Source organism: Nocardia acidivorans NBRC 108247 (genome assembly GCF_001625085.1).
GTDB lineage: Bacteria > Actinomycetota > Actinomycetes > Mycobacteriales > Mycobacteriaceae > Nocardia > Nocardia acidivorans.
Genome location: NZ_BDAW01000014.1, coordinates 167,963 through 221,368 on the forward strand (window position 1 = coordinate 167,963; position 53,406 = coordinate 221,368).

69 protein-coding genes and 1 tRNA gene (2 of these 70 only partly in view) are annotated in these 53,406 nt (G+C 66.4%); 20 read left to right on the plus strand and 50 right to left on the minus strand.

All coding sequences use genetic code 11. The features are described from left to right. The 6 genes from NA10_RS38135 to NA10_RS09100 all read right to left on the minus strand — a co-directional run. Positions 1-3, minus strand: the 5' portion of a protein-coding gene (locus NA10_RS38135; RefSeq protein WP_218021487.1) for a DUF6378 domain-containing protein. The gene continues 522 nt to the left of window position 1, outside the view; only the first 3 of its 525 coding nucleotides appear in the window; it begins with the start codon at positions 1-3; its stop codon lies beyond the left edge, outside the window. 57 nt (positions 4-60) lie between these two features. After that, positions 61-231: a hypothetical protein gene (locus NA10_RS36535; RefSeq protein ID WP_157556262.1), complete on the minus strand. Its 171-nt coding sequence runs from the start codon at positions 229-231 to the stop codon at positions 61-63. After that, on the minus strand, positions 228-695 hold the full coding sequence (locus tag NA10_RS09085) for a RusA family crossover junction endodeoxyribonuclease (RefSeq protein WP_067565881.1): 468 nt from the start codon (positions 693-695) through the stop codon (positions 228-230). Before NA10_RS09085 ends, NA10_RS36535 begins: the two co-directional genes overlap by 4 nt. A 42-nt stretch (positions 696-737) precedes the next feature. Then, complete coding sequence (locus tag NA10_RS09090) at positions 738-938, minus strand: hypothetical protein (protein ID WP_067565884.1); 201 nt, start codon at positions 936-938, stop codon at positions 738-740. Further along, positions 935-1,537: a hypothetical protein gene (locus NA10_RS09095; RefSeq protein WP_157556264.1), complete on the minus strand. Its 603-nt coding sequence runs from the start codon at positions 1,535-1,537 to the stop codon at positions 935-937. Before NA10_RS09095 ends, NA10_RS09090 begins: the two co-directional genes overlap by 4 nt. A gap of 148 nt (positions 1,538-1,685) precedes the next feature. After that, on the minus strand, positions 1,686-2,525 hold the full coding sequence (locus tag NA10_RS09100) for a PE-PPE domain-containing protein (protein ID WP_245677105.1): 840 nt from the start codon (positions 2,523-2,525) through the stop codon (positions 1,686-1,688). 29 nt (positions 2,526-2,554) lie between these two features. Between NA10_RS09100 and NA10_RS36540 the strand changes: the two genes are divergently transcribed. Further along, positions 2,555-2,770, plus strand: a complete 216-nt coding sequence (locus NA10_RS36540; RefSeq protein WP_157556266.1) for a hypothetical protein — start codon at positions 2,555-2,557, stop codon at positions 2,768-2,770. Positions 2,771-2,781: 11 nt separating this feature from the next. On the opposite strand, the gene NA10_RS09105 is transcribed toward NA10_RS36540, so the two are convergent. The 26 genes from NA10_RS09105 to NA10_RS09215 form a co-directional block, all read right to left on the minus strand. Further along, positions 2,782-3,921 (minus strand): hypothetical protein, encoded by a 1,140-nt coding sequence (locus NA10_RS09105; protein ID WP_067565890.1) that lies wholly within the window; start codon positions 3,919-3,921, stop codon positions 2,782-2,784. A gap of 5 nt (positions 3,922-3,926) precedes the next feature. Further along, positions 3,927-4,160: a hypothetical protein gene (locus tag NA10_RS09110; protein WP_067565893.1), complete on the minus strand. Its 234-nt coding sequence runs from the start codon at positions 4,158-4,160 to the stop codon at positions 3,927-3,929. Positions 4,161-4,167: 7 nt separating this feature from the next. Then, positions 4,168-4,557: a hypothetical protein gene (locus NA10_RS09115; protein WP_067565895.1), complete on the minus strand. Its 390-nt coding sequence runs from the start codon at positions 4,555-4,557 to the stop codon at positions 4,168-4,170. A 60-nt stretch (positions 4,558-4,617) separates the two neighbouring features. Then, positions 4,618-4,938 (minus strand): hypothetical protein, encoded by a 321-nt coding sequence (locus NA10_RS09120; protein ID WP_067565898.1) that lies wholly within the window; start codon positions 4,936-4,938, stop codon positions 4,618-4,620. Further along, positions 4,938-5,255 carry a hypothetical protein gene (locus NA10_RS09125; RefSeq protein ID WP_067565901.1) on the minus strand — a complete coding sequence of 106 codons (318 nt, stop codon included), beginning with the start codon at positions 5,253-5,255 and terminating at the stop codon, positions 4,938-4,940. Before NA10_RS09125 ends, NA10_RS09120 begins: the two co-directional genes overlap by 1 nt. A gap of 163 nt (positions 5,256-5,418) precedes the next feature. Next, complete coding sequence (locus NA10_RS36545) at positions 5,419-5,679, minus strand: hypothetical protein (RefSeq protein ID WP_157556267.1); 261 nt, start codon at positions 5,677-5,679, stop codon at positions 5,419-5,421. Between the two features lie 254 nt (positions 5,680-5,933). Further along, on the minus strand, positions 5,934-6,146 hold the full coding sequence (locus tag NA10_RS09135) for a hypothetical protein (RefSeq protein ID WP_067565906.1): 213 nt from the start codon (positions 6,144-6,146) through the stop codon (positions 5,934-5,936). Further along, positions 6,143-6,385 carry a hypothetical protein gene (locus tag NA10_RS09140; protein ID WP_067565909.1) on the minus strand — a complete coding sequence of 81 codons (243 nt, stop codon included), beginning with the start codon at positions 6,383-6,385 and terminating at the stop codon, positions 6,143-6,145. Before NA10_RS09140 ends, NA10_RS09135 begins: the two co-directional genes overlap by 4 nt. Continuing rightward, the gene (locus tag NA10_RS09145; RefSeq protein WP_157556269.1) at positions 6,385-6,825 is read right to left on the minus strand and encodes a hypothetical protein; all 441 of its coding nucleotides are present in this window, start codon (positions 6,823-6,825) and stop codon (positions 6,385-6,387) included. The genes NA10_RS09140 and NA10_RS09145 overlap by 1 nt, the downstream gene beginning before the upstream one ends. Positions 6,826-6,930: 105 nt before the next feature. Continuing rightward, the gene (locus NA10_RS09150; protein ID WP_067565916.1) at positions 6,931-7,386 is read right to left on the minus strand and encodes a single-stranded DNA-binding protein; all 456 of its coding nucleotides are present in this window, start codon (positions 7,384-7,386) and stop codon (positions 6,931-6,933) included. 97 nt (positions 7,387-7,483) lie between these two features. Continuing rightward, a complete protein-coding gene (locus NA10_RS09155; RefSeq protein WP_157556271.1) occupies positions 7,484-7,786 on the minus strand; it encodes a hypothetical protein in 303 nt (100 codons plus the stop codon). Continuing rightward, entirely contained in the window at positions 7,783-8,094 is a 312-nt protein-coding gene (locus tag NA10_RS09160) for a hypothetical protein (RefSeq protein ID WP_067565921.1), read from the minus strand. Before NA10_RS09160 ends, NA10_RS09155 begins: the two co-directional genes overlap by 4 nt. Continuing rightward, the gene (locus tag NA10_RS09165) at positions 8,091-8,375 is read right to left on the minus strand and encodes a hypothetical protein (RefSeq protein ID WP_067565924.1); all 285 of its coding nucleotides are present in this window, start codon (positions 8,373-8,375) and stop codon (positions 8,091-8,093) included. The genes NA10_RS09160 and NA10_RS09165 overlap by 4 nt, the downstream gene beginning before the upstream one ends. A 58-nt stretch (positions 8,376-8,433) precedes the next feature. Further along, complete coding sequence (locus NA10_RS09170; protein WP_067565927.1) at positions 8,434-8,958, minus strand: hypothetical protein; 525 nt, start codon at positions 8,956-8,958, stop codon at positions 8,434-8,436. A 58-nt stretch (positions 8,959-9,016) separates the two neighbouring features. Then, the gene (locus tag NA10_RS36550; protein WP_157556273.1) at positions 9,017-9,166 is read right to left on the minus strand and encodes a hypothetical protein; all 150 of its coding nucleotides are present in this window, start codon (positions 9,164-9,166) and stop codon (positions 9,017-9,019) included. Then, the gene (locus tag NA10_RS09175) at positions 9,163-9,489 is read right to left on the minus strand and encodes a hypothetical protein (protein ID WP_067565930.1); all 327 of its coding nucleotides are present in this window, start codon (positions 9,487-9,489) and stop codon (positions 9,163-9,165) included. The genes NA10_RS36550 and NA10_RS09175 overlap by 4 nt, the downstream gene beginning before the upstream one ends. Before the next feature lie 384 nt (positions 9,490-9,873). After that, positions 9,874-10,350, minus strand: coding sequence for a hypothetical protein (locus NA10_RS09180; protein ID WP_067565933.1), 477 nt, complete (start codon positions 10,348-10,350; stop codon positions 9,874-9,876). A gap of 10 nt (positions 10,351-10,360) precedes the next feature. Next, a complete protein-coding gene (locus NA10_RS09185; protein WP_067565937.1) occupies positions 10,361-11,245 on the minus strand; it encodes a hypothetical protein in 885 nt (294 codons plus the stop codon). Further along, entirely contained in the window at positions 11,242-11,490 is a 249-nt protein-coding gene (locus NA10_RS09190) for a helix-turn-helix domain-containing protein (protein WP_067565940.1), read from the minus strand. The genes NA10_RS09185 and NA10_RS09190 overlap by 4 nt, the downstream gene beginning before the upstream one ends. A gap of 89 nt (positions 11,491-11,579) precedes the next feature. Beyond that, positions 11,580-11,807: a hypothetical protein gene (locus NA10_RS36555; protein WP_157556275.1), complete on the minus strand. Its 228-nt coding sequence runs from the start codon at positions 11,805-11,807 to the stop codon at positions 11,580-11,582. Then, positions 11,804-12,115, minus strand: a complete 312-nt coding sequence (locus NA10_RS09195; RefSeq protein WP_067565943.1) for a hypothetical protein — start codon at positions 12,113-12,115, stop codon at positions 11,804-11,806. The genes NA10_RS36555 and NA10_RS09195 overlap by 4 nt, the downstream gene beginning before the upstream one ends. Beyond that, on the minus strand, positions 12,112-13,209 hold the full coding sequence (locus NA10_RS09200) for an AAA family ATPase (RefSeq protein WP_067565946.1): 1,098 nt from the start codon (positions 13,207-13,209) through the stop codon (positions 12,112-12,114). Before NA10_RS09200 ends, NA10_RS09195 begins: the two co-directional genes overlap by 4 nt. After that, a complete protein-coding gene (locus NA10_RS09205) occupies positions 13,209-14,138 on the minus strand; it encodes a YqaJ viral recombinase family protein (protein WP_067565949.1) in 930 nt (309 codons plus the stop codon). The genes NA10_RS09200 and NA10_RS09205 overlap by 1 nt, the downstream gene beginning before the upstream one ends. Continuing rightward, positions 14,135-14,263, minus strand: a complete 129-nt coding sequence (locus NA10_RS39115) for a hypothetical protein (protein ID WP_281180162.1) — start codon at positions 14,261-14,263, stop codon at positions 14,135-14,137. Before NA10_RS39115 ends, NA10_RS09205 begins: the two co-directional genes overlap by 4 nt. Next, entirely contained in the window at positions 14,260-14,547 is a 288-nt protein-coding gene (locus NA10_RS09210; protein ID WP_067565952.1) for a hypothetical protein, read from the minus strand. Before NA10_RS09210 ends, NA10_RS39115 begins: the two co-directional genes overlap by 4 nt. A gap of 103 nt (positions 14,548-14,650) precedes the next feature. Beyond that, a complete protein-coding gene (locus NA10_RS09215) occupies positions 14,651-14,881 on the minus strand; it encodes a helix-turn-helix domain-containing protein (RefSeq protein ID WP_067565955.1) in 231 nt (76 codons plus the stop codon). Positions 14,882-15,153: 272 nt separating this feature from the next. Here NA10_RS09215 and NA10_RS09220 point away from each other — a divergent pair, with 272 nt between their 5' ends. Then, positions 15,154-15,531 carry a helix-turn-helix domain-containing protein gene (locus NA10_RS09220; protein ID WP_067565958.1) on the plus strand — a complete coding sequence of 126 codons (378 nt, stop codon included), beginning with the start codon at positions 15,154-15,156 and terminating at the stop codon, positions 15,529-15,531. 40 nt (positions 15,532-15,571) lie between these two features. Here NA10_RS09220 and NA10_RS09225 read toward each other — a convergent pair whose 3' ends face one another. Then, the gene (locus tag NA10_RS09225; protein ID WP_084514446.1) at positions 15,572-16,390 is read right to left on the minus strand and encodes a helix-turn-helix domain-containing protein; all 819 of its coding nucleotides are present in this window, start codon (positions 16,388-16,390) and stop codon (positions 15,572-15,574) included. Between the two features lie 317 nt (positions 16,391-16,707). Here NA10_RS09225 and NA10_RS39455 point away from each other — a divergent pair, with 317 nt between their 5' ends. After that, on the plus strand, positions 16,708-17,280 hold the full coding sequence (locus NA10_RS39455; RefSeq protein ID WP_169812552.1) for an ImmA/IrrE family metallo-endopeptidase: 573 nt from the start codon (positions 16,708-16,710) through the stop codon (positions 17,278-17,280). Here the strand turns inward: NA10_RS39455 and NA10_RS09235 are convergent. Then, positions 17,210-18,715, minus strand: a complete 1,506-nt coding sequence (locus tag NA10_RS09235; protein WP_067565967.1) for a tyrosine-type recombinase/integrase — start codon at positions 18,713-18,715, stop codon at positions 17,210-17,212. The two genes, NA10_RS39455 and NA10_RS09235, sit on opposite strands and share 71 nt — an antisense overlap. A 238-nt stretch (positions 18,716-18,953) precedes the next feature. On the opposite strand from NA10_RS09235, the gene NA10_RS09240 reads away from it, so the two are divergent. Continuing rightward, a tRNA-Pro gene (locus NA10_RS09240) sits at positions 18,954-19,027 on the plus strand. A gap of 578 nt (positions 19,028-19,605) precedes the next feature. Here NA10_RS09240 and NA10_RS09250 read toward each other — a convergent pair. Next, a complete protein-coding gene (locus NA10_RS09250) occupies positions 19,606-19,986 on the minus strand; it encodes a hypothetical protein (protein WP_067565973.1) in 381 nt (126 codons plus the stop codon). A gap of 383 nt (positions 19,987-20,369) precedes the next feature. Between NA10_RS09250 and NA10_RS35395 the strand changes: the two genes are divergently transcribed. From NA10_RS35395 to NA10_RS09260, 3 genes are read left to right on the plus strand one after another with little or no spacing between them, the layout of a single operon-like run. Further along, positions 20,370-20,696: a hypothetical protein gene (locus tag NA10_RS35395; RefSeq protein WP_084514448.1), complete on the plus strand. Its 327-nt coding sequence runs from the start codon at positions 20,370-20,372 to the stop codon at positions 20,694-20,696. Between the two features lie 16 nt (positions 20,697-20,712). Continuing rightward, entirely contained in the window at positions 20,713-21,210 is a 498-nt protein-coding gene (locus tag NA10_RS09255) for a DUF6879 family protein (RefSeq protein WP_373862350.1), read from the plus strand. Continuing rightward, complete coding sequence (locus NA10_RS09260; protein ID WP_067565979.1) at positions 21,207-22,055, plus strand: helix-turn-helix domain-containing protein; 849 nt, start codon at positions 21,207-21,209, stop codon at positions 22,053-22,055. Before NA10_RS09255 ends, NA10_RS09260 begins: the two co-directional genes overlap by 4 nt. 234 nt (positions 22,056-22,289) lie before the next feature. Here NA10_RS09260 and NA10_RS09265 read toward each other — a convergent pair whose 3' ends face one another. Further along, positions 22,290-23,102 (minus strand): DUF8020 domain-containing protein, encoded by an 813-nt coding sequence (locus NA10_RS09265; protein ID WP_245677108.1) that lies wholly within the window; start codon positions 23,100-23,102, stop codon positions 22,290-22,292. 159 nt (positions 23,103-23,261) lie between these two features. Here NA10_RS09265 and NA10_RS09270 point away from each other — a divergent pair, with 159 nt between their 5' ends. Continuing rightward, complete coding sequence (locus NA10_RS09270) at positions 23,262-23,738, plus strand: NUDIX hydrolase (RefSeq protein ID WP_067565985.1); 477 nt, start codon at positions 23,262-23,264, stop codon at positions 23,736-23,738. Between the two features lie 293 nt (positions 23,739-24,031). Here NA10_RS09270 and NA10_RS09275 read toward each other — a convergent pair whose 3' ends face one another. Continuing rightward, entirely contained in the window at positions 24,032-26,608 is a 2,577-nt protein-coding gene (locus NA10_RS09275) for a polynucleotide kinase-phosphatase (protein ID WP_067565988.1), read from the minus strand. Next, complete coding sequence (locus NA10_RS09280; RefSeq protein WP_067566146.1) at positions 26,605-28,212, minus strand: 3' terminal RNA ribose 2'-O-methyltransferase Hen1; 1,608 nt, start codon at positions 28,210-28,212, stop codon at positions 26,605-26,607. The genes NA10_RS09275 and NA10_RS09280 overlap by 4 nt, the downstream gene beginning before the upstream one ends. Before the next feature lie 113 nt (positions 28,213-28,325). On the opposite strand from NA10_RS09280, the gene NA10_RS09285 reads away from it, so the two are divergent. The 5 genes from NA10_RS09285 to clpX all read left to right on the plus strand — a co-directional run bounded on the left by NA10_RS09285 (position 28,326) and on the right by clpX (position 33,625). Further along, on the plus strand, positions 28,326-28,901 hold the full coding sequence (locus tag NA10_RS09285) for an FKBP-type peptidyl-prolyl cis-trans isomerase (RefSeq protein ID WP_067565992.1): 576 nt from the start codon (positions 28,326-28,328) through the stop codon (positions 28,899-28,901). A gap of 242 nt (positions 28,902-29,143) precedes the next feature. Beyond that, positions 29,144-30,547 carry a trigger factor gene (tig, locus tag NA10_RS09290; protein ID WP_067566148.1) on the plus strand — a complete coding sequence of 468 codons (1,404 nt, stop codon included), beginning with the start codon at positions 29,144-29,146 and terminating at the stop codon, positions 30,545-30,547. A 238-nt stretch (positions 30,548-30,785) separates the two neighbouring features. Beyond that, positions 30,786-31,364 carry an ATP-dependent Clp protease proteolytic subunit gene (locus NA10_RS09295; protein WP_067566150.1) on the plus strand — a complete coding sequence of 193 codons (579 nt, stop codon included), beginning with the start codon at positions 30,786-30,788 and terminating at the stop codon, positions 31,362-31,364. A 44-nt stretch (positions 31,365-31,408) separates the two neighbouring features. Then, positions 31,409-32,077 carry an ATP-dependent Clp protease proteolytic subunit gene (locus NA10_RS09300; RefSeq protein ID WP_373862351.1) on the plus strand — a complete coding sequence of 223 codons (669 nt, stop codon included), beginning with the start codon at positions 31,409-31,411 and terminating at the stop codon, positions 32,075-32,077. A 267-nt stretch (positions 32,078-32,344) separates the two neighbouring features. Then, the gene (clpX, locus tag NA10_RS09305; protein ID WP_067565998.1) at positions 32,345-33,625 is read left to right on the plus strand and encodes an ATP-dependent Clp protease ATP-binding subunit ClpX; all 1,281 of its coding nucleotides are present in this window, start codon (positions 32,345-32,347) and stop codon (positions 33,623-33,625) included. Between the two features lie 72 nt (positions 33,626-33,697). Here clpX and NA10_RS09310 read toward each other — a convergent pair whose 3' ends face one another. The 6 genes from NA10_RS09310 to NA10_RS09335 form a co-directional block, all read right to left on the minus strand. Then, the gene (locus NA10_RS09310) at positions 33,698-34,267 is read right to left on the minus strand and encodes a carboxymuconolactone decarboxylase family protein (RefSeq protein WP_067566002.1); all 570 of its coding nucleotides are present in this window, start codon (positions 34,265-34,267) and stop codon (positions 33,698-33,700) included. Between the two features lie 247 nt (positions 34,268-34,514). Next, positions 34,515-35,066, minus strand: coding sequence for a hypothetical protein (locus tag NA10_RS09315; RefSeq protein WP_067566005.1), 552 nt, complete (start codon positions 35,064-35,066; stop codon positions 34,515-34,517). A gap of 82 nt (positions 35,067-35,148) precedes the next feature. Beyond that, complete coding sequence (locus NA10_RS09320; protein ID WP_084514450.1) at positions 35,149-35,523, minus strand: nuclear transport factor 2 family protein; 375 nt, start codon at positions 35,521-35,523, stop codon at positions 35,149-35,151. Between the two features lie 107 nt (positions 35,524-35,630). Then, on the minus strand, positions 35,631-36,443 hold the full coding sequence (gene fdhD / locus NA10_RS09325) for a formate dehydrogenase accessory sulfurtransferase FdhD (protein ID WP_067566013.1): 813 nt from the start codon (positions 36,441-36,443) through the stop codon (positions 35,631-35,633). Then, entirely contained in the window at positions 36,440-38,743 is a 2,304-nt protein-coding gene (locus NA10_RS09330; RefSeq protein WP_067566152.1) for an FdhF/YdeP family oxidoreductase, read from the minus strand. The genes fdhD and NA10_RS09330 overlap by 4 nt, the downstream gene beginning before the upstream one ends. Positions 38,744-39,350: 607 nt before the next feature. Further along, positions 39,351-39,863, minus strand: coding sequence for a hypothetical protein (locus tag NA10_RS09335; RefSeq protein ID WP_067566017.1), 513 nt, complete (start codon positions 39,861-39,863; stop codon positions 39,351-39,353). Between NA10_RS09335 and NA10_RS09340 the strand changes: the two genes are divergently transcribed. The 3 genes from NA10_RS09340 to NA10_RS38140 are packed head-to-tail and all read left to right on the plus strand — an operon-like array spanning position 39,847 to position 43,888. After that, a complete protein-coding gene (locus NA10_RS09340) occupies positions 39,847-40,329 on the plus strand; it encodes a hypothetical protein (protein ID WP_157556279.1) in 483 nt (160 codons plus the stop codon). The genes NA10_RS09335 and NA10_RS09340 overlap by 17 nt on opposite strands. Beyond that, positions 40,326-41,555 carry a hypothetical protein gene (locus NA10_RS09345; protein WP_067566019.1) on the plus strand — a complete coding sequence of 410 codons (1,230 nt, stop codon included), beginning with the start codon at positions 40,326-40,328 and terminating at the stop codon, positions 41,553-41,555. Before NA10_RS09340 ends, NA10_RS09345 begins: the two co-directional genes overlap by 4 nt. After that, positions 41,552-43,888 (plus strand): serine/threonine-protein kinase, encoded by a 2,337-nt coding sequence (locus NA10_RS38140; RefSeq protein WP_067566022.1) that lies wholly within the window; start codon positions 41,552-41,554, stop codon positions 43,886-43,888. The genes NA10_RS09345 and NA10_RS38140 overlap by 4 nt, the downstream gene beginning before the upstream one ends. Before the next feature lie 387 nt (positions 43,889-44,275). Here the strand turns inward: NA10_RS38140 and NA10_RS39120 are convergent, their stop codons facing one another. Continuing rightward, complete coding sequence (locus NA10_RS39120; RefSeq protein WP_067566025.1) at positions 44,276-45,664, minus strand: FHA domain-containing protein; 1,389 nt, start codon at positions 45,662-45,664, stop codon at positions 44,276-44,278. A gap of 317 nt (positions 45,665-45,981) precedes the next feature. Between NA10_RS39120 and NA10_RS09360 the strand changes: the two genes are divergently transcribed. Continuing rightward, complete coding sequence (locus tag NA10_RS09360) at positions 45,982-46,434, plus strand: hypothetical protein (RefSeq protein WP_067566028.1); 453 nt, start codon at positions 45,982-45,984, stop codon at positions 46,432-46,434. A gap of 153 nt (positions 46,435-46,587) precedes the next feature. Here the strand turns inward: NA10_RS09360 and NA10_RS09365 are convergent, their stop codons facing one another. Continuing rightward, positions 46,588-48,135: a glycerol-3-phosphate dehydrogenase/oxidase gene (locus NA10_RS09365; protein WP_067566031.1), complete on the minus strand. Its 1,548-nt coding sequence runs from the start codon at positions 48,133-48,135 to the stop codon at positions 46,588-46,590. Next, on the minus strand, positions 48,135-48,734 hold the full coding sequence (locus NA10_RS09370) for a TetR/AcrR family transcriptional regulator (protein ID WP_157556281.1): 600 nt from the start codon (positions 48,732-48,734) through the stop codon (positions 48,135-48,137). Before NA10_RS09370 ends, NA10_RS09365 begins: the two co-directional genes overlap by 1 nt. Positions 48,735-48,862: 128 nt before the next feature. Here NA10_RS09370 and NA10_RS09375 point away from each other — a divergent pair, with 128 nt between their 5' ends. Continuing rightward, positions 48,863-50,440: an FAD-binding oxidoreductase gene (locus tag NA10_RS09375; RefSeq protein WP_067566038.1), complete on the plus strand. Its 1,578-nt coding sequence runs from the start codon at positions 48,863-48,865 to the stop codon at positions 50,438-50,440. Then, entirely contained in the window at positions 50,437-51,363 is a 927-nt protein-coding gene (locus tag NA10_RS09380) for a YegS/Rv2252/BmrU family lipid kinase (protein ID WP_067566041.1), read from the plus strand. Before NA10_RS09375 ends, NA10_RS09380 begins: the two co-directional genes overlap by 4 nt. A 68-nt stretch (positions 51,364-51,431) precedes the next feature. Here the strand turns inward: NA10_RS09380 and NA10_RS09385 are convergent, their stop codons facing one another. Next, positions 51,432-51,908 (minus strand): cupin domain-containing protein, encoded by a 477-nt coding sequence (locus NA10_RS09385; protein ID WP_067566044.1) that lies wholly within the window; start codon positions 51,906-51,908, stop codon positions 51,432-51,434. Between the two features lie 72 nt (positions 51,909-51,980). Here NA10_RS09385 and NA10_RS09390 point away from each other — a divergent pair, with 72 nt between their 5' ends. Continuing rightward, positions 51,981-52,541, plus strand: a complete 561-nt coding sequence (locus NA10_RS09390) for a TetR/AcrR family transcriptional regulator (protein ID WP_067566047.1) — start codon at positions 51,981-51,983, stop codon at positions 52,539-52,541. 89 nt (positions 52,542-52,630) lie between these two features. On the opposite strand, the gene NA10_RS09395 is transcribed toward NA10_RS09390, so the two are convergent. Then, positions 52,631-53,341 carry an AAA family ATPase gene (locus NA10_RS09395; protein WP_245677109.1) on the minus strand — a complete coding sequence of 237 codons (711 nt, stop codon included), beginning with the start codon at positions 53,339-53,341 and terminating at the stop codon, positions 52,631-52,633. Then, on the minus strand, positions 53,338-53,406 hold the 3' end of the coding sequence (locus NA10_RS09400; RefSeq protein WP_067566050.1) for a hypothetical protein. The gene runs 147 nt beyond the window's last position; only the last 69 of its 216 coding nucleotides appear in the window; its start codon lies beyond the right edge, outside the window — the gene reads right to left on this strand; it ends in the stop codon at positions 53,338-53,340. The genes NA10_RS09395 and NA10_RS09400 overlap by 4 nt, the downstream gene beginning before the upstream one ends.

Consider the following 53,406-nt stretch of genomic DNA (forward strand, 5'->3'; position numbering starts at 1 on the left):
CATCTCCTTGGTCACTCCGACCATCTGCGGGGGCACAGTGAATCTCCTTCGGGTGCAGGGTTACGAGCATTCGCAGTCGTCGTCGTGGACGGCTTCGTCTTCGTCGTCGTAGGGCGGTTCGCGCCAGGCCTGTGTCCACGCGGCGGCGGCGATATCGGCGGGGTCGAATCCGCGGTGAAGTTCGATGCGCAGTTCGATGCCGAACGGCAGGTGCAGGGCGAGGCGGATCACGAGACGCCCGCCAGCTCGGCCGGGTAACGCCAGGACAGTTCGAGCCACATCGAGCCCGGCTCGCCTTTGACTGCGGGGTGAATGATGGGTTCAGGCTTGGCCATCCAGCGGGGTGCGTCGTCCGCGACCATGCCATAGCCGATCTGCGCGGGTATAGGGCGTTTCGTGCGCGGCGAGATGCGGGCGGCCTTGCCGACGGTGAGGGCGTCGCAGATCGGTTTGAGCGTCGCCCAGAGGTTGTCGGTGTCGCGCACCCGGTTGTCTCTTGGCTGGTAGTGGAGTTGGACCGTGACGTGCTCAACTCCCTTGGGGAGCCACGCGAGCGTGGCCAGGTGGCATACGTCTTCGCGGATCTGTTTGCGTGCACTGGCTTTCGCGAATGCGGCACCACGGGACGCGCCGGAGTCGTTCATCGACAGTGGCGGTTTGGTGTAGGGCAGCGGAAGGATGGCGGTGTTGTTCATCGGTTGGTTCCTCACAGGTGTCGATGGCGGTCGACGGGTGGTTCAGAGTTCGACGGTGACTTCGGTGTCCGGAGGCAGAGTGAGGGGGCGCTCTCCGGAGAATCCGGTGGTCACGTAGGCGACGACGTGGCTCGGCTTGCGTTCGAGGCCAGTGATTTTGACGCGGTGGGCGCGGCCTCTGTCGCGATAAATGAGGGCTTTGCCGACATCGTGTCTGTTGAGCGATCCGAATTGTCTTGTCATGCAGCCTTCCTGGCTCGGCGGTACTTGGTCTGGCAGCCGAGGCAGCGGCCGTCGGAGTGGTAGCGGGCGTGCCCGTCCGGGACCGGCTCGGTTCGGCCCACGAGCGGGCGGGCGCAGTCGGCGCAGTGGGAGGGGCGCAGTTGGTAGACCTTGGCGAGTTGGCCGCTACGACCGGTCGCGGAGTAGCACCCCTTACACAGTCCGCGAGCGGCAAGCCGGGCTTCGTTGATACCCAAAGGTTCTCCGCCGTAGACCAGGCGACGTTCGCATCCGGCGCATACGGGGATGCGGTCTTCGGGGCGACCGTAGCGGTTGATCACTTCGCGCAGTGCGAGGGCGGTGTCGTTGTCGCCTCGGCAGATGATTCCGGCGGCGATGACACCGTCAGCGGGGAGCGTGATATCTGGCTCGGTGGCGAGTTGTCCGGCTCCGAGCGCAGTGCGGGCGCAGCTGACAAACCTGCTGATGGGACAGGATGTTTCGCAGAGAGCAACGGCATCAATGGTCTCGGCGTAGAGGTGCCAGTCAGAGGCGTCGCCGGGCTGGAGGAACCGGGGGTCGAGTTGGCATGGTGCGTGCTCGTCCCTCGCGCCGTTCATGCCCCGATCCTCGACCACTGCGCATCTACTACGCAACAGCACTGCGCACCCGGAGCGTGTTGCGCACCTCGCCGCGAGCGACGTTTTGGCCGCTCAGTCCCCGAATCGAGGACCTGTGCGCAACACGCTGGTAAACCAGACTCCCGACTCAGAGACGGACGTTCGCCTCAATCAGCGAGGCCAACACCTCACAGCCAGTGCCTGAGCCGGGAGACAGGTACGCCTCGACCCCGTAGGAAGTGTGTTCACCACCGGCATCGTTCAGGACCGGCACCTGCGGCAGGTAGGCGAACGCTTCAGCCAGAGCGGTGTCCACGCGCCGCCTTGCACGCCAGACATCGACCAGATTCAGCGGATTCTTTGCGCCCCAACTGTTTTGCCAACTGCTTCGGAGCAAACGGTCAATTACCGCCCGTGCCCAGCCGATCGAATCGGTTGCCGTCATGAACTCGGTCAGATCGGCGATATCGCGCAGCAGCGAGTCCGGGGAGGCATTCGGGATCGGGTCACGATCGTTGGCGATCCACCAAGCCGGTACGGGTACGTCGCCGCCCTTGCCTGCGATGCCCCACCCGGACTGCTGCGGCTTGCCGTAGGCCGCGCCCGGCGGCATCTGCGGGTCCGCAACAAATCCCGCCGCGACGATGCCCAGGCTTTCGGCCGCGCCTGGGGTGGAAAGGAATTCGCGCACCACCGTGCAGCCTTGCGAGTAGCCGAGCAGCACTATAGGGCCGATCGTTCCGGCGGCGGCCTGTGCGAGGTTGCGAACTCCCGCGCGCACCGAGTCATGGAACGAGGTGCCGCCCGCCCCGTTGCCTACGGGGCCATATTCGGCGGGGTAGCCGACCCAGCGGGATGTGAAGCGGCGGGACAGGTGGCCGGTGACTCCGGCGAGCATCCCGGATACGTCGGTGCGGGTGTCGCCGGGGTAGGACTCTCCGGTGCCGCCGACGACGAGCACGGTGAACTCAGACAATCGAATCTCCAAGGGGTGCAGAATGAGGCAAGGAGGCCTCGATGAGCGAAGTGGTGGATTGTCGTCACTGCGGCGGAACCGGCATATGCGGCAGAGCGCAGCAGCAGCTCGATGACTGGCGCGTCGGCGAGTACGGCAAGCGGTACCGCTACCGATGCGATGTGTGCGGAACGGGCCTGGAAGGGAACACCAGTGGTCGCGACGCAACGGTTCCGACATGTTCCGTGTGTCGTGGCGTGGGATCGGTCCGGCTCTGAGAACCGCAGGTCTACACCAGAGAGAGTTCCGAGACGTCGCCCGCATGAGTGAGGTATACGAGCGCGCCACGTCGCGCTTCCGCTCCGTGCATCTCGCGGTAGTAGTTCGAGCCGCCGTCCAGCGTTGAGGACTGGATGCGCGCCCGCTTGTCGGTCGTCTCCAGTTCCCACGTGTGATAGTGGCCGTGCACCAGGACGTCAGCGGCGCCAGGATTCTGGCCGTGGAACGTCTGGGCGGCCCACCAATCCATGGCCTTACCCCGCCGCCACTGGTGCCCGTGCGCGATCGTGAAGACGGTGTCACCGGCTGCGACGGTCATGTACCCGCGCTCGGGGTCGGGGGTACGGATCTCGACGTGCGCGAACGCATCCGGGTTCCGGGCCAGGCCCTTGCTCACACTGTTCGCGGCATGGGTGGCCCACCCGTCGCCGGGGCGCGTCGTCTGGAAGCGTTGCGCCTCATCATGGTTGCCGTTCACCACATCCACGAGCACCTGTTCGGTGTCGTCGGAGAATGCCTCGATCGTGGTGTACAGCAGTTGCTCGAACACGGCGATCTGATCGGTGAGCGTGAGATCGGTGCGCCACCAGTTGCGGCCGTTCTGGGACTGGTTTCCCTCGACGCAGTCACCGGGGAACATCAGGTGCACGGGGCCAACGGAATTGAGGCGACGCAGCTGCCGGTACTTCTCGACCGCATGGTCCAGCGAGCCGAGGTATCGGGTGACGATGCCGTCGGTTCCGCCGTTGTCCGACTTGCCGATCTGGAGATCCGATGCCTGGAAGTTGAATACGGCCGGGCCACCACCGACGGCAGGGCGGCGGGTTCCAGGGTGGTCGACGATCTGTGCAATCAGCCGATCCGCGGTGACTCCGCCCGGCCGCTCGGCCACAACGTAGAAGCGATCAGCCTGGAGCCATTCGCCCGCGAAGTTCTGCCAGCGCGAGATCCGCACGGGACGATCAGGATCGAGGCGCACACCTTGACAGGACAGGCCGTGCTTCTCCAGCAGCTCGTCAAAGGCGACTGTCTCAGCGGCGGGGTGCGGGTCGGAGTCGATGAAGCCGGTTCGGCCGTCGAACTCGATGCGCGGCTTGTACTGCTGCTCTTTGGCGGCCGGTTGGGCGGCGAGTTCGGCGGCGATTCCCATCCGGCTCAATCCTTTCGGGGGCAAATGCAGTTGCCGACGGTGTGGGCGTAGAACATGGAGGAGCTGGCGGTGTAGCCGTGGTTCCGGGCAACACGCAGCAGCGCGGACTTGGCGCGGCCGTCGGCGAGCCACGCGAGGGCGTCGGCGCGGTCGGCGTCCGGGAGCGAGTCGAACCAGCGGCCGGAGACGCATGGACCCTTGGGTTCGGCGTCGGCGGCCAGCTCGGACAGGAGGCCCATGTCCGGCCTACTTGGGTTCGGAGAGAACGGCGAACGGACCCTGTGCGGCCAGGTCCAGGCTGTCTAGCGCGACCTCGCTGCCGGTGGTCCACCACCAGCCATCCACCTTGTGCCAGACCGTCTCGAATGGGATGGACCGGAGAACGATGTCGTTGCGGCGGCCGTCGAGCCATGCGGCGGAGAATGCGGGGTGCGCGGCGAACACTGCCGGGCCCTCTGGGATGGGCGCGGGTTCGGGTTCGTCGACGAGTTCGAATGTCGCGGCGAAGTTGGTCAGTGCGTCGAGCGCTCGGGACAGAGCGAGTAGCCGCCCTTGACCGTGGACGGTGGGGTCGACGACAGCGTCGGCGATCCCTTCCAAGACGGATTCGATTGCATCGACAGCGAAGTCGGACACAGGCAGGTGTCTCCTCATCAGGTGGTGTTGGTTCTTTCGGGTGCGGTTGGCGGACCGCAGTTAGTCGGCGATGACGTCGTACGTGGCGGCGACGGCGTCTGCCGAGACGGGACCAAATTCTCCCGATGTTCCTTGGAGCACCCAATCCCCCGATTTGAGCGGAAGCCATTGCGCGAGAGTTGAATTCCACACTTCGGCGATGACGGTCGGGTCCTGATAGATGGCGGGGTACGCCTGGTCTCCGGGGTAGGCGCGTGTGCAGGCAGTGTTGCCGTATGCCTTGCGGCCCAACAGTTCTGCGTTGATCTCGTGCAGGTTGTCCCCGGTGAATTGGATTGCCTTGACGCGGACCGGCTTGGTTTGGAGGGCGACGGCGGGCATCAGGCGGTTACCTCGATCAGTCGGGCGTCGGCGGGGGCGTCCACGGTGATCGTGGCGGAAAGCTCGCCGTTCGCTGCGCCGAGCGTGATCGGCCATGCCGGTACGGGGTTGGCTCCGCTGACGGGGCCTAGTGCGATGTTCCAGCAGCCGGTGTCGTCGTCGTCTCCGAGGCAGACGCGGAGCTGTCCGGCTGTCGAGACGATGTGGAACTGTGCGCCGTTGTAGGCGTCGTACGTCTCGGTGAGGCTGGCGAATTCGTCGTTGGTTTCGACGAATGCGACATCGTCGTCTTGTCCGTAGAACGTGTAGCGGGGCACGGCATAGACGTTATGGGGCGGTTGGGTGGGTTGCAGAGTTGGAGTCGCAGCCGCAATCGCCCGGTGCATCTTCGGTTGGTTGCGTCGTTGTTGCTGCGGTTCATGCCCGCAGCATACAACGAATTCGAACACGTGTGCGAATGGCTTTGCGGTGTGTTCGACCCTACGGGCAGTGCGCCCCCGGCACGACGCCGTCCCATTTGCTGAAGCCTCCGAGCTGCTGTGCGAGAGCCTGGCCGACTGGAATCCGGCCGTTGGCCAGGCGTCGAACGCTCGCCTCACTCAGGCCGCACTCAACCTGCACGACGTAGAGCCCGTCCTTGCTCAGGGTCGGACTAACTGTGCGCACCACCTTGAAGAAGGTGTTCTCCAGATCCTTCGGATCGGCGCTGTTGGTGAGAACCTGAATCTTGTTGCCCGTCACCTCGAATGTGTACGGAGGCGGCTCCGGAAACCCGGTCGTAGTCGCGCTTCCCTTCGCAGTGCCCGTCGCTTGGGTCGTAGGCGCGGCTGTGTCGCCCTTGTCGGACGAACACCCGGCGAGGGCGACAGCGGCGACAGTGGCCGAGCAGGCGACGAATACGGTAATTCGGGCACGATGCTTCATGCCCCGCATCCTGCCAGTCACCTCCGGCAGCGACAGAACCCCGCCACCGAGGCGGGGCTCAATCGCGCTGGCTACTGCTCCCAGCCGACCTCTCTGCGGAACGCGTCTCGCCGCTGATCCTGCAAATCCTGGAGCTTCAGCAAACCCTGCCGGTGCTCCTCCAGGTTCCTCGTGCCGCCCATCGAAAGCTGGTCCGTGAGAACGCGTATCTGCTGATCGAGCGACACCCGCAGGTCGTGCGCTGACTGGTCAGCAATCCGCGGCTGATCAATCGGGCTGGTCACTTCTGGACTCCTCGGGTTGCAGTGACGAGAGCCCTTTGCAGACTCTTCGCGAGGTGACCTAGCGAACGGTGCCGGTTGTTCAAGTCGCCGTACCGTCGATGCACGGCCGCGATGTGATTGAGCAGATCGGCCACCTCGCCCGTGGTCAGGGTGAGGGTCGGATGCTTTTCGCCGGTGAGGATCGCCTCTCCAGCGACCTCGGCGGCGCGGGCGTGCAAGACGTCCAGGATGTCGGGCATCAGATCACTTCCCAGGTGGCGCTGGAGCGCACGCCGGACTTCTTCGCGGGCTCCGCCATTCGGATGCGACCGACTCGGCGGGCAGCCTGGAGCACGATGGACAACGTGCTGGTGAGGGACTCGGGCAGGTCGACGTCACTGGTGGTGAATCGGAAGCCGGGGCCGTTCGCGATCAGGGCATCGACTCGACCCTCCACGGCAACTCGTTCCGGGGTCCGGTAATTGAATCCTGCACGGCGGAGCGCGTGCTCCAGGCTGCCGGGGGTGTGGCCGAGGCGTTTGGCGATGGCATCGAACGGGAGACCGTAATCGGCCAGCCAGCAGAAGTCTCCGACGAGGTTCGTGTTGGAGACATCGGCCGCGATGTCGTCCTTGCGGCGGCGGACGGTGATCTCGCGGTGGGACAGGTCTTCTTCCACCTCGAACATAGTGGCAGTCATGGTTTTCGGTCCTTTCTGCGCGTTGGCGGACGCGTGGATGGGAGGATCAGAGCACTGGACGGGACGACAACCCCTTGGCCGTCCCGCCCAGCACAATTCTTCGGATCAGTACGGCGGTTCGTCGTTGCGCGAGCTGCCCCACGGATCGCCGCCGCCGGAGCGCTGGCTACCACTCCCGCCGTTGCCCCCGCCGCCGCGCGTGGTCTTGTTGACCTTCGCCGTCGCGTACTTCAGGCTCGGGCCGACCTCGTCAACCTCCAGCTCGATGACGCTGCGCTTCTCGCCCTCTTTGGTCTCGTACGATCGCTGCTTGAGCTTGCCGCTCACCAGGATTCGCGACCCCCTGGTCAGGGATTCAGCGACATTCTCAGCGGCTTCTCGCCAGATGTTGCATCGGAGGAAAAGCGCCTCGCCGTCTTCCCACTCCTGGCTAGTCTTGTTGAATACGCGAGGGGTGGAGGCAACGGTGAAGTTTGCGACGGCCGCTCCTGCGGGCGTGAATCTCAGCTCGGGGTCGGCGGTCAGATTTCCGATCACGGTAATCACGGTGTCGTTTGACATGGGTGGTTCCTTTCGGGTTGGGAGAGAAGGGATTACAGGCTCAGGTGCCCAGCGGAGGACATAAAGGTCTCGACTACTTCGAGCAGGTTCGGGGTCGTCACAGCTGGTTCCTTTCGCGATGGTTGGCGTGGTCGTCGGCCTGGGCGAGTCGGCACGAGAAGCACCGGCATCCCCAGTTCTGGTAGGTCGATGGCGTGCCGTGCTGGAGCGCCTTGCCGGTCTGGTCGGCGGTGGCGAATGGTCGGCCGTTGACGGTGGCCCGGGCCGCGCGGCGGCGGGCGCGGAGGTCGGCGGTGTAGAGCCGCAACGCTTCTCGGCATTCGGTGCAGCGGCATCCGCTCGTATAGGTGGACACCTTGCCGTGAGCGAGGTCGCGGCTCGTGTCTAGCGCTGCGGTCACTGGTCGCCTCCGATGGTGAACAGGTAGGCCGCCTCGTCGCCCGGCGCGGGCTGCCCGTCGAGTCCCTTTCCGGCTGGCTTGAATTCGAAGGTGCCGAACCGCTCGGCAACCATGTCGGTGGCGCGCATCGGCGTAGTGACCGCGCCGTTGTACTCCTGCCTGATCACGGTGCAGAAGGCGCGGACCACCCCGTAGTCCTCAACCTGGAGACGGTCAATGCGCAGGGTGCGGACGTTGGACTTGCGGTCGTCGCAGAACTCGTCGCCGACGCGGACCACCAGGCCCCTGCGGGTGCGGTACTCGTTCACAACAGGTCCCATTCGTAGTCGCGATCCATGTCGGTGAAGTGGTCGCTGGCGTCGACGCCATACGCGTCTTCGACTGCGGCGATCCACTCGGCGGACGGTTCGGCATCGCAGCATTCGGAGCATTCGCAAGCCGCGGGCTCGTTATCCGGGTTGGTGCACCATGAGCAGTCGCACACCGGGCCGGTGAGCTGGTCGGGGTGGCAGGTGGGGCAGTCGCCGGTGTCGTCGCAGAAGTGGTGGGCGTCGATATCGGTTGCGGGATCGGCGAATTCGACTCGCATCGTGGTTCCTTTCGGTCGCCGGGGCGGGCTGGCGGACCCAGCCCCGGCGCTGTGATGGTTAGGCCGGGTTGTCGAGGTGGAACGAGAGGCGGCGCGCTGCGGCGTCGATCAGCTGGTCGTTCTCGGCGAGGTACTTGGCGCGAGCGTCCTGGAGTTCGACGATCTGGTCTTGGGCGCGCTGAACCTTCGCTGCCCACAACCCATGTGTGGTGATGAACTCGGAGTACACCTCGGCGATGAGGGCTTCGAGGCGGTCGCGGGCGGCCGGGGTGGCGAAGTCGTCCCACCTGCCGCCCATGCGCCTGACGTGCCATGACACCTCGCGGCCGGGCTCTTTGTCGCAGCCCTTCGCTGGCTCGATCATGACGTGGACGTGGACCTGGTAGGCGACGCGGTTGACCTCGAGGCCCACGTCGTCGGTGGTGTTGATGGCGAGCACCCATCCGCGCGCGTCGTTCGGGTTAGCTCCCTGGCGCCACTCGTATCCGGCGGAGAATCGTCCGGAGACGGGTCCGACTGCGCGGTGTATGTGATGGCCGTCGGCGGCGGTTTCGCCTGTGTCGGCGAAGTTCTGGCTGGTCATGACGTGGTTCCTTTCGCCCGGTGGCGGCCGGGCTGGTGGGTGTTGACCGTGGCGGCGTTCAGGCTGCTTCGTCGGCCAGGTCGAGCAAATCGTGCTCGTACTCGTGGCCTTCGTCGTCGATGTTGAACAGGAGTCCGAGGGGCTGCTGTGGGCCGCTTGTGCGGAGCGCCGCGCGGTTGCGGCGGCGCTGCCGTTCTTCGAGGGTCACAGGCGGGCGGATTCCCATTCCTTCGCGTCGTAGAGGGCGTTCAGATCCCACGCCCAGTCTTCGTCCAGGTATTCGATGAATGTGGCGCGGACCTGGCGTGCTTTGTTGCGCAGCTGGGTGGCTTCGGAGTGGTCGTTGACCGCTACGAAGTCGATGGTGTGGAACTCGCCTCGGTGTTCCGTGGCGGCGACCGGCCATGCACCGAGCAGCCATCCGGCGATGGTTTCGGATGGGACGAACAGGAGGTCACCGTCTTTGATGTCCTCGCGCCATTGGCTGTGGTCGTATGCCTCGCCGCTGGAACTGAATACGTGAATGCGCACGGTGTTGCTCCTGGTTGGTTGCCCTCCCCGGTCGATGGCGGTCGACCGGGGAGGTGGTTGGTTCCCTTTCGGGTTTCCCGGTGGCGGCCGGGATCTGTTGCGCCGCTTGACCTTTCAAACTTCCGGGCCGTTCGGTGCAACGGGGATGACATTAACCTGCGCTTTGCTCGGGTGTCAATTCCACTTCGCGTCACTGCGCACTACCTGCGACGATCCGCCCAAAAGAACCATGTAAAGAGCATGACGTGCGAAAACTTTGACACAAAAACCAGATGAAGAGAACGCGCCAAAGACTTGCCCCGTCAACACTGCGCATCTCCTACGCACCAAGGCGGGGAGCGCGGGCCGCCACCAGAAGGGGGCGCACGACCACACCATCCCCACCTACTCGCCCGAACTCAGCCGGGGCCGCCGCAGAACGCTGCCCAGATCGCCCGAGAACGCCCGAACAGGGTCCGGACCGGCCTCCGCCCCGTCCGACTCATCCACGGACCGCCTGCGACGCGTCAGCGGCTTCCGAGGCTCTTGCGTTCGGGCCGACGAGGCGAACAGCGCCCGCGCAGCTGCTCGCCCCTCCTCGGACGCTGGGGGTGACGCTGGGAGTTCCGGCCGCCATTCCGGCGCATATCCCGGAGCCTTTGCCGCTGAACGGATTCGAGCGGTGATGTGTCCGGGCATGATGCGGTCGGTCTTCTCCGCGTAGTGGTCGCGGATCGCCTCGGCCGCTGCGTCGGGGGTCCAGCGTGACCGTCTGGCGGCGTCGAGCCACGAATCGACCATGAGGGCGTCGATGTTGCGGGAGTCGTACGACTGCGCCAGCTGGAGCAGGGCCACGACGGTGTCTCTCGGATCGCTGGCCATGGTGAACCTCCTAGGCGGTGATCGCGCGGGACGAGCCGAACAGCTGCGCCTGCGGAGCGGACGGCGGAACCGGCAGGCCTGCTGCACGCAGGATCTCCGGATTCGGGTTGGACTTCAACGCCTCGGCGTGCGCGAACTTCATCTCCGCCGGGGTGAGCTGGCGGCCGTTGGGCATGACGGGGCGTTCCGCGGCTGCCGGGCGGCGAGTTTCGGAGGCACGTCGAATCCAGTTGCGCCAGGTGGCCGTCCAGTCGACGCGGCGCTCTCCCTTGCTGAGCCAGTAGTCGGCGAACTTGCGGTGCTCGGCTTCCAGATCCACGGCGGGGCACTCGGTACGCATGGCCTCGATCACGGCTTGGTCCGGCATCCAGCCGTCTGGGAGGGTGGCCGCGCGCTTCTTGCGCGGCTCTCTCACTACTTCGTTAGAAGTAGTGGACGGGTCGGGACGGGACGGGTGTTCAACGGGCGATGCTTCGTTTGTGCTTGGCACGATGCTTAGTTTCGGCGAAGCATCATGCTTCGCGTTCGGTTCGCTGTTCGATTCGTCCAATTCGCCCCTCCTGGACTGCCCGGAACGCTTCCCACCTGCTCGTCCTGCGTCCCGGAGCCGTTCGCGTCGGGCTTCGACCTGGACCTTGGATGGGTTGTATTTCGACCAGTTCTTGAACAAAAAGCTGCCGTTTTCGTGATCGAGCCACAGCCCGATTTCGACCAACTCGCGCGCGATTTTCGGTCGGATTCCGAGCATTTTCTGAGCGTTTTTCGACACGATTCCGTCGGTGAGCTGATCCGCGCAGTAGCTCCCGGCGGTCACCCATGCACCGAGAGCGGCATAGCTTGCGGCGAGTCTTTCCGGGCTGGACCAGAACTTGTCGTCGACCTTGAACCAGGTCATGCCGCGTACTCGCTTTCGGTTGGTTGGTTCGGGCGCAGACCGATCGAGTCGCGGATACGCGCGGCGGTGAACAAGGTCCACTGCGTGCAGGCCGCTATCTCCCAATCGGTCAATCCGTCGGCGACCAGCTGGCGGACCAGTACGCGACGGTCGTGCGGGGTGAGGACTTCGGCGGGCAGATCGCCGGCCTGGACCTTGGCGAAGGTGAATTGCTGCTCTGCCTTGTAGCGGGCTGGCATGGACATGTGTGTGCCTGAATCGCTTTCGGCGCTCTGCGGCGCGTGGGACGGGCCGTTCGCCGCCCCGGCTATTGGTCCGGGACGGCGAACGGGGGTTATGCCGCTTGGGCGTAGTGGTCGTGGCGGGTGACAGCACCGGCCAGGACTGCACGGGCCAGATGCCCGGTGTGGAACATGCCTTCGACCCGTTCGCACGGGTACGCATTCATGCGCGGGCCTGGGACCTGCCGGATCACTTGGCGTGCGGCCTTACGGCTGGGGTAGCCGCGCTTCTGGCAGGTCGGGCACCAGGTCCAGGCGCGCCAATCGTTGTTGGCGCTCACGCCGCGTGCAGCTCGGCGATGCGGCGGTCGTACTGCTGGACCAGCCTGTCGATGGCGGCACGGCCCAGTACGGCCTCGACCTCGACCTGACGATCGGGCGTGGTGTCGAGATACATGGCGGTGAACAGGTACGCATCGACCACGACTGCCTTGCCGCGACCGTGGAGCTGAGGCCGTGCCCGTCGCCGCTTGCGCGCTGACGCGTTATGCGCCTCGCGGCACCACTCGCAGGGCCGCTCGTCCCGGCGGTAGTGCCGGTGGTAACCGGCGTCCGAGCCGCAGTTCATGTGGATGGTCGGCGCTTTCATGCTGCATCGGCTCCGAGCGATTTGCTGCGCTCCGTGGCCTGGGCACGGATCTCACTGCACAGGGTCGGGGGAAGGTCGGCGGAGTCCTTCCACACCGTCTGCAGGTCTTCGCGGCTCACGTCCTCGCGTTCGATGGTGGCCCGCAGTGCGGCGGCGCGCTGCTCGTCCTCCTCGGTGACCGGGCGGGCGGTTTTGCGGCCGACGATGACTCGGGCGCGGTCGGCCACCGAGGGGGCATCAGCCGCGGGCTGCTCGGGTGCGGTTTCCTGCTGCGGTTCGGGCTTGGGATCGTTGGCGACCAGCTGCATGTACTCGCGGGGTTTGGCGGTGGCGGGGTCGCATTTCAACACTTCGAAGATCAGCCATTCAAGAGTGAACGACGGTGCAGGGATGGGTTTGTCGACGCCGGGGCGTATACCGGCGTGGACGGACCGGACTCCTATCACGCGGGGCGCGGTGTCGCGGGACAGCCGTACCCAGGCCGACGCGTCGAATGCCAGGTTCTTGTGGCCTTCGACCTTGTACTCCTTGGTGTTCGGGATGGGCTTTCCCTGGTTGTCCAGGGCCGCAACCTCTTTGCCGCGTGCGGTCGCGACGACGATGCCGGGGAATGTCATCAGCAGCCGCATCAGGCGGCCGTGCCGCTCGGCGGCGTCGTTCCACAGGTTCATGGCCGGTTTGATCTCGGCGTCCGGGTCGTCGCGCAGCAGCTTCTGTGCGTATTTCGACCGGCGGGCGCGGTCGGAAACCATGTCCTTGAGCAATTCCCACTCGGCGGTCATGGAGTCGATCAGCAGGGCTACGGGCGCTTCGCCTGCCTCTGCCGCCTTGGTAGCGATGGCGTGCACTTCGGTGAGCTGGTCGTAGATGTCGCGGAAGGTGCCGTTGTGCTCGATGACCTCGTAGTCAGCTCCGGGGATCGCGGCGTATTCGTCGGCCGCGCCCTCGGCGAGGTCGAGCCAGAACGCTCGGCCGACGCGGTCACTCGCGGTCAGCTCGGCCATGGCCCAGGACTTTCCGGTCTTCTCGCCGCCCTCGATGAGAATGAACGGCCAAGGAGTTTTGCCAGTGGGCTTGCGGGTGCGGAGAGCCATTAGTTGGTTCCTTTCGGGGTGGTGGCAGTGGCGGCTGCCCAGTCGATTGGTTTGCGGAATTTATAAAGGGCCACACCGTTTTTGGTGGGTTGTCGGGTGGCGACGGTCTGGGCGTTCTTGCCCTGTCCGACGACCGCGCGGCGGGCGTTGCCCATGACGCGCAGCAGCTTGGATCGGGCCAGGTTGAGCGCTTCGTCTGCGGCTTCGAGTCCCAGGACGGCGGACTCGAACTCGCGGGCGATTTCGACCGACACCTCCCAGTCCGTTTGGCGCTCGATTTCTCGGTGCGCGCGGCGGATGGCGTTGTAGGTTTCGCCGTGCCCGTCGACCTCGGGCGGCTGGCCGTTCGGGTCCATGGCGCTGAGATACAGCTCATGGCAGTGGGCCTCGATGGCGGCTGCCAGCTCCGGGTCGTAGTGGATGACGTACTCGGATTCGTCGTAGAACGGCCCCAAGCACACCACGTACGTCTTGCGGAGCCCTGACATGTGCATTTGCCACTGGACTTGCAGGAAGTATCCGAGGGGGATCTCAGCGGAGCCGGGCGGTCCCCATTGGTAGTCGCCGCGTCCATCTGTCTTGGCCTCGACGCCATACGCTTCACCGGTCTGGTCGTTGACGGCGATATCGTCCGGGTTCGCGGCGGCCCACTCTTCCAGCCCTGGGCGGCTGAAGGTCTTTGTGCCGCACTGGCGTAGCTCGGGATGGCGACGGAAGAACCGGCGGAGAATGACCTCCTCGAAGTCGTTTCCGCGCTCGGTGGCGTCGTTGCCGGGGTCGGGTTCGATTTCGCCTCGTAGGAGATGAAACTCCTTGGTAGGGGAGCTGAACTTGGAGGCATTGAAGATTCCGGGGATCTTGGATGCGGTGATCTTGCGCGTCCATCGAGCGCTTCCGGGCTCTAGGGCCGCGACCTCGACGCCGATCATCCGAGCAGCCCGACTCGGGCCAACCACATCAGGCCGAGGCACGTCACGGCGAGCACGGTGATCAGGGCGGCGATGACCAGATGGAAGATGCTGGCGGGCAATGGGTCTCGGCCCCGGTCGCTCATGCTGCTACCGCTTTCGCAGCAAGCTGGGCATTGAGGATGTCGAGTTCGGCGAGCGCTTTCTTGATGGCGTCGACCGGCTCGGGGCCGTCGAAGATCATCCAGGAGACATCGTTGGCGGTGGAGACACCGCCTAGTTCGGCGTACTCAGCGGGCAGGTGCAGACTGATCTCGAATCCGAACGATCGGTTGGTCAGGGTCCACAGTGGCGCGCCGTTGACGATGTGCGGTGCACGGTCGTTGAGCTGGGCGATAGCCTCATTGAGAGTGATATGGTTGTTGTGCATCTGGGTGGTTGGTTCCTTTCGGGTGCACCAGGCCGACGCAAACTCTCTGGCGGGAGAGCGTCGGCCGCTCCCGTTTCCGGGGGTGGTTTGACTGGTGAGAGACTCAGGCGCTCAGGGGTTCCCAGCGATTTGACTGGAGCCACTCATCGACATCTGCGGGGCGGATTCGCTTGGAACGGCCGTCGCCGCCCGGCGCGCAGGCGACGAGGTTGCCTGCGGAGATCTGCCGGTCGATGAACGGGTAACTGAACCCGGTGATGTCGGCGACTTCCTGAACGGTCAGGGCTAGGCGCTGATTCAGCGGGATAGAGGCGCGCTCGGCCTTCTTGGACATCGGTGGTTCCCTTCGGGCGTGCGTGGCGGCGCACGATGTGGCGTAAACGTCATCCGGTTTGTTGCGGCGACATGAAGATCATATGCGCAGTGACTGCGTAGTGCAAGCCCGTAAAATCAGGGATGACGTAAACAGGGCTGGTCAGATTGCTGATTTGATCCAGACCTGCGTACTATTACGTGCGCAGTGGCCTAATTGATCGTTAGTTTTGCCCTTACTTCGCACTATTCGTCTTTACTTCGCACTACTACGCAAGCCAGACTGTAGGGACTATGAAGCAATGGGAGTTCGGCCGACTGTTGCAGACGGCGCGTGAAACCGCCGGCCTGTCCAAACGCGAAGCGGCCAAACGGGCGGGGATCAGCGAAAGCAGGTGGCGACAGCTCGAAGCCGGATACGAGCTGATCCGCAAGCAGACCTTTCCGGTCAAGACGACGCCGGAGACGGTCGCTCAGGTCGCGGCGAGCGTCGGTGCCTCCAGAGATGAGCTGCTGGAAGCGGCCGGATTCGACCCTGCAATGGTCGATATCCCGGATGCCGTGATCGTCAAGCCGGTCGATGTCGCAGGACTGACCACGGACAACGTGGAGAAGGTTCGCGCCTTCGTCGCCTTCCTCAAGTCTCAGCAGGAAGGCGACGCGAGCGAATAGCCGCGGAGGCCCCGACGCCCCGAGCGCCGGGCTCCCCGCGTCACGCAGCTACCGCACCGCCCTGGTCGACGGCGGGGAGCAGGGTGTAGATCATCCAGTCGCGACGGCCTGGATACGAGTGCTGTCCGACCTGGATCGAATAGGCGAGGATGTCCGCGCCAGGGAACGGCCGGACCCGCACCTGCGTGATCGGCTTGCGGGGCTCGGAGATGCCGGTCGCCCACATCTTGTCGAAGTGGGGATTGGCGGCCGAGCACTTCGCGCGGATCTGCTCAATTCGGGCTGCTGGCATCGCACTCGGCCCGAGCCAGTGCAGGGCGAACGCAAACGCGTGCGCGATCGGCTCCCAATCCACCAGGACCCGTTGCGCCACCGGGTTGATGAACAGCCACTCGATGAGGTTCGTATTGCTGTGCGCGCCGGGAAGAATGCGTGACCAGTGCGCCGTGGTTCCGACGATATCCCCCGACGGAAAGTACAGATACGCGGCCGGGGTGTTGATGACCTCCAGATACGCGTGATCCTGTGGGGTGAGGGGGCGCTTCGACGGCCCGTATAGCCGACCGAGGAGGCCGGGATACAGCCCGTTGATCAGCAGTTCCCGGTAGCTGTGTGCGACTCCGAGGGCGTCGAGCAGTTCGGTCAGGTAGTCGAGTGCCGGGGCGCGCGTTCCGTTCTCGACCTTCTCCAGCGCCGATAGAGACTTGGTTGTGCGTTCCACTAGTTGCGGCCGACTCAGGCCCCGGTTCTCCCTGGCGCTCTTGATGTACTGGCCAAGTCGGGCTGCGCTGTTCTCGGCAGGTTTCATGACTAGCCTTCCGGGGTACTCATAATCCCGCACTTTTGGTGCGGACTCCATTGACGAATGCCCTGGCCTGCCGGAACCTATGACATACGGTCACCGTGCACCAGCTATCACAGAGCGAAACGCACTGTCACCGCCGATCATGAGAACGCGGTAGACCTCGTCGGGGAAGTCCACCAGGGCGCGACACGTGCTCGCGGCTCGCATGATCGAACCTGTCCCATTCGGATCGACGCCGCAGCGCTGGTCGCCTGACCAATTTTGCAGCACTGGAGGATTACCCCGTGCATGTGGGGGCTCTATTCGCGGAATACCATCATCTCGTACGCCTGCATCTACCTGGATTAATAGCTGGAAGGCATGATCTTCCGGTGGGGCGCTCCTGGTATATCAAGGAAGACCATACGATCCTCATAGACTCCAAGCTGCCCCCCGAACAACAGCAGTTCCAAGCCATCCACATGCTTGCGCACGTCCACCTGGGCCATGGCCCGGACACACCCGATCTCGCACAGCAAGAGCACGACGCCACCGGGTTGGCGACCGAGTGGTTTCTGCCGCCCGCGAAGCTCGCCCGGCTCCTGGGTACCGTTTCTACCAATGCGGCGCAAATCGCAAGCTACCTTGGTTTGAGTGTCTGGTTACTGGCCGCCGCCTTGTCCGCTGTCCCGCGCGAATACTGGCAGCAGGTGCGGGCTCTCACGGGCCTTCGTCTCAATTGGCCGGACATCACGCCACAGGCGATTCCGCAGTGCGTCCTGCTCGACGCCTTACCGGCGGGGATAGGCGCGCCGCCGGATCCACTGGCTCATCCACGGGGCTTCACTCCGCCGAGGATGGGCCAGCCCGCGAGCGGCCCACCCTCGCTGGAGATCAGGCGGACTGGAACACGGCGAACCTCCAGTCGCCCGGAACAGGGGCCTGCTGCACCGGCTGTGGCTTGATGTGTACCTCGTATTTGCCCTGGTCGGCGTGGTCGTCGTCGAGATCGCCATCTTCGAACTCGGCGTCGACTACGTCGGCCGGTGCCGCTTCCAGGGCGGGGCGTTCGCCCTCCCAGACGTCGATCACCTCGGCGTCGATCAGGTCGTCCAGCCTCGACAGACCGGCGCGCTTCATGCCGATGTCGGCGTGGGCGTACCCGCGCTGCACAGCTGCGGAACTGTGGCCCATGATCGCCATGCGCACATCCTCCGGCACGCCCGCCTCCAGCAGCAGTGTGGCCGTGGTGTGCCGGGCCGAGTGCAGCACGACGTCCGGCGCGCCAGCACGGTGCAGCGCCTCCGCCCATAGCTTCTCGTCGAGATTCGGGCGCATGGGCGTGCCGGGCTTCACGAGCTTCTGCCCTGGAGGGGCGACGAACAGGAGTCCCCAGGGGTTCGGTGCCATCGCCTTGACGTGGGCGCGGAGGAGGAGCAGCAGTGGTTCCGGGATCGGCGTCATCCGTCGAGACTTGCTCGTTTTCGGCCTCACCAGGCACATCGCCTTGTAGAGGGGACGGATCTCGAATCCTGCCGGAATGTCGTATGCCTCCAGCGGGTACACGTCGCCAGTCCAGCGTTTCCCGTCCGGCCTGCGGTTGAGCGGGACGCCTTGCAGTGCCCAGGAGAGGTCGAACTTGCCTTCTTCGAGATCGAGTGCGTCCAGAGTCAGGCCGAGGCATTCGCCCTGCCGGACGCCGGTCAGCAGCGCCATGGCCCAGCGCACTGCGAGCGGGTCGCGGGCTTCGACGGACGTGCGGATCACTGCGCGCGCAGTGTCGGATAGTAGAGCCTTGCGTGGTTTCTGCTGGCGACCGTGGCCGGTGGGGAGCGCCTTCTGTGCGCCGGTGTCCTGACTGTCGGACTTCGGCTTCGGCTTGGTGACGAGGGTGAGCACATTCTTCGTGAGGCCGAACTTCTGTTCCTTGATCGCGTCCTTGATGGCCTTGTTGAGGTTGTTGTAGGCGATCTCGGCTGTCCGCAGCGATCGGCCGGACTTCAGGATCTCCTTGATCATGAAGCGGATGTGCTGGGGTTCCAGGTCATGCAGCTTGTGCCGTCCGACGTGCGGAGTGATGTTGCAGCTGATCGACGATCGCAGATTGCGCCAGACGAGCGGGCGCAGCAGGGGCTTCTGGATCTCGTCCAGCCAGTACTGCAACCACTCTTCGACGGTCGTCGAGTCCTTCCGCAGGACTTCGCCCTGCTCCAGCTTGAGCAGAGTCTGACGGCGGAGCTTGACGACCTCGGCCTTGGACTTGCGCCGGATGACGATCCGGTCGGGCGAGCCGTCGGGCTTGACGCCGATTTCCATGTACCAGGCGTAGACCGTGCTGACTTTGCCGTTGCGGCTCGTTCGGGTCTCAGTACGGATCTTTCCTTCGCCGCGCGTCGACATTCGTTGGTTCCTTTCGGCTCCCAGCCGATGAGGTGGCGGCCTCAAAGAGTGGGGTGTGGGGGTGAGGGTGTGGGTGATGCACGCGGAATAATCCCGGATAACGAGGTATGACGTGAAACCGTTCTACCTGGGTTTTTGCGGCAAACTCACAGGTAGAAATGTACACACCGTCAGACTTCCAAGCTGATAGCGCGGGTTCGATTCCCGTCACCCGCTCCAACCCCGTTGGGGGTCGATTCGGGGTGTAGCGCAGCTTGGTAGCGTACCCGCTTTGGGAGCGGGCGGTCGCAGGTTCAAATCCTGTCACCCCGACGTGTTGGTTGAGACACAGATATGCCCCTGACCTGTTCTTATGGTCAGGGGCATATCGTTTGATGGGACTGGCATCAACCCATCCAGATTCGTGCCGGACGCCATATGCGCAGCGATCGTTTTCGCCCTTCCGGCTGTGTCTGTTCTCACTGCCATCCAGGCGGACGAACCATCCGGTCTATCCAGGCGCGTGCGCGGTCCCAGGGCAGTCCAGCACCCGCCGTCGCGGGGAGTCCGGATCGTTGAACGCGTTTTCGATGATCACGTTGTGCCTCTACAGGTTTCGATGATGAAACCCCCGGCGCGCGGTTGCGTTCGGGGGCCGAGGGTTTCTGCGGAAGTGCAGAAGGTGCCATTCACCTTCGTTCGGTGTCGTGCGGCGTCTAGGCATCACCTCCTACGGCTGTCCCGAGCATCGAAAGTGGCTTTAGTCGTCGTACAGGTGGTCATCCGCGTGGATGAATCCCCGAACGTCGGCAACGAGTTCGGTGGAGTGAAGTTGAAGATGAAGCGGGCGATCGCAAGCACGCTCACCGCGATGGCGGCGAAGCTGGATATCAAGCTGATGAGCGTTACCGCTAGCCAACGCATACGGACGGATCCCCTCGCCGGTATTGCTCGAACTGGCGCTTGATCGACTTCGTCAGCGGGGTGCACCAACGAAACACCTGCGCCGGTTCGATCGTGGCTAGCTCCGCGATCTCGGTCGCCGGATCTTCCGATCCGCCTACGTGTTCGAGCGTCGGCGTGATCAACAACGGGGCATCTTGCGAGTGCAGTACGCCGTAGAGGATGGCCGTTTGGCTGATGGTGGTCCAGACGCCTTTGACGGTCCGCACCACCCGCGCATCGAGTTCTGTAGCTCGTTGGCAGGCTTGACGCTCGGCGCGGTCGAGCGCGACCGGATCGGCCAGCAGCGAAGTGTCCAGCCACACAACCGCTCTCACCTCGCGCCTCATCGCATCAACCTCGGTTCGGTCGCCCCCTGCCGTTCGAGGTACTCGGAAGCGGTGATCTTGCGTGGACACGGCGGATCGCACTGTTCGTGAATCGCAACGATTCCGTTGGCGCGCTTCACGTCTAGAGGATGTATCCAGCTCTTCCCGCAATCGTCGTGAACCCATGTGGCCTTACCGCCCTTCGGCATGTCCGCCCCTCTCGATGCTGATAGGCGGTCCGAGGCCGGGCCTCTCGCAACCGGCCCCGAACGCCATGAGTCGACGCTAGGGACGAGAGCTGTTGCAAGAACAGGAAATTGCTTGAGATTGCTTCAAGATTCGGCGATCATGCGGAGTATTTCTCGCCATACTGAGGGTCTGGAACTCTCCTACGGAGGCAAGCCATGTTGTTGCAATTCCTCGGCAAGAACACCCAAGGCAACCATTCCCCCACGCTATGGGCCTCGGACCGGGACACCTACGTAACCCAAGGATGGCGGGTGCCCGGTCAGCCTGAACTGATCGAAATTCCCCACCCCCTGCTCGCGTATCTCAGGCCCGGCACATGCCTCGGAACTCTGCTGCACGACACGGGACACGGTACGTTCACGCTTACGGGTGAACCGGTGACCGACCCGGAAGCGTTGGCGCAGATGGATCTTCCGCCCCATGAGCGCGCCATCGAAGTTCCCGTAGGGAAAGAGATTCGTCGCGATGTTCCACGTAACTGACCGTGCGTTCACGGATATGTTCCGGTCATGTCAGAGGTCGGCGTTTCACCTCGAGGTGCAGGATGTGTACGAGACGCCGGAGGAATCCGAGCCGTTCCGGAAGTTCCTGAGCGGCGAAACGGACAACTATGCCTGGTTGCAAGGCTGGTTCGATCTTGTCCGTGAATCAACGAAGCGCGGAGTCGTTTTCACGCGGGCGCGGGTGGTCACAGTGCCGCACGCCGACTACGTCCGCTGGAGCTTGGTGGTGTCGCCGATGAATATCGAAGCAGGCGAGGATATCCGGTACCTACCGCGTCATCTTGTCGACGCTGACGATCTGACGACCGACGACTACTGGCTGTTCGATGACCGCACGGTCGCCTACACGCTGTTTACCCCGGACGGGGCGGCAGCTGGGGCAGCGGTCACGAACGACCCGACATTAGCGCAGCGGTGTGCGCGGGTTCGCGACGCCGTGTGGCGGCAAGCGATCCCCTACGCCGAATACCGCCGGACTACCGTCACTGCGTGACCAACGTCCACAAAGCTCGGGAGGCGCTCGGGCAACAACTTCGAGACCTTCGCCGGGATGCCGGTCTATCCGGCCGTCAGCTTGCCGACTTGGCGGCCTGGCATCCTTCGAAGGTCTCGAAGATCGAGTACGGCAAGCAGATGCCGACCGAGGACGATATCCGGACGTGGTGCGAGCACACCGAAGCCGAGGCGCACATATCGGACCTTGTCGCCACCCTCCGCAACGTTGATGCTGCCTACCTCGAATGGCGGCGTTCACTCGGAACCGGCATGGGCCGAGTGCAGCAGCAGGTCAACCAAATCGAGTCGGAAACCGGCCTGATTCGCGGTTACGATCCGGCCCTGGTCCCCGGACTTCTGCACACTCCGGAGTACGCCGAGGCCATGTTCCACCGGGTGGCTGAGTTCAATCAAACGCCGAATGACGCAGAGGAAGCGGTAGCCGCACGTATGGAGCGGCAACAGCAATTCCTGTACCGGGGGATGCGGCGCGTTCACTATCTCATCGGAGAACAGGCGCTCTATACGACCGTGGGTGACGACGGCGTGATGTACGGGCAATTGGATCGCTTGGTTACGGCTATGTCCCTGCCTCGAGTTCTTCTGGGGATCGTCCCGATGATGGCCCAATATCTGGTCTCCCCAACGAATTTCGTCATTTATGACAACCGGATGGCCGTAGCCGAAGGCGTGACCGCTGCCATGACCACCACGCAGCCTCGGGAGGTAGCCGCGTTTAGCCGCGCGTTTGAACTTCTTGCGGGCCAAGCGGTTACAGGGGACAAAGCGCGGATGTTGATCCGCACAGCTATCGGCAGGCGAGGCGACCAGCCGTACCCATAAGTCTACTGATGGGATCGCCAGCGGCTGAACGTTTCTCGCGGTAGGTTCGGACGCTTACCATCCGCATGAGGGGGAAACCGTGGCTATTCCCATCCGTGAAAAGTCGCGCGGAAACGGTCTGGGCAACAAGCGCTGGCGACGGCACGTGGATGCGTTCGATCGAGTCGAGCGCACCCGGCAGTTGGCTGCCGGAAGGCGGTGTGCCAGTGCGTATTCGAGGGCGTACTTCGCCGACTATTTCGGCTGATCGGCCGGTTGCGCCTGCGGCTGGGTGGTCGCGGGTGCGGCCGGGGCCGGTTTGGGCTTGTCCGCCCACTTGGTGGTGCCGTCCGCGGCCTGCATGGTGGTGAGCAGGTCGATACCGGCGGCGACCAGGGTGGGGCTGCCGACCGCGATCGAACCGATGATGCCGCCCACCGCGGCGCCCATGGTGAGCCCGGGAACGCAACCGGCGGGCAGGGTGACGAAGCAACCGATGGTCGCGCCCAGGGCGGTGCCGATGAAGGTGCCGATGGTGGTGGCCAGGCCGAACTGGGTGGTGAAACTATTGAGCGCGAGGGTGTTCTCGTTCGCGGAGGCGACCGGTTTCACCGTGAGCGGTTGTGCGGCAAGGACACCCGCGGGCTTGTCCGGGGTCAGCACCAGGACCGTATTGCCCCGCTGCACCTCGGGCACGACCGGCACATCGACCCCGGCCAGATGGAATTCGAGCGGCAGGGTGAGCAGCACGCCGCCCCGATCGTCCTTCACATCGATCACATTCACGATGTCGGCCGGATCGATGGGCTGACCGTCGGCGGCGGTGACCACGCCGTCGTGTTCGGTCAGCCGGGTGGTCGGGTCCGAGCCGAGCGCTCGGGAGAGTTCGAAGGTGCCACCCTTCAGTGTGGTGACGACCGTTTTGTCCACCAGCTTCGCGGAGTACGCGATCTGCTGGGGTGCAGCGGGCTCGGCATTCGCCAGGCCGGTTGCCGCGGTCAGTGCGCCGATCACGAGGGAGGCGGCCGCGGTGGCGCTGCGGAACTCCATGCGGTATCCAATCGTCATCAGGTTCGGTCGAGATCCAGCCGGAGAAGCTCAGTGGAACGCATAGTGGCCGATCATGTTTCGGCCGGAGCGAAGGCAGCGAAAACAAGTTCGCTGACGCGTCGCTCAGGATAGCGCCCCGGATGTGCCGCTGCCAGCAGAACGAGGCACACTGCGCTCATGACCCTCAGGTACAGCGCGGGCGTTCTGCTCTTCCGCCGCACCCCCACCCTGGAAGTTCTGCTCGGACATATGGGCGGCCCGCTCTGGGCGAAGAAGGACGCGGCCGCCTGGTCCATCCCCAAGGGCGAGTACGAACCCGAACAGGAGCAGGCGCGTGCCGCCGCGGCCCGCGAATTCACCGAGGAACTCGGCCTCCCCGTCCCGGACGGTGACTGGCTCCCGCTCGGCGAGGTCGAATACGGCAGCGGTCGCGGCCGCAAACAGGTCACCGTCTGGGCAGTAGCGGGCGATCTCGATCCGGGCTCGGTGGTCCCCGGCACCTTCGACATGGAATGGCCACCGCGCTCCGGCCGCATCCAGCAGTTCCCGGAGATCGACCGCGCCGAATGGTTCACCCTCGACCTCGCCCGGGAGAAACTCGGCAAGGGCCAGCGCCCCTTCCTCGACCGCCTCGCCGAACTCGCGGGGTCCTAGCGGGCTGCGCCGAGAGCCCCACCCGAGGGTTCGAAGATCACCGCGTGGGTAAAAGATCATTACACCGCGGTCCAGGTGGACGGGGTCACGCTCTACGACCTGACCTCCCCGCGTACGACCGGGTGAATCGAGGGGCGGTACGGGCCGGACTCCTACGGTCCGCACCGGGCACGGCGGCGTCCGGTCCACCAGCCACACTGATGGACCGGACGCCCCCTGTGCAGGCGCCCCGGGCGTCCCGACTGAGCCGCGGGCGGAGGCGGGTGAGACCGTCTATACCGATATGGGTCGCGTTACAGGCGGGGGTCGATCGGTTCGGTTTCCAGGGCCAGGATCGCGAAGACGGCTTCGTGTACGCGCCAGAGGGGTTCGCCGGTGACGAAGCGGTCCAGGGCTTCCAGGCCGAGGGCGTATTCGCGCAGGGCGAGGGAGCGTTTGCCGCCGAGGCCGCGGCGGCGCAGGCGGCTCAGGTTGGCGGGGCGCAGGTATTCGGGGCCGTAGATGATCCGGAGGTATTCGGGACCACGGCATTTCACGCCCGGCTGGACCGGTCGGCCGCTGCGGGTGCCGCCGCCGGTGACCAGTGATTCGGTCGGCTTGACCACCATGCCCTCACCACCGGCGGCGGTGAGGGCGGTCCACCAGGCGGTGGCGGCGGCTTCGCTGTCCGGATCGGCCAGGTGCACCACCGTACGCCGGGTGGGCGTGAACAGCTCCGGATCCGCCCCGACGAGCCGGTCGATCCGCTCCAGGTGCCAATTGTGCTCGCGCACCGCGTAATTGACGCCCTGCGCGGCCAGGATCTGGAACGGTGCCAGGCGTATGCCGGTCAGCCCCTCGACCGGCCAGCAGTAGCGGCCGTAGGCGGTGGTGAAGGCCGCCGCGTCGGTCGCCCGGTCGGCGGTCCGCGCGGCGAGATCGGTGACGTCCACTCCGCGTTCGCGCACCGCGTCCAGCACCTGAGTCGCCGCGCCGAGTGCGGTCCGCGCCGCCGCGCCGACCGCCGCGTACTGGGTGCGCAGCAAGCCCATCGCCTTGGCGGACCACGGCAGCAGTTCGGTGTCCAGGGCGAGCCATTCGGTGCCCAATTCCTCGAAGAGCCCGGCTTTTTCGGCCGCGTCCCGCACGCGCGCGAGCAGCGTCTCACCCCGGTCGGGATCATCGAAGAACGGTCGTCCGGTCCGGGTGTACACCGCACCGGTGCTGCCGTCGGTCACCCCGAATCGATCGCGGGCGGCGGCGGCCGAGCGCGCCACCACGAGGACTGCCCGCGACCCCATGTGCTTGTCCTCGCACACCACGGTCTCCACGCCTTCGGAGCGGTAGTACTCGAACGCCTGCGCCGGATGCTCCAGATATCCGTCGAGTGTCGAAGTGGCACAGGGCGACATGGTCGGCGGCAGATAGACCAGCCAGCGCGGATCGACCGCGAACCGGCTCATCACCTCCAGCGCCGCACTGGCCGCCTCCTCCTGTACGCCGACCCGCGCCAGATAGCGGGTCTCCACCACCCGGCGGCCGATCACGTCGTCGAGATCGAGGACGCCGGGATCGCGGTGCACCATCCCGATGCCGGGCACGACGCTGGGCGTCTCTAGCGGTCGCGTCGGCTCGTACCAGACCTGTTCGGCCGCAACCGAAACCGGCTCCCGCTCCGGATAGCGCAGCGCGGTGAGGCGGCCGCCGAACACTACGCCGGTATCGAGGCAGAGGGTGTTGTTCACCCACACCAGCTCGGCCATCGGGGTGTGCCCGTACAGCACGAGCGCCCGGCCCCGATAGTCATTGGCCCACGGGTAGCGCACCGGCAGCCCGTATTCGTCTGTCTCACCGGTGGATTCGCCGTACATGGCGAATTCCCGGACCCGTCCGGAGGCGCGCCCCTGGAACTGCTCCTTCAGTCCGGCGTGCGCCACCACGAGATTGCCGTCGTCCAGCACATAGTGGCTGATCAGCCCGCGCATGAATTCCAGTGCGGCCTTGCGGAATTCGGGATCCTCACCCTCGAGCTGCGTCAGCGATTCGGCCAGCCCGTGCGTGGTCCGCACCTTGCGGCCGTCCAGTGCGCGCACCAGCTTGGACTCGTGATTTCCGGTGACGCACAGAGCGTTTTTCGCCGAGACCATGCCCATGACCAGGCGCAGCACGCCCGGGGTGTCCGGCCCGCGATCCACCAGATCGCCGACGAACACCGCGGTCCGACCCTCCGGATGCCGCGCGTCCACCGCCCGTCCGGCGGTATCGCGTACTACCGCATACCCGAGTGCGCCCAGTAGCGTCTCCAATTCGGAGCGGCAGCCGTGCACATCGCCGATCACATCGAACGGCCCGGTCAGATCCCGGCGGTCGTTCCACAGCCGCTCGTTCACAATGGTCGTCGCCTCGATCTCGGCGGCGCCGTGCAGCACGTGCACCCGGCGGAAACCCTCCCGCTCCAGGAATCGCAGACCGCGCCGCAGATCGCGCTGCTGCCGCGCGACCACATGCGGCCCGAAATCCCGATCGGGCCGAGAGGCATTGCGCCGCAGGCACTCCTGCTCGGGCACATCGAGCACAATGGCCACCGGCAGCACATCGTGCGCCCGCGCCAATTCGATCAACTCCTGGCGCGCCTTCGGCTGCACGTTGGTGGCGTCGACCACCGTGCGCAGCCCGCGCCGCAACCGCACCCCGGCGATATGGTGCAGTAGCGCGAACGCCTCGGGCGTGGCCGCCTGATCGTTCTCGTCATCGCTGACGATGCCGCGACACGCGTCCGAGGAGATGATCGCCGTTTCGCGAAAGTGCTTGCGCGCGAAGGTGGATTTACCGGAACCGGTGCTGCCGATCAGCACCACCAGCGACAGTTCGGGGATGGAGAGCTCCGTCATTGCGCGGCTCCCTTCTCGTCATTCGCGGTCTTGGTGAAGACCGCCATCTGCGTCGGCGCGCCGAGTTCGTCATCGATCAGGCCGATGGGTTCGAAACGCACCCGATAGCCGTAGGTTGCGCCGACCCGCGCCGCCCATTCGGCGAATTCGGCGCGGCTCCACTCGAATCGGTGATCAGAGTGCCGGAAAGCACCGTGCGCCAGACCCTCGTAGAGCACGTTGTACTCCCCGTTCGGTGTCGTCACGATCACCGCTCCGGGGGCGGCGGCACCGAATACCGCCTGCTCCAACGCGTTCAGCCGGTTCTCGTCGACGTGCTCGATCACCTCCATGAGCACCGCGGCGTCGTAGCCGCGCAGCGAGGCATCGGTATAGGTGAGCGCACCCTGGCGGATGCCGACCCGCTGCGTCTGCCACAGCGGCAGTCGTCGCATCCGCCGCTCCGCGATGCGCAGCGAGCGCACCGAGACATCAATGCCCACAATCTCATCGAACGATCGATCCGCGATCAGCTCGCGCAGCAGCGCGCCCTCACCGCAGCCCAGATCCAGTACCCGCTGCGCACCGACCGAGCGCAGTGCGGCCAGCACGGCCGACCGCCGCATCACCGCGAGCGACAGTACCGGGGCTTGGTCCGCTGCGTCGCACTCCGCGGCAGTCGTGCACACCGGTTCGTCCTGTGTGAGAAGACCACCCGCGTTCCCCGCCTCGGATTCCCTTGCCACGGTGGGGAACACGTCCCCCGCCGCCCCGTCCCGCTCGGCGGCCCGCACCGCCGCGGTGGCCGCCGCGACATCCTGCGCCAACTCGTCGATATTCACATCGACCGCCCCGAACTGCTCGGGCTCGAGATCATCCAACTCGGCCAGCCGGGCCAGCGCGGTGCGCACCAGCGAATGCCGCCGCGCCAGGTACCGCCGTGTGATCCAATCCCGCGCCGGATGGGAATTCAGCCACCCGGCCCCGAAGCGCAACAGCTTGTCGACCTCGGCCGCATCCAGGAAGTAGTGCTTGCTCCCGTCCAGCACGGGCAGCAGCACGTACAGGTGCGACAGCGCGTCCGACAGTCGCAGCGTGCCGGTCAGCGTCAACCGCAGATAATGCGAATCCCCCCACTCCGGAAAAGCGGGGTCCAGCGGCAGGGGAGTGGCCTCGACCGTCCAGCCCAGCGGTCCGAAGACCTGTTCGGCCGCGTCCGCCCCGCCCTTGCACGGCACCGCGGGCAACTCGATCCGCAGCGGCAGTTCCGTCTCCGCCAATTCCGGTCGCCGCGCGCAACGCCCGTGCAGGGCGGACCCGAACACCGTGGAGATGGCCACCGACAGCAGTGACGACGCCGCGTACGGCCGATCGTTCACATACTGTCCGAGGCTGAATTCCGCTGCGCCCTTGGTCTTTCCGCGCACCAATCGCACCGGATCGATCTCCAGCAGCAGTGCCGCCGTGCAGCGTTCGTCGCCCGCCTCGGGGTACAGCACATGCGCCACCCCGTAGGACTGCTCGAAGCTTTGCGCCCTCCCGGGGTTCTTGTGCAGCAGGTATCCCAGTTCACTCGCCGCCCAGGCGGCGCCATCCGGTCGTGTACAGGTGATTGTCAGCAGCACCCGGTCGATGCTCCCGTACCCCCGCAAACCCGGCAAACGCATTTCCGCACGACCGTGTAGTTTCGGCGCGGTGCCGCAAGCCTTGCGGCGTCCGATGACTGGCAGGAGCGGGTATGCGCGTGGTGGGCAAGGTCGGTGCGATCGGCGCGGTGGCGGCCGCGGTGCTGGTGATGGCGGGCTGCGGGAGCGGCGACGACTCCAAGGCGGATGCGACGACCACGGCCAAGGCCACGACTTCGACTGCGGCACAGCAGCAGTCGGCGGCGCAGACCCGGTCCAAGGGCCGTGAGTGCACCGCGGACGACATCAAGGTCGACGGCGGCTTCGGCACGGCCCCCACCATCACGATTCCGGACGACTGCGATCCGCCCAAGACGCTGATCACCAAGGATCTGGCCCCGGGCAGCGGTCCGGGCGCGCAGTCCGGTCAGAAGCTGACCATGAACTACTCCCTGATCACCTGGTCAGACAAGAAGAAACTGGACAGCTCCTTCGACCGCGGCGAGCCGTTCACGCTCACCCTGGGCGCGGGCGAGGTCATCAAGGGCTGGGATCAGGGCCTGGTCGGGGTCCAGCAGGGCGCGCGCCGACTGCTGATCGTCCCGCCGGACCTCGGTTACGGCGCGGGCGGCCGCGGGATGAAGCCGTACGAGACCCTCGTCTTCGTGACCGACGCCGTCAAGGTCTAACCCGCCTCTCCGCGCCTTCAGCCGGGCGTTGGGTGCCCCCACCGGCCCCGTTCCGGGCCGGCGGGGGTGCGGGTTGGGTTCTGGGGAGTACCCCGGAGTTACCCCCGACTCGCTGAATCAGTCGTCGCGTTCCCCTGACACATCCGATTGCGCTGCGCCCAGAACCGTCGACTAACCTGGTCGGGATGCGTTCGGGGGGAACCTAGACGTCAACCAAGAATCAACGAACAAGGAGCATGTCCGTGAAGAGCACCGTCGAGCAGCTGAGCCCGACCCGGGTCCGGATTAACGTCGAGGTGCCCTTCGAGGAGCTGAAGCCGGATTTCGACAAGGCATACAAGGCGCTCGCAGGGCAGATCCGCATTCCCGGCTTCCGTCCGGGCAAGGCGCCCGCGAAGCTGATCGAGGCGCGTGTGGGCCGCGGCGCGGTGCTGGAGCAGGTCGTCAATGACGTCCTGCCCAAGCGCTACAGCGACGCTGTGATCGCCACCGAGGTCAAGGTCATCGGCCAGCCCGAGATCGAGATCACCAAGATCGAAGACGGCGAAGAGCTGGCGTTCACCGCCGAGGTCGACGTCCGCCCGGAGATCACCCTCCCCGACTTCTCGGCCATCGCCGTCAGCGTCGATCCGATCGAGATCAAGGACGAGGACATCGAGGAGCAGCTGAACTCGCTGCGTCAGCGCTTCGGCACCCTGACCGCGGTCGACCGCGCCATCGCCGATGGCGACTTCGTGTCCATCGACCTGTCGGCCACCGTCGACGGCGTCGAGGTCGAAGAGGCCAGCACCACCGGCCTGTCGCACGAGGTCGGTTCGGGCCAGCTCATCGAGGGCCTCGACGAGACCCTGATCGGCCTGAAGGCGGAGGAGTCCAAGGACTTCACCTCCAAGCTGGTCGCCGGAGAGCACGCGGGCAAGGAAGCCGTCATCACCGTGACCGTGCAGTCGGTCAAGGAGCGCGAGCTGCCCGAGGCCGATGACGAGTTCGCCCAGCTGGCAAGCGAATTCGACACCATCGACGAGCTGAAGGAAGACCTCAAGGGCCGCGTCGAGCGCGTCAAGAAGGTCGAGCAGGCCGGCGCCATCCGCGACAAGGTCCTCGAGACCCTGCTGGAGACCGTCGAGATCCCGCTGCCGGAGAAGGTCGTCCAGGCCGAGATCGACGCCGTGCTGCACGACGCCGTGCACGGTTTCGACCACGACGAGGCCAAGCTGGCCGAGGCGCTCGAGGCGCAGGGCTCCTCCCGCGAGGAGTTCGACAAGGACACCAAGGAGTCGGCCGAGAAGTCGGTCAAGACCCAGCTGCTCCTGGACGCCGTCGCCGAGGCGGAGAACACCCAGGTCGGCCAGGACGAGCTGTACGAGCGGATCATCTTCCAGGCGCAGCGCTATGGCATGTCGCCCGATCAGTTCATCCAGCAGATCCAGCAGGCCGGTCAGCTGGGTGCGGTCTTCGCCGATGTGCGCCGCGGTAAGGCCCTCGCGGGTGTGGTGGTCCAGGCCACCGTCACCGACACCGCGGGCAATGCCGTGGACACCGCGGAAATGTTCGGCAACCCGGCCGAAGAGGCCGAAGAGGTCTCCGCCGAGGAGCTGGCCGAGGTCGCCGACGCCACCGCGGCCGCCGAGGTCGAGGCCAAGTAAAGACCGAGGTCGGTGCCGGGCAACCGGATTCGGCCCAGGCCGGGTAGGTTGCGGAGGCGAAGACCCCGTAGGTTTTGCGCTGTGAGCGAAGCAGGGTGGTACCGGGAGTTCGGTGCCGCCCTGTTTCGTTAGGGTCAGTGTCAGCACTGAATCTTCCAAGTGATCAGTAGGGGCTTGGTGGGACCGAGCCGGTGAGAGAGGGCAGGTATCCGTGACAATCAATCAGGCAGGGGTGCACATGACATCCGCGACTGCTGGTCTGAACCTCAGTGATTCGGTGTACGAGCGGCTCCTGCGTGAGCGCATCATCTTCCTGGGCACCCAGGTGGACGACGACATCGCCAATAAGCTGTGCGCTCAGATCCTGTTGCTCTCGGCCGAGGATCCGACCAAGGACATCGAGCTCTACATCAACTCGCCCGGTGGTTCGGTGACCGCCGGAATGGCCATCTACGACACCATGCAGTTCGCCGAGTGCGATATCCGCACGGTCGGAATGGGTTTGGCCGCGTCGATGGGTCAGTTCCTGCTCGCCGCGGGTACCAAGGGCAAGCGTTTCGCACTGCCGCACGCGCGGATCATGATGCATCAGCCCTCGGCCGGTATCGGTGGTTCGGCCGCGGATATCGCCATTCAGGCGGAGCAGTTCGCGTACACCAAGCGTGAGATGAACGAGCTGCAGGCGCAGTTCACCGGCAAGTCCGTCGAGCAGGTCACCGCCGACGCCGACCGCGACCGCTGGTTCACCGCCGCGGAGGCGCTCGAGTACGGATTCATCGACCGGGTGATCAGCAGCGCCGCGCAGACCAGCCGCTGAAGCCGCCCACCCACCTGACTTATTTGGAGACGCATATGTCGAACATGATGGATCCGCGCTCCGCGGGCATCACCTTCGCCGCTGCCGGTTCTCAACTGCCGCAGTCGCGCTACATCCTGCCGTCGTTCGTCGAGCACTCGAGCTTCGGTGTCAAGGAGTCCAACCCGTACAACAAGCTGTTCGAGGAGCGCATCATCTTCCTCGGCGCGCAGGTGGACGACACCTCCGCGAACGACATCATGGCGCAGCTGCTGGTGCTGGAATCCCTTGACCCGGACCGGGATATCACGATGTACATCAACTCGCCCGGTGGTTCGTTCACCGCGCTGATGGCCATCTACGACACCATGCAGTACGTGCGCGCCGATGTCGCGACCGTCTGCCTGGGCCAGGCCGCCTCGGCCGCCGCCGTCCTGCTGGCCGCCGGCGCGCCGGGTAAGCGCGCCGCGCTGCCGAACGCCCGTGTGCTGATCCACCAGCCGTCCACTTCGGGCGGTATCCAGGGTCAGGTCTCGGATCTGGAGATCCAGGCCGCCGAGATCGAGCGCATGCGCCGTCTCATGGAGACCACGCTGGCGCACCACACCGGCAAGGACGCGGATGTCATCCGCAAGGACACCGATCGCGACAAGATCCTCACCGCCGCGGAGGCGAAGGACTACGGGATCATCGATCAGGTCTTCGAGTACCGCAAGCTCAGCGCACAGAAGTGAGGCGGTCGGGTGGCGAGGTTCGGTGCGTCTCGCCACCCGGACAGGGGTGAGTCCACGCACATGTCCGATGAGAAACGTGCCCAAGTTGTCGACCTCGGTCGCGGATAACGGGTACGGTCACTCTAGGGACCTTTGCTCGTGGTTGTCGGCACCCGCCGCACCGGCCGTACCCGCAATCACCGGGGACGGCATACGCTTTATAGGTGGCACTTCGCCGACAACCGAGACAGATGGTTGCACGCGGACAAGGAAGTAGGGACCCAGGAGATGGCGCGCATCGGTGATGGCGGCGATCTGCTCAAGTGCTCTTTCTGCGGGAAGAGTCAGAAGCAGGTCAAAAAGCTCATTGCGGGACCAGGGGTGTACATCTGCGACGAGTGCATCGATCTGTGCAACGAGATCATCGAGGAGGAGCTCGCGGAAAGCAGCGAGGTCAAACTCGATGAGCTGCCGAAGCCCGCGGAAATCCGCGACTTCCTCGAGCAGTACGTGATCGGGCAGGACGCCGCGAAGAGAACCCTGGCAGTGGCTGTGTACAACCACTACAAGCGAATTCAGGCCGGGGACAAGGGCCGCGACTCCCGAGGCGAATCGGTCGAGTTGATGAAGTCCAACATCCTCATGCTCGGTCCTACCGGCTGCGGTAAGACCTATCTGGCGCAGACGCTGGCCAAGATGTTGAACGTGCCGTTCGCCATCGCTGACGCCACCGCGCTGACCGAAGCCGGTTATGTCGGTGAGGATGTCGAGAACATCCTGCTCAAACTGATCCAGGCCGCCGATTACGATGTGAAGCGCGCCGAGACGGGCATCATCTACATCGACGAGGTCGACAAGATCGCCCGCAAGTCGGAGAACCCCTCCATCACCCGTGACGTCTCCGGTGAGGGTGTGCAGCAGGCGCTGCTGAAGATTCTGGAAGGTACGCAGGCTTCGGTGCCGCCGCAGGGTGGTCGTAAGCATCCGCACCAGGAGTTCATCCAGATCGACACCACCAATGTGCTGTTCATCGTGGCGGGCGCGTTCGCGGGCCTGGAGCGCATCGTGCAGGACCGAGTCGGCAAGCGCGGCATCGGTTTCGGCGCGGAGGTCCGCTCCAAGTCCGAGATCGACACCGCCGATCACTTCGCCGATGTGATGCCGGAGGATCTGATCAAGTTCGGGCTCATCCCCGAATTCATCGGTCGTCTGCCGATCGTCGCCTCGGTCACCAATCTGGACAAGGAATCCCTCGTCCGTATTCTGGCCCAGCCGAAGAACGCACTGGTCAAGCAGTACGTGCGCCTCTTCGAAATGGACGGCGTGGACCTGGAATTCACCCAGGACGCGTTGGAAGCCGTTGCGGATCAGGCGATTCTGCGCGGCACGGGCGCCCGTGGCCTGCGCGCCATCATGGAGGAGGTCCTCCTCCCGGTCATGTACGACATCCCCAGCCGCGACGATGTCGCCAAGGTCGTCGTCAATGCCGACACCGTGAACGACAATGTGCTGCCGACCATCGTGCCGCGCAAGCGTCAGTCCCCGGAGCGCCGCGAGAAGTCGGCGTAAGTTCCCAGATCCTCGAAGCGGCCCCGCGAGATGCGAATCTCGCGGGGCCGCTTCGTTGTTCGAGCGCGGACCTCAGGCCCAGGGCACCCGGCAGGAATCCCGGCTGAAGCCCTGATCGGTAATGCCGAGCGCGTGATACGTGCGGGCGCGCAGATTCTCCAGGCCGATCTGATAGGTCAGTTCCATGACGCCGCGGTCGCCGAAGCGCTGTGCCAGATCGGCGACCTGTTCATCGGTGACGGTGGGCGGGGTGGCGGTGACCGCGTCGGCGTAGGCGATGGCGGCGCGCTCGTCCTCGGTATAGGCCGGATGGGTCGGATAGTCATCGATATGGCGGAGTTTGTCGATGTCCAGATCGTCCAGGCGCATGAGCATGGTGCCGAAGTCCACGCACCAGGAGCAGCCGACGGTTCGGGCCACCCGGTAGACCGCGATCTCGCGAATATTCGCGGGCAGCACCTTCGAGGCGCGTTCGACCTGGGTTTCGTGAATGGATGCCGCCATGAACAGTTTCGGATGATTGGCGATGACGGTGAATGGCTCGGGCACCTCACCGAAGCGGCGCTTCATGAACCAGTACAGGGTTCGGGTCAGGGGCCCGGCCTGCTTCGGTCCGACGACGGGGATGCGGGTGACGCCCATAATGGTCTCCTTCGATCCGCGGGTGTTATCCCTTGGACGAGGTAGGTCCATCGAACGTGACGGTGGGGCGCGGTGTCCTGTGTCACAGGCGGAGCGTGTTATGGAATCGGTGACGATCGATCACTCGATCGCGCCCGTGCCGGGAATCGCCGTTGACTCCCCGTGGTTCGCCGTTGAACCTTTATCCCTTTGCTAGGAAAATCGGTGCCTGCACTACACCTGTTACGACGGTGCGGGGCAGCGAAATTCATCGCGGTGGACGCGTCCCCGACCGGCCGCGACGCGGAAATTTGAGGGTGAAGGGGGCGGGCTCGGGAATGGGCCTGCGCTCACGCGGGGCGACCAGGACGCAGGCCAGGCCGAGGGCGGGTAGCGCGATGGCGGCGATGACACTGAGGGTGAAGCTGGCATTGCCCATGGCCTCGGGCCGGTGGAAGGTGTGATAGATCAGGTGCGGTATGCCGAACACCAGCCAGCCCAGGCCCGCGGCGCGGGCCAGCAGGCTGTCCATGAACCACAGCGCGACCCCCGTCATCACCGCCATGGCCAGGAAGAACGCCCCGACATCGGAGGCGAGGTGATGGTTGTACGGGCCGTCCATGCCGACCCAGCGCATACCGAAGCCGGGGAAGCTGGTGTACCAGGAGTGCGGTGCGAACACCGCCCACGCCCCGACGATCAACCCTTGCAGCGCGAGTATGCCCAGCATGATCTGCAAGGCCAGCCAGCGTCGCCGATTCACCTCGAGGCGCATGCGCACCCGGATGCCATCCCCCGTGCCGTGCAAGGAGATTCGCATCGGCCCTCCCGTTCCGTTGCCGAATCATTCGGTGCGCCCACCGTAATTCGGCAAGCGGAAGGGGGCAATAGGCCGGTCGGGACTAGGCGGGACCCATTGCCATATTGTCCGGGCCCCAGTACGCCTTCATGGAGACGATCTTGCCGTCATCGTCGAATTCCATGATGTCGATGGGCGAGAGCGTCATCTTCTGATCGCCGAAATGCCCGATCAGGGTGAAGGAGACGGCGGCGTGCTTACCCGCGACCTTGATGGAGTGCACCTCGGTCTCGCGGCCCCGCATATGCTCGAGCGCGGCGTACATCTCGCGGATGGCATCGTGACCCTTGCGCGGTTCGCTGCCGATCGGATCCTCCACCACGGCATCGGCGGTGTAGAGGTTCACCACGTCGTCGGTGGGGCCGCTGGCCACCAATTTCACATACTGCTCGACCACATCGCGGACCTGCGCTGCCATGGCATCTCCCATAGAAATTGAAACGTGTTCTACCGGGCAGCGTAGCAGTGGGACGAGCGCGCGCGGCCGGATCCGCCCGCTCTGCGAGACCGTGCGCCGGGATGGCGCTATACGGAGATGCGATGGGTCGCGGAGTAGACGTTCATCGACTCGCCGCGCAGGAAGCCCACCAGTGTCAGGTCCGAGTCGGCGGCCAGGTCCACCGCGAGGGAACTGGGGGCCGAGACCGCGCCGAGTACGGGAATGCCCGCCATGACGGCCTTCTGCACCAGTTCGAAGGAGGCCCGGCCCGAGACCATCAGAATGAGATCGTGTGCGGGGATGCGGTTTTCACGCAGCGCCCAGCCGATCACCTTGTCGACGGCATTGTGGCGGCCGACATCCTCGCGTACCACCACGGCTTCGCCGTCCAGGGTGAACAGCCCCGCGCCGTGCAATCCGCCGGTGGCGTCGAAAAGGTCCTGGCGGGAACGCAGTTCGGTGGGAAGCGTGGCCAGCACGCTCGGCTTCACCTCGATCCCCGAGGCGGGTATCGGATGGCGGCTGCGGGTGCGCACCTCGTCCAGCGCGGTCTTACCGCAGAGTCCGCACGCGCTGTTGGTGAGGAAGTTGCGCGGCCGCACCGGGATCGGCGTCCGGAACCGCACATCGAGCACGTTGTAGGTGTTCTGCCCGTTCTCGTCGGTGCCCGCGCAGTAGCGGGCGGTGTGAACATCCTCGGCGGTCTCGATGATCCCCTCGGTGAACAGGAAGCCGTGGATGAGGTCGATATCCGCGCCGGGCGTGCGCATGGTGATGGTCAATGCCTCACCGCCGGTGCGGATTTCGAGCGGTTCCTCCACCGCGAGGGTGTCGGGGCGCTCGACCGTACCGGTGGGGGAGATGCGCAGGGTGCGGCGGCGGGCGGTTACTCGGCTCACGACGTCCTATGGATGTGCGGTTCCAGGCGAACGGTGACCGCCTTGGAGACAGGGGTATTGGACCGCCGCGCCACATGGTCCAGCGGAACCAGCGGATTGGTCTCCGGGTAGTAGCCGGCGGCATTGCCGCGCGGGGTGGCGTAGCCGACCAGTCGGAAACCCTCCACCCGGCGTTCGGTGCCGTCGGTCCATTCGGAGATCACATCGACGAGATCGTCTTCGGCGAAACCGAATTCGGCGATGTCCTCCGGATGCAGCAGCAGCACCCGGCGGCCATTGTGGATACCGCGGTAGCGGTCGTCCAGACCATAGATGGTGGTGTTGTACTGGTCGTGACTGCGCAGGGTTTGCAGAATCAACCGCCCCCGCGGGACCGGCAGCCAGGCCAGCTCGTTGACGGCGAAATTGGCCTTGCCGGTGGCGGTGCGGAATTCGCGGGAATCCCGCGGCGGATGCGGCAGCTGGAAGCCATTGCGGCCCCGCACCTTCGCGTTGTAATCGGTGCAGCCCGGCACCACCGCGGCGATGGCGTCGCGAATCCGGTCGTAGTCGCGCTGGAAGTCGGCCCACGGCACCGGATGCGACGGTCCGAACAGGGCCTGGGCGAGTTCGCAGACGATGGCGACCTCACTGCGCAGTTCCTTGCTGACCGGCTTCAGCCGGCCCGTGGACAGATGCACCATGGACATCGAGTCCTCGACCGAAACCTGTTGGCGCGTACCGGCCTGCATATCCTCATCGGTGCGGCCCAGCGTCGGCAGGATCAGCGCGGTCGCACCGTGCACGACATGACTGCGATTCAGTTTGGTGGAAACCTGCACGGTCAGGGCGCAATTGCGCAGCGCCGCCTCGGTGACCTCGGTATCGGGGGTGGCCGAGACGAAATTGCCGCCCATGCCGAAAAAGACCTTGCCGCGACCGTCGCGCATGGCGCGAATGGAATCGACCGTATCCCAGCCGTGTTCGCGCGGACTGGTGATCCCGAACCGGCGATCCAGGGCGTCGAGGAAGGCGTCCGGCATCTTCTCCCAGATGCCCATGGTGCGGTCGCCCTGCACATTCGAATGCCCGCGCACCGGGCAGACGCCCGCACCCGGCTTACCGATCATGCCGCGCAGGAGCAGCAGATTGGTGGCCTCCTCGATGGTGGCCACGCCGTGTACCTGCTGGGTCAAACCCATTGCCCAGCAGATGATCACGGCCTTGGATTCGGCCAGTAGCGCCGCCGTGCGATCCAGATCGGCGCGGGTCAGGCCGGTGGCCTCCTCGACCACGCCGAGATCGACCGCGCGCATCTGCTTCTCGTACTCGACGAATCCGGCGGTGTGCGCGTGCACGAAATCGTGGTCCACGACGGTGCCGGGGCGGCGGTCCTCGGCCTCGAAAAGCAGTCTGCCCAAGCCCTGGAAGAGCGCCATATCGCCACCGAGGCGGATCTGCAGGAAGTCGTCGGCGATGGTGATGCCGGAGGTGAAGCCCTTGATGGTCTGCGGATCGCGGAAACCGATCAGCCCGGTCTCGGGCAGCGGATTGACCGCGATCACCTTCGCACCGTGCGCCTTCGCCTCACCGAGCGCGGACAGCATGCGCGGATGATTGGTGCCCGGATTCTGCCCGGCCACGATAATGAGATCGGCCTTCTTGAAATCGTCGATGGTCACCGAACCCTTGCCGATGCCGATCGAGGAGGTCAGCGCCGCGCCGGAGGACTCGTGGCACATATTCGAGCAGTCCGGCAGATTATTGGTGCCGAAGCTGCGCACCAGCAGCTGATACAGGAATGCCGTCTCATTGGCGGTGCGGCCGGAGGTGTAGAACACCGCCTCGTCGGGGGAGTCCAGTGCGCGCAGGTTCTCGGCGATCAGCTGGTAGGCGTCATCCCAGGAGATAGGTGAGTAGTGGGTGTCGCCGGGCCGCAACACCATTGGATGGGTGAGGCGGCCCTGCTGACCTAGCCAGTAGCCGGATTTGCCCTCCAGTTCGGCGATCGAGTGCGCGGCGAAGAATTCGGGGGTGACGGTGCGCAGGGTGGCCTCTTCGGCGACAGCCTTGGCGCCGTTCTCGCAGAACTCGGCGGGGCGGCGCATACCGGTCGGCTCCGGCCAGGCACAACCCGGGCAATCGAAGCCGTGGCGTTGATTCACCCGGGTCAGCGTGCGGGCGGTGCGGATGACGCCCATCTCCTCGACGGCGCGTTCCAGGGCCACCGTGACCGCCTTGACGCCGGCCGCCTCGGTTTTCGGAGGGGTGACGGTCAGCGCGGCCTCATCGATGTCTTTTTTCGGCGCGGCACGATGCATGACGACCATTCTCCTCTGCGGCGCGGGCGGGTGACCCAAGTGGTCCTATGAATCCTAGGTCGGTGAACACTCGGCGTCCCCTCCGCGATATCCGGAGGACGGAATCATGCGCGCGGCGGGGGGCGCAGGGCCGTACCATCTAACCAGCGAGGTTACGCCGGATGGACACACCTGCAGTATTCGGTCCGCGTGCCGCAGCAGTGCGACGGCATGTGAAATTTCCACGCGGCGTACGGAATTCGGGCCGCATTCGCGGACTTTTCGCGGTGCTTTTCGCGGTGCTCGCACTGGCGCTGACCGCCGGAATCGGTGCGGCGGACCCGATTCTCGCGACATCCGATCCGGTCGGTCTGCTCGGGCCCGCCAAAATGCCTCCCGCGCTGCTGGATTCGCCGGTGACCACACCCGCGCCCGGACCCACCTCCGCGCCGGGTTACAACGGATGTGACACCTCGGACTGCACCGGGACGCACGACGGCACCGGTTCGACACCCAAGCAGTACTGTCCGGACGGCTCCGAGAAGCCCGCCAGCGGCACCTGCGCCCCGGCGGTCCAGTACTGCCCGGACGGTTCGCGGAAACCGGCGCAGGGGCACTGTCCGATCACTCAGTACTGCCCGGATGGTTCGGTGAAACCCCCGGGTGGGACGTGCCCGACGACCAAGCCGACCGAATACTGCTCCGACGGATCGGTGAAGCCCGCCGACGGCCCCTGCCCGTCCATCCCGCCGGTGCAGCGATGCCCGGACGGCTCGGTCAAGCCCGCGAATGGGGTCTGCCCGACCACGAAGCCGCCGGAGACGTGTCCGGATGGTTCGGTGAAACCGGCTAGTGGGGTGTGTCCGACGACGAAGCCGCCGGAGATGTGCCCGGATGGTTCGGTGAAACCGGCTAGTGGGGTGTGTCCGACGACGAAGCCGCCCGAGAAGTGTCCGGACGGCTCCGATAAGCCCGCGAACGGGGTCTGCGTCACCACACCTGTCCCGGAGAAGTGTCCGGACGGCTCGATGAAACCGGAGAGCGGCAAATGTGAGACCGGTGGCGGGAATCCGAATCCCGGGGGCGGCAGTCCGAATCCCGGTGGTGGGAACCCGAATCCGCCGATGACGAACCCGCCCACCACGAATCCGCCCGACAATCCGGGGGAAACCGTAGTGCCGCAACCGGATCCGGGCACCACCCAGCCCGCGAACCCGAAGTCGAATGACGTCATTCCGGGGAACACCGGACTGTCCTTGAATCCGGCCGCGGTATCGCCCGGTTCCCCGGTGACGGTGACAGGGCGCGGCTGCGATCCCAATGCCGAGGTGAAGCTTTCCATCGGCGGTGCGAATGCCACCGCCACCCGTGCCCGTGCCGATGGTGGTTTCGACGCCACATTGCCCACGGGCGCAACGGATATCGGTCATCATGAGGTGACCGCGGAATGCGGTCCGAAAATCGCGGCCGGCCTGGATGTCGTGCTGGTCAGCCAGGTCGGCGGCAATGCGGCCACCGCGACCGTACTGCTGTTCTTCCTGCTCATCGGCGGCTGGTTCTTCGGCCACCGACTGGTATCCCATCCGCCCGCTCGGAGGCCCCGATGACCATCCGTCGCAGCCGTCGCGTATTCACCGGGTTGACGGTCGTATTGCTGGGTGCCGCAGCACTATTCGGAGCCGGTTCGGGATCGGCGGCGGGCGGTGTCACGGCCGACGCGACCATCGAGGGCCGTGCCATCTCCGGGGCCGATGCGCGCGATCCCGTCCGCTTCGATCCGGCCAAGGTCAGTCAGGTGGTGGTCGAGGTCGTCAACGGCACGGCGAAACCGGTGACGGTGCGCCGGGTCGACCTGGCCGGGCATGTGCTGGGGTTGAACTTCTTCTCGTACTCCACCTCGGTCGAATTGACCGTCGCCGCAGGCAAATCCGATAAATTGACCTACCGGTTGGACCCGGCGGGACTCGACGGTCAGGCCACCGGTTTGATCGGCGCCGACCTGACGCTGATAGGGGCCGATGGCAAACCGCTCACCAGGACCCACACCGTGGTGGATGTGCGCGGTTCACTGGCCTCGGTCTACGGCCTCTTCGGCATCATCCTCGCCGCCCTGACCGCCCTGGCCATCGCCGACGCGGCGCTGACCGTTGCCCGGCACCGTCTTTCGGTGAACCGCTGGCAGCGCGGACTCCGGTTGCTGGCCCCCGGTATCGGCATCGGCCTCATGATCGGGTTCACCGCTTCGGTGGCCCGCTGGTGGGTTCCCGGCACCCCGCTGTGGCTGGCCCTGGCCGGGGTGACCGCCACGCTGTTCTTCCTCGCGGGATACCTCTCGCCCACTCCGCGCCCACCCAGCGATCTGGACTTGGACGCCGAAGACCTCGCCGCCGCAAGGGAACTCGACGCGCACGGCTATCCCGCCTCGCAGCCCGAGCCGGTCGTGCATCCCGAACCGATGCCGCATCGCGAACCGGCACCGTATCGCGAACAGCTTCCGCATCCCGCCCCCTACCCGACGCCTTTCGATCCCGGGCGGACTCCCAGCCGCCCGATGCCGGTCGTCGGCGGCTATGGGCAGCAGCATCGCCCGGCGGTGCCCGCGCCCACCGTGCGCGGTCCCGGTGGCACGCCGATCCTTTCGCCCGATGAACTCGAAACCGTCACCTCACCCGGTCCGGGCGGCCCGGTCGTGCGGCCGGAGGGTCCGGCCGAAGAGGAGACGATCGGTCGGGAACCGGTGGGGCGCAGGCCCGTTCCCGTCGCGGAGGATGAGCCGACCGTTCGGAATGCGCCGGGGGAGTGGCGGTTTCGGCCCGGAGGTGCGGGGAGATGAGCGTGCGGGATTTGACGCAGGACGATATCGCGCGGGTGCGGGCGGCACTGCCCGGATACATCGTGGACGGGCAGGTGGGACGGGGCGGCTGCGGGGTGGTGCTGGCCGGGACGCACCGCGGCTTGAATCGGCGGGTGGCGATCAAACAGATTCCGCCGCAGTTCGCCGACGATATGCAGGTGCGGCGGCGCTTCGTCGCCGAGGCGAGAGTGATGGCGGCGCTGGATCATCCGCACGTGGTGCCGGTGTACGACTTCATCGAGCAGGAGGACATGTGCCTGCTGGTGCTCGAGTATCTGCCCGGCGGCACGGTCGAAAGCCGGTTCGTCACAGCGGGATTCGAGGCGACGGCGGCGGTGGCGATAGCACTCTCCTGCGCGGCGGGGCTGGACGCGGCGCATCGCAATGGGATTCTGCACCGCGATGTGAAGCCGTCCAACCTCATGTTCTCGGTCAACGGCACCCTCAAGCTCACCGATTTCGGGATCGCCAAGATCATCGGGGGTGAGGAGACGCTGGTTACCCGGGCGGGCGAGATCATCGGCACCCCGTCCTATATCGCCCCCGAACAGGTTCGGGGCCAGCAACTCTCGCCGTCGACGGACGTCTACGCCCTGGCCACCATGCTCTACCAACTGCTCTCCGGCACCCTGCCCTTTCCGCCCGGCGCCGATGCCATGGCCATGCTCTTCGCCCACGCCTACGGCGACCCCGTCCCCCTGGACTCGGTGGCTCCGACCGTCCCGCAACCGATTGCCGAGGCCGTCATGCGCGGTCTCGCCTCCGATCCCGCCGAACGCTTCGACACCGCCGAACACTTCGGCATCGCGCTGGCCGAACCCGCCGCCCACTGCTGGGGCACGAATTGGCTGACGCCCGTGGGCATTCCCCTGATCGGTGCCGATACGATCGTCGCCGCGGCGACCGGCGGCTCCCGCCCCTTCACGCCACAACCCTTCCCGCGCCCGGACCGGAGGCCGGGGGCTGACCCGTATCCGTCGGGTGGGACCGGCCCGACGGCGAATCCCGCACAGCGCAGGAATAACGGCGTCAGCCGAGATTCACCACAGCCATCGGAAACGCCTGCGCCCCATGAACTCCGCCCCGGCTTCGGCCGAGGCTGGCGGCCCACACCGAATCCGTCCGGCGGATTCGACAGCGCCCCCCGAACCCCACCCGGCCCGAACCGCCCGCCGGACCCCACCCAGCGGCATGCGTCGGACTCCACCCAGCGGCATGCGTCGGACCCCGCTCAGCGGCATGCGTCGGACTCCACCCAGCGGCATGCGTCGGACTCCACCCAGCGGCATGCGTCGGACCCCGCTCAGCGCATTGCGAGTGACCCGATCCCGCGCAATGACCGGCCGTCGAATCCCCCCACACGGGCATACGAAGCGGGTGAGCGATCCGGGCCGCGATACCCGATACCGCCCGCGCCGCACGGTACGCGGCCGCCGGACCGCAGTCGGGAGCGGGCGGCCGCCGGGTGGATGAGCGGGTCGATGGCGCGGGTACGGCCACTGGAACCTATCCAGCACAACGGGGTTCGACTCGTCGATGTGGATCGTAAGGACCTGGTCCCGGTGCAGCGGGTCGTCACGCTGCGCTCGCCTGGACTGCCGTTCGCGGTGGCAGCGGTTCTCGCGGCCGTGGTGGGCGGGGCCGCGATCCTGGGAATCGGGTCCGGACCCGGGCGGGATCTTCCGGCCCCGGGAACGGTCCGCATAGCGGGCGTGGACCCGTCCGCGGTGAGCCGCGTGGAGTTGGACCTGTCCAAGCCGCTGCCGCTGACAGTGACCGGGGTGGACGCGGATGCGGCGCGACTGTCCCTGAACGTGGTGGGAGTCAGGATCGGTGGCGCGACCACCGATGTGCGACCCGGCACCGAGGTCGAGGTATCACCACCGGTGAACCCCTACGTGCTCGCAGGTGACCTCACCGGCGAATTGACCCTGTCCCGCAACGGTTCCGAGGTGGCCGCCTACCGCTTCGGAGTGCACTCCACCCAGCGTGCCACCACCACCGCCACCGCCATCGGCCTACTGCTCCTACTGCTCTTCTCCGTCGCCTACGCCGAATCCAATGCCCGCACCCTGCGTCACGGCAGCTCCCGTATCGCCGCCACCGTCGGCCTGACCCTGAGCGGCGCGGTACTCGGAACAGCGGTAGTCGGCGTGGCCTGGGTGCTACTCGGTCGGGAACCTGCCCTGACCACCGTAATCGTCTGCGCCGCAGCGGGAGCCGCGGCAGGCGCCGCCCTGGCCATCGGCTGCCGCCGAATCGGCAAACGCTTCCGCTACGTCCGAGTACTCCGTATGCGCGAACGGTCCTGATATTGCGAAAGGCATGTCGCGGCGGGGGCGCCGGGTCTTCGCTCTCTCGGGTGCGAGGAGAGCTGTCGCCATCTCGGGTGAGAGGAGCGTTTCGTCATCCCGGGGGCCGAAGGGCGCATTCGTCATCCCGGCGTGTTTTGGCCGGGATCCACTGAACATGTTGGGGCGTAACCGGTGTGGATCCCGGTCAAACGCATGCCGGGATGACGGGGAATGACGGCAGAGTGCCGGGCTGGCGGGGGTGACGGCAGAGTGCCGGGGTGACGGGGGTGCCGGGCTGGCGGGGGATGACGGGGGTGCCGGGCTGGCGGGGGGTGACGGGGGTGCCGGGCTGGCGGAGGGGTGACGGGGGTGCCGGGCTGGCGGAGGAGGTGTCCGTGCGGCGGGTCAGTGGCGGGCTGGGTTGGGCCGGTAGGTGAGGATGCGGTCGCCTACTCGTAGGCTCCAGCCGGGCTTCAATTCCATGGGGTGCTGGCCTACGCGGATCCAGTCCTGGGCGCCCGGGGCGGCGAGGTAGGTGCCGCCGGGGGTGGCGGCGTCGCGGACCAGCACGGTGCCCTTGTCGATGAAAACGTGGGCGTGGACGCGGGATACGTGACGGTCGCGGGGGATGACTATGGCGGTGGCGGCGGCGCGGCGGACCGATTCGTCGATCATCGGGTCGCGTCCGATCACGTACGGGCGGTCGAGGGGATAGACCGCGCCGTCGGGGGCGGTCAGGGCGCCGGGGCTGCCGCCCAGTTTGTCGGTGTCCGGCTCCGGGCGGCCGGTCACGGGCTTGACCTTGGGGAATGGATCCTCTTCGGCGGCAGCGGTTTTCGAATCGTGGGCGGCGGTCGGGGGTTGATCGGCCGCGTCCAGATGCGTCTCCGCCGCGGCGGAGCTCGCCGGAGTTCCCGTGTGCCGCACGGCTTTGCCGAGGTTCGGGATATCCGCCGCGACCCGCGATTCCTCCGCCTCCAAAGCCGAGAGGGCCCGGGTCTCCTCGGGCGGCGGTACCGCGGGCGTGGTGGCGGCGCGGCGGCGATTCTGCTCCGAATCGCCCGGGGCGGGCCGGACCGGCTCCGCGCTGCCCGCCGTGCGGCGGAGGGGTTCCGAATCACCGGCGGTGCGGCGGCTCGGGGTGGAGCCCTCCGCGGAGTCGCGGGGCAGGGCTTGCGAACCGCCGGGGGCGGAGAAGCGGGTGTGCGAGGGGGTGGGGATGGGTGCGCGTTTGGTCGGGTCGTAGGTGGGGGTGGCGGGATGGGTTTCCGGTGGCGCGGGTTTCGGTGCGGCGGTGACGCGCGGGTGCGCGCTGCTACCCGACGGCGGGGCGTTCACCACGAATCCGCCCGCCGCGACCACGCCGGAGCGCAGGTCGGTGTGTGCGATGACGGTGCCCGGATCGGTCTCGGCCGCGACGGTGAGTTTGCGCACCGGATCATCCAGGATTTCGTCGACCCAGGTCATGGCCCGTACCCCGGAGAGCTGCCGGGTGCCCTCGGGCCCGTCCACGATCGCGCGGATCGGCCCGCGCAGCAGTACCAGGATTCCGCCCGCGGTCGGTGCGACCACCCCGAACGACGGCGGTTGCGCCGAGCCACTGCTGAAGACGGTCGCCGCCAACCGCTGTGCGATCGCCACCCCGGGATCGGCCGCGGTCGCCGCCGTCTCGGCCGCGCCGAGTATCCGTTCCGTGGACGGACTCGCCCCGGCCAGATAGATGACCACGGTGCCGAACCGCGCGACCAGCCCATCCCCGCGCAACAGCCCGACAGTGGTCGGAATCCGCCCCATTCGCGCCTCCTAACCCGGCGCTCGCCAATATCGCAGCCCAGCATAGGTCCGTTCGCGCCGATCCCGCAGCCGTCAGAGATTGTCCGGACCGGTCCGCGCATCGCCACCGATCCGCCGCCCAGGTCCGCGTGTGCCGGGTGTCCGAACCGGGCGGCCCCCGCGGGAACCGTTCCCGGTAGGCATGGAGGCGAAGGCGTGGGAGGCATCGGACTCGCCAGATTTGCGGCAATACTCCGCGCGGGCGGGTGCGGCGCGCGAGGATCGGGGGATCGTGCCGGTGCATCCGGCTCCGGCATACCCGATGAGGACCGAACCATATGGGCACGATCACCAGGAACAAGCGCGTCACCGTCACCGCCGCCCCCCGTGTGCTGGCGGCTCTTCGAATACTGGCCGTCCCCGCGGGCATCGCGGCGGTCGCCCTCACCGCGCTGGCCGCGCCCGCCGCCGCCACCGCGACCCAGGTCGGCGCGGAGCCGGGCCTGAGTTTCGGGTCGGCGACCAACTACGGGACCGGTTGCACCTATGTGATCAACGGCTACGTGGACGATCCGTCCACCCCGGTCGTCTTCTACGACAACGGCATCCAGTTCGCGGCGGCCAAACCCACCGGCGGACATGCGACCGGTCGCTGGACCCCCGCCACCCCGGGCGCGCACCGCATCACGGTCATCCAGCACACGTTCCCCGGTGAAGACGTCATCCCGTGGCTCGACCTCACCGTCGGCACCGGGCTGTCGACCGGCTCCGGCTGCAACGTCTTCTCCTGAGTTGGCCAGCTTCCCGTCACGTGTGGATCCCGGCCAAAAAGCATGCCGGGATGACGGGGTGGGCGTTCGAGCGTAAGCGATGGCAGCTTTACGACTGCGGCGTGTGGCCTAGCTGAGTGGTGCGCGTGGCCTAGCCAGGTGGGTGCGCGTGGCTTAGCCGGGTTGGGGGAGTGCGGCTTCGGCGGCGGGGAGGGCGGCTTTGCGGTCGGAGTCGACCAGGCCGATGCGGGTGCGGCGGTCGAGGAGGTCGTCGACGTCGAGTGCGCCCTCGTGGGTGGTGGCGAAGACGAATTCGGCTGCGGTGACGTCGATTCCGGGGGCGACCGGGGCGGCCAGGGCCGGATTCTGCTCGATGAGGTCGAGAATGGCGGTAGCCTCGCTGCCGTAGCGCTCCACCAGCAGGTTGGGGGCTTCGATACCGTCGCGCGCCCTGCCCGATACCGCGCCGACCAGGGGCAGGTCGCGGGTGCGGCAGGGGGCGGCGGTGAGGTGGGCGTGCGCGATGGCGGCGTCCACGGTGTCCTCGGCCATCTTCCGGTAGGTGGTGAGTTTGCCGCCGACCACGGTGATCACCCCGGTGGGGGAGGTGAGCACCGCATGCTCGCGGGAGATATCGGCGGTGCTGTCCCCACCGGTGCGCAGCAGCGGCCGCAGACCCGCGTAGGTGCCGCGAATATCGTTGCGGGTGAGGGGTTCTCGCAGCACCGTATTGACGGTGTCGAGCAGGAAGTCGATCTCGCTCTCGGTGGCGTGCGGGACGTCCGGCACCGGCCCGGGCGCTTCCTCATCGGTGAGCCCCAGGTAGACGCGATTGTGCGCGGCCGGGAAGGCAAAGATGAAGCGACCGGTGCTGCCCGGAATCGGCACCGTCAGCGAGGCGGTGAGCCCGCCGAAGGCGGCCGCGTCGAACACCAGATGGGTGCCGCGCGAGGGCCGCAGTTCGATACTCGGATCCACCTGATCGGCCCAGACCCCGGTCGCATTGACGACCGAACGCGCTGTGACGGAGCGGGTTTCACCGGTCAGCCGATTGGTCAGCGTCGCGGAGGTCCCGGTGACGCCGGTCGCCTCCACCCGGGTGAGAATCGACGCACCGTGCAGGGCCGCCGTGCGCGCGATCCCCACCACCAGGCGGGCATCGTCCACGAGCTGTCCGTCCCAGGCGAGCAGTCCACCGCGCAGACCGGCGCGCCGCACGGTGGGCGCGAGCCGCAGCGCCTCGGCCGCCGCCACCCGTCGCGACCGCGGCAGCACCGCGGCCGAGGTTCCCGCCGCCCGGCGCAGCACATCCCCGGCCAGGAAGCCGATCCGCACCAGAGTCTTCTGCACCGCACCGATATTCGGCAGCAACGGCACCACCTGCGGCAGCGCCCGGGTCAGATGCGGTGCGGTGCGGGTGAGCAGGATATCCCGCTCCACCGCGCTCTCATGCGCGATGCCCACCCCGCCACTGGCCAGATACCGCAGTCCGCCGTGCACGAGTTTGGAACTCCACCGGCTGGTCCCGAACGCCAGGTCGTGCTTGTCCACCAGCACCGTGCGCAGTCCGCGCGCGGCGGCGTCCAATGCCACGCCGGCCCCGGTGATTCCGCCGCCGATCACCAGCACGTCGATGGTCTCGCCCGCCCCGAGTTCGGCCCATTCCCGTTGCCGCCGTATGGCATTGAGCGCCGAGCTGGGCTGTGCCGAAGTGCCGTTCATCAGAGGACCTTTCGCTGATCGACCGGCGCCAGGTACCCGTCGATGGCCCGGGCGAGTTCGCGGTCGAGTTGATCGGAGTCGAGGAAATCGGTGACGGTACCCGCGGATTGCACGGCGGACTGCGCCAACAGCAGCAGCATGGCGGCGAGCTGTTCGGGCTCGCCGTCGCGAATGGAGCCGTCCCGCTGGCCCTCTCGAATGGATTCGGCGAACAGCGCGATCAGTGCGCGCTGATTGCGGCCGAGCCGTTCGAAGACATAGGTGAGCATGACATCGGCGTCGGTGCGGAAGATCTTGGCGAACAGCGGATTCCGCCGCATCATGGAACCGCCGCCGACGATCGCCCCGATCAGCCGGGCGCGCGCGGCGCCGCCCTCGGGAATGGCCGCGGTGATGATCTCGCGCAATTCGCGCACCAGCAGATCGGCCACCAGCGATCCGGTATCGGTCCAGCGCCGGTAGACGGTCGGCCTGCTCACACCCGCGCGCCGCGCGACCTCGGTGAGCGTGGTGCGGCGCACTCCGAATTCGGCCACGCAGGCGCGCGCCGCGTCGAGGATGGCCCGATCGACGGCGGTGGATGGTTCGGTCGAGGCCATGGCTGCCACCATCCTTGGGAGGGTTTCGTTACTGCTTGACATTCTATGTCAGACTGTAACGCATGGTCGACACACGAGCAGCCTCCACATCGACGGAAAACCCGGGCGAGCCGCACGCCCGCGCGAGTATGGTGTGGGACGCCTGGGGCTCCCCGTCCGGACACAAACCGTTGCCCGAACAGATCCGGGGTCTGCTCGCGCAGGCATTCGGGGTATCCGGTGAGTCGGCGACCCGTCGCGATGAGGGCGACGTGCCGCTGCGCGCCTCGGCCCTGTCCCCGGAACAGCAAGCCGGGCTCGGCGCGGTGGTCGGTGCGGACAATATCTCCCTCGACCACCGTGACCGCCTGCGGCACGCGGGCGGCAAAAGCACCCCGGATCTGCTGCGCCGCCGCGAGACCGCACCGCAGGACGCCCCCGACGCGGTGCTGTTCCCCGCCGATCACGATGAGGTGCTCGCCCTGCTCGAATATTGCGGTGCGAGTGGCATCGCGGTGGTTCCCTTCGGCGGCGGCACCAGCGTCGTCGGCGGATTGGACCCGGCCCGAGGGGTTTTCGCCGCGGTCATCGCCCTGGACCTGCGCCGCCTGGACAGCATCACCGAGGTCGATCCGATCAGCGGCACCGTCACCCTGGGTGCGGGCCTGACCGGTCCGCGCGCCGAGGAACTCCTTGCCGAACACGGACTTTCGCTCGGCCACTATCCGCAGAGCTTCGAATACGCCACCATCGGCGGATTCGCCGCCACCCGCTCCTCGGGTCAGGCGTCGGCCGGCTACGGCCGCTTCGACGATATGATCCAGCGGCTCCGAATCGCCACTCCCGCAGGGAGTCTCGACCTCGGCCGGGCGCCCGCATCGGCCGCCGGCCCGGATCTGCGCGAACTCTTCTCCGGCTCGGAGGGCACCCTCGGCATCATCACCGCGGTCACCCTGCGCGTGCACCCGGTCCCGGAAACCACCGCGTACCAGGCCTGGTCGTTTCCCGACTTCGCCACCGGCGCGAACGCGCTGCGCACGGTGATCCAGGCGGGCGCGGCGCCGACCGTCATGCGCCTGTCCGATGAGGCCGAGACCGGACTCAACCTGGCCCGGGCCGGGGATATCGGTGGCGCGCCGGTCGGCGGCTGCCTGGCCGTGACCACCTTCGAAGGTACGGCCGCGCATGTCGCGCATCGCGGTACCGAGGCCGCGGAGCTGCTCACCGCCGCCGGTGGCACCGCGCTCGGCGAGAATCCGGCCCGGGAATGGGAGCACGGCCGCTTCGCTGCCCCCTATCTGCGGGATGCGCTGCTGGACGCCGGAATTCTCTGCGAGACCCTCGAAACCGCTACCGCCTGGTCCAATCTCGCGAATCTGAAGGCGAAAGTCACCGCCGCGCTGACCGACTCGCTCACCGCGCAGGGCACGCCCGCCCTGGTCATGTGCCATATCTCGCACACGTACCCGACCGGAGCATCGCTCTACTTCACCATTGTCGCCAAGCAGGCGCAGGATCCGATCGCGCAGTGGGCCAAGGCGAAGCATGCCGCCGGCGATGCCATTGTCGCGGCCGGTGGCACCATCACCCACCATCACGCCGTCGGCGCGGACCACCGCCCGTGGATGACCGACGAAATCGGCGATCTCGGTGTCCAGGTGCTGCGCGCGGTGAAGAATGCCGTGGACCCCGCCGGAATCATGAACCCTGGGAAGCTCATTCCGTGACAGAGATCAGATCCATCGTGCTGGTGACCAATCCGCTCTCCGGTCACGGCAAGGGCGTGCAGGTCGGGATCACCGCCGCCAACCTCTTCGCCGAGCGCGGCGTCCGGGTCACCGAGATTCGCGGTGATTCGGCGGCCGATACCGAGGAAAGGGTGCGAAAGGCGCTCGCGGACCCCGCGATTCGCCCCGATGCCGTGGTCGCGGCGGGCGGTGACGGTCTGACCTGCGTGGTGTTGCAGGCCCTGGTCGGCACCGGGGTGCCGCTCGGGCTGGTACCCGGGGGCACCGGCAATGATCTGGCCCGCGAGGTCGGCATTCCGGATGACACCGTCGCCGCGGTCGATCTGGTGCTGCGCGGCAATACCCGCACCATCGACCTGGGCACCGTGCAGGCCGAGGCGGCCGCGCGTCCCATGTGGTTCGCCACGGTCACCGGCACCGGACTCGACGCGCGAGTCACCTTGCGCGCCAACCAGATGCGCTGGCCGAAAGGTCCGCTGCGGTACACCGTCGCGGCCGTGCTCGAACTGCTCGGCAAGCTGGCGGTGCCGTATCGCATCGAACTGCACGGATCGCCCGATCATCCGGACGGCACGGTGATCGAACAGGACGCCATCATGGTCGCGGTCGGCAATACCCGCACCTACGGCGGCGGCATGCTCATCACCCCGGACGCGGTGATCGACGACGGCCTGCTGGATCTCACGGTGGTGGGCGCCATGCCGCGGCGAGATCTGTTGCGGCTCCTGCCCGCACTGTCCGCGGGCAAGCGGATCGAGCATCCCGCCACCACGCAGTACCGGGCGGCGCGGCTCATTCTCACCGCACCCGATGCCCCCGCCACGGCGGACGGCGATCCGGCGGGCATGCTGCCCGCCACCTTCCTCGTCCGCCCCGGAGCCCTGGAGATTCTGGCTCCCTGAGCGAAAACGACTCCCGCACAGCTGTTTCGGCCGTGCCCCGTACCGAAGGGGCGCGGCCGAAACGGCATTCACGCCCGGGGCGTGGCGGTCTCCTCGTAGCGGATGTCGTATTTCGAGGCGATCGGATTGATCTTGACCGGATCCAGTGCCCCCGCGGTGAGCACGCTCGGCCCGGCCTCGAAGAGGTCTTCGAGATAGCACTCCCAGCCGCCGGGGGAGGAGATCTGCAACAGGCGCGGAGGCGGGGTGGAGCCGCAGCGCAGGGCATGCGGAATCCCGTGCGGCAGTAGGACGAACATGCCCGCGGTGGCGTGCACGACGCGATCGTCGAACTCGACCTCGAGCACGCCGTCCAGCACGTAGATCGACTCGTCGGCGACCCGGTGCGTATGCCGGGGGATATCGCGGGCGAGCGTCACCTCCAGCATGGAGAAACGACCCTCGGTATCGGCGGTGGCGGCCTTGACCGCGAAGGCGGGCGGCAGGGGAACGCGGCCGGGGCGGACCTCGCCGGGTTGGAGCAGCAGAAAACGATTCTCGGACATTGCTGATACCCTTTCAGCTGAAGCGGAACCGGAGTCCGATTCCGTTTAAAGCAAAGCCGAGAAGGATCACCCATGTCAACCCCTCGCAAACCCCGGGCCGACGCCTCTCGCAATCGTGACCGCCTGCTGGAGACGGCGCGAATGCTGCTGGCCGAGAACGGAAACCGCGTCCAACTCCCCGAGATAGCGCGCGCTGCCGGGGTGGGAATGGGCACCGTCTACCGGCACTTCCCCACCCGGGCCGATCTCATCGAGGCGGTGGCCGAGCAGCGCTTCGAGGAGATCGCGGAGTTCGCCCGCACCGCATGCCTCACCGCACCCGCGGGCCAGGGCCTGGACCGCTACCTGCGCCATGTCGGCGGGGTGCTCGCCGCCGACCAAGGGCTCTCCGCCGCAATCGAATCCGCGCGACATGCGCCGGGCAGTGAACCGCGCGGTGAGACCCGTGCCCGGCTCGAAGCGGTGATCGGGGAGATCATCGCCCGCGATCGGCGGGCAGGCACGCTGCGCCCGGACTGCACGGTCCTGGACGTGTACATGCTCGTGGGCGCGATCTCAGCCACCATTCGCACCGGCAGTGGGGACTGGGAGCGGCTGCTCGATCTCACCAGCTCAGGGCTGCGGCCGCGGTAGGTGTGGATCCCGGCCGAAAGCACGCGGGGATGACGAGGGCATGCCGGGTGCGAGGGCATGCCGGGATCCATAGCCCCGGGTGATCCGGCTCAGCCGCGTATCCCGGCTTCCATGACGGGGGTCGAGAAGGTGACCTCTTCCAGTGCGGTGACGGCGGGGCGGTCCAGGATGACCACCGAATCCGGGGCGGGCTCGGGCATGACGCCCGCTCCGGCGCGGTCGACGAGGTGCTGCCAGCGCATGCAGTGCCATTGGAAGCTGAGGCGGCCCACCGTGCGGCCGCGCGAGATCTGGCCCGCGCGAGCGAGTTCGGCGGGAGCATCGATCATGATCAGGTGAATGGGCCTGCCATTGGCGCGCGCCCAGGCCGTGACCAGGCGGCGCACCCAGTGCCGGGTACCGCAGTCGTGGATGACCACCGGACCGTCCGCGCGTCGCAGCGCGGCGCGAATGCGCCGGTAGTGCGTGAGATGCACGATCGGCAGCAGCAGCGGATACGGCACCGCGCTCACCCGGTGCTGCCACCATTTGCGGGACTGCTGGGAGTCGACCAGCACCGCGCCCGAGGGGCTGCGGGCGGGCAGATGCGAATCCGGATAGTCGCCGAACAGTTTGCGCAGGGCGGTGCTCTTCCCGGCGCCCGGCACCCCGGTGAAGATCACGGCCGCGCTTGCGGGATAACGCAATTCGCGGAGGGTGCGGCCGCGCAGATCATGCACCCGATGCGGCGCCAACATGCGCGGCCGCGGATACTCGGGATCGAAATCGGCGGCGGCCGCGGTGTCGAGCGGAGGGTTCACTCCTCCAGGATCGGCAGTGGAATCAGTTCGGACAACCGGGATTTCCCCTGATATTTCCCCGAATC

Bases quoted from the DNA above. Each gene is read 5' to 3' on its own strand.
- NA10_RS09085 (WP_067565881.1), bottom strand. From the start codon at position 695: ATGAACAACACCGCCATCCTTCCGCTGCCCTACACCAAACCGCCACTG.
- NA10_RS09090 (WP_067565884.1), bottom strand. From the start codon at position 938: ATGACAAGACAATTCGGATCGCTCAACAGACACGATGTCGGCAAAGCC.
- NA10_RS09095 (WP_157556264.1), bottom strand. From the start codon at position 1,537: ATGAACGGCGCGAGGGACGAGCACGCACCATGCCAACTCGACCCCCGG.
- NA10_RS36540 (WP_157556266.1), top strand. From the start codon at position 2,555: ATGAGCGAAGTGGTGGATTGTCGTCACTGCGGCGGAACCGGCATATGC.
- NA10_RS09105 (WP_067565890.1), bottom strand. From the start codon at position 3,921: ATGGGAATCGCCGCCGAACTCGCCGCCCAACCGGCCGCCAAAGAGCAG.
- NA10_RS09110 (WP_067565893.1), bottom strand. From the start codon at position 4,160: ATGGGCCTCCTGTCCGAGCTGGCCGCCGACGCCGAACCCAAGGGTCCA.
- NA10_RS09120 (WP_067565898.1), bottom strand. From the start codon at position 4,938: ATGCCCGCCGTCGCCCTCCAAACCAAGCCGGTCCGCGTCAAGGCAATC.
- NA10_RS09140 (WP_067565909.1), bottom strand. From the start codon at position 6,385: ATGCCCGACATCCTGGACGTCTTGCACGCCCGCGCCGCCGAGGTCGCT.
- NA10_RS09145 (WP_157556269.1), bottom strand. From the start codon at position 6,825: ATGACTGCCACTATGTTCGAGGTGGAAGAAGACCTGTCCCACCGCGAG.
- NA10_RS09150 (WP_067565916.1), bottom strand. From the start codon at position 7,386: ATGTCAAACGACACCGTGATTACCGTGATCGGAAATCTGACCGCCGAC.
- NA10_RS09165 (WP_067565924.1), bottom strand. From the start codon at position 8,375: ATGCGAGTCGAATTCGCCGATCCCGCAACCGATATCGACGCCCACCAC.
- NA10_RS09170 (WP_067565927.1), bottom strand. From the start codon at position 8,958: ATGACCAGCCAGAACTTCGCCGACACAGGCGAAACCGCCGCCGACGGC.
- NA10_RS09180 (WP_067565933.1), bottom strand. From the start codon at position 10,350: ATGGCCAGCGATCCGAGAGACACCGTCGTGGCCCTGCTCCAGCTGGCG.
- NA10_RS09185 (WP_067565937.1), bottom strand. From the start codon at position 11,245: ATGACCTGGTTCAAGGTCGACGACAAGTTCTGGTCCAGCCCGGAAAGA.
- NA10_RS09190 (WP_067565940.1), bottom strand. From the start codon at position 11,490: ATGTCCATGCCAGCCCGCTACAAGGCAGAGCAGCAATTCACCTTCGCC.
- NA10_RS09195 (WP_067565943.1), bottom strand. From the start codon at position 12,115: ATGAAAGCGCCGACCATCCACATGAACTGCGGCTCGGACGCCGGTTAC.
- NA10_RS09200 (WP_067565946.1), bottom strand. From the start codon at position 13,209: ATGGCTCTCCGCACCCGCAAGCCCACTGGCAAAACTCCTTGGCCGTTC.
- NA10_RS09205 (WP_067565949.1), bottom strand. From the start codon at position 14,138: ATGATCGGCGTCGAGGTCGCGGCCCTAGAGCCCGGAAGCGCTCGATGG.
- NA10_RS39115 (WP_281180162.1), bottom strand. From the start codon at position 14,263: ATGAGCGACCGGGGCCGAGACCCATTGCCCGCCAGCATCTTCCATCTG.
- NA10_RS09210 (WP_067565952.1), bottom strand. From the start codon at position 14,547: ATGCACAACAACCATATCACTCTCAATGAGGCTATCGCCCAGCTCAAC.
- NA10_RS09215 (WP_067565955.1), bottom strand. From the start codon at position 14,881: ATGTCCAAGAAGGCCGAGCGCGCCTCTATCCCGCTGAATCAGCGCCTA.
- NA10_RS09220 (WP_067565958.1), top strand. From the start codon at position 15,154: ATGAAGCAATGGGAGTTCGGCCGACTGTTGCAGACGGCGCGTGAAACC.
- NA10_RS09225 (WP_084514446.1), bottom strand. From the start codon at position 16,390: ATGGAGTCCGCACCAAAAGTGCGGGATTATGAGTACCCCGGAAGGCTA.
- NA10_RS09235 (WP_067565967.1), bottom strand. From the start codon at position 18,715: ATGTCGACGCGCGGCGAAGGAAAGATCCGTACTGAGACCCGAACGAGC.
- NA10_RS09250 (WP_067565973.1), bottom strand. From the start codon at position 19,986: ATGAGGCGCGAGGTGAGAGCGGTTGTGTGGCTGGACACTTCGCTGCTG.
- NA10_RS35395 (WP_084514448.1), top strand. From the start codon at position 20,370: ATGTTGTTGCAATTCCTCGGCAAGAACACCCAAGGCAACCATTCCCCC.
- NA10_RS09255 (WP_373862350.1), top strand. From the start codon at position 20,713: ATGTTCCGGTCATGTCAGAGGTCGGCGTTTCACCTCGAGGTGCAGGAT.
- NA10_RS09265 (WP_245677108.1), bottom strand. From the start codon at position 23,102: ATGACGATTGGATACCGCATGGAGTTCCGCAGCGCCACCGCGGCCGCC.
- NA10_RS09270 (WP_067565985.1), top strand. From the start codon at position 23,262: ATGACCCTCAGGTACAGCGCGGGCGTTCTGCTCTTCCGCCGCACCCCC.
- NA10_RS09275 (WP_067565988.1), bottom strand. From the start codon at position 26,608: ATGACGGAGCTCTCCATCCCCGAACTGTCGCTGGTGGTGCTGATCGGC.
- NA10_RS09285 (WP_067565992.1), top strand. From the start codon at position 28,326: ATGCGCGTGGTGGGCAAGGTCGGTGCGATCGGCGCGGTGGCGGCCGCG.
- NA10_RS09295 (WP_067566150.1), top strand. From the start codon at position 30,786: ATGACATCCGCGACTGCTGGTCTGAACCTCAGTGATTCGGTGTACGAG.
- NA10_RS09300 (WP_373862351.1), top strand. From the start codon at position 31,409: ATGATGGATCCGCGCTCCGCGGGCATCACCTTCGCCGCTGCCGGTTCT.
- clpX (WP_067565998.1), top strand. From the start codon at position 32,345: ATGGCGCGCATCGGTGATGGCGGCGATCTGCTCAAGTGCTCTTTCTGC.
- NA10_RS09310 (WP_067566002.1), bottom strand. From the start codon at position 34,267: ATGGGCGTCACCCGCATCCCCGTCGTCGGACCGAAGCAGGCCGGGCCC.
- NA10_RS09315 (WP_067566005.1), bottom strand. From the start codon at position 35,066: ATGCGAATCTCCTTGCACGGCACGGGGGATGGCATCCGGGTGCGCATG.
- NA10_RS09320 (WP_084514450.1), bottom strand. From the start codon at position 35,523: ATGGCAGCGCAGGTCCGCGATGTGGTCGAGCAGTATGTGAAATTGGTG.
- NA10_RS09330 (WP_067566152.1), bottom strand. From the start codon at position 38,743: ATGCATCGTGCCGCGCCGAAAAAAGACATCGATGAGGCCGCGCTGACC.
- NA10_RS09340 (WP_157556279.1), top strand. From the start codon at position 39,847: ATGACGAACCCGCCCACCACGAATCCGCCCGACAATCCGGGGGAAACC.
- NA10_RS09345 (WP_067566019.1), top strand. From the start codon at position 40,326: ATGACCATCCGTCGCAGCCGTCGCGTATTCACCGGGTTGACGGTCGTA.
- NA10_RS38140 (WP_067566022.1), top strand. From the start codon at position 41,552: ATGAGCGTGCGGGATTTGACGCAGGACGATATCGCGCGGGTGCGGGCG.
- NA10_RS39120 (WP_067566025.1), bottom strand. From the start codon at position 45,664: ATGGGGCGGATTCCGACCACTGTCGGGCTGTTGCGCGGGGATGGGCTG.
- NA10_RS09360 (WP_067566028.1), top strand. From the start codon at position 45,982: ATGGGCACGATCACCAGGAACAAGCGCGTCACCGTCACCGCCGCCCCC.
- NA10_RS09365 (WP_067566031.1), bottom strand. From the start codon at position 48,135: ATGAACGGCACTTCGGCACAGCCCAGCTCGGCGCTCAATGCCATACGG.
- NA10_RS09370 (WP_157556281.1), bottom strand. From the start codon at position 48,734: ATGGCCTCGACCGAACCATCCACCGCCGTCGATCGGGCCATCCTCGAC.
- NA10_RS09375 (WP_067566038.1), top strand. From the start codon at position 48,863: ATGGTGTGGGACGCCTGGGGCTCCCCGTCCGGACACAAACCGTTGCCC.
- NA10_RS09385 (WP_067566044.1), bottom strand. From the start codon at position 51,908: ATGTCCGAGAATCGTTTTCTGCTGCTCCAACCCGGCGAGGTCCGCCCC.
- NA10_RS09390 (WP_067566047.1), top strand. From the start codon at position 51,981: ATGTCAACCCCTCGCAAACCCCGGGCCGACGCCTCTCGCAATCGTGAC.